Below are 56,193 nucleotides of genomic sequence, written 5' to 3'. Positions count from 1 at the left end.
TCCGGCGAGGACACGACGGCGATGGGCCGGCCCCCCATCTGCCGGGTCAGGGAGATGGCCATGGAGCCGAGGCCGCCGGAGCCGCCCCAGATGAGGACGCCGTCCCCGGGCTGGACCGTGTTGGGCGCCCAGCCGTTGAGCTGCCGGTACGCGGTCGCGCCGGTCAGCAGGAAGCCGGCGGACTCCGCCCAGCTCAGCCTGGCGGGCCTGGGCAGGCACTGGAAGTCGGCGACCAGGGCGAACTGGGCGAACGAGCCCCAGTTCGATTCGTAGCCCCACGCCTGCAGGGAGGACGCGAGCATGGGGTCGACGCCGAGCCGGACGTCCGGATCGTGCTCGTCCCACAGGCCGGCCGAGACGATGACCTCATCGCCGACCTTGACCTGCCCTACGCCGGCGCCCACCTTCCAGACGATTCCCGAGGCGTCCGATCCGCCGACGTGGAAGGGCTCCGGGCTGCCCTGCCGCTGGCGTGCCGCCACCACGTCGACGGGATGGCCCTTGGCGGCCCAGACGTTGTTGTAGTTGATGCCGGCGGCCATGACCGCGACGAGCACGAACCCGGGCGGGACCTCGGGCGTGTCCACGACCTCCGTCCGGAAGGCGGTCGCCGGGTCTCCGTACCGGTCCGGGCGGATGACCGACGCGTACATGGATCTGGGGACGGTCCCGAGCGGGGGCAGGTCTCCCACCTCGTAGAGCGTGCTGGTCGTCGAGGAGTCCACTGTAATCTCCGGTGTCGAGTGGTCGGTTGGTCCCTGGCCCCTGTCCTGTGCCGCACCGTCAGACGGCGGAGGCGTCCGTCACCGGGAGGGCCCCGGCGGCGACCGCGTTCTCCAGCATGTAGCCCCGCCCCCACACGGTCCGGATGGACAGTCCGACGGGCAGGAGCCGGCGGCGGAGCCGCATGATGTGCAGATCGAGCGAGTTCCGGTTCAGCGTCAGCGCCCGCAGGGCGAAGCGCTCCACGAACTCGGTGCGGTGCACCACGTCGCCGAAGCGGTCGACGAGCAGCCGCATCAACTCGGTCTGCGTGGTGGAGAGGGTGATCGAGTGATGGCCGAAGCACAGGGTTCCGGTCGAGTCGATCGTCGGTACCCGATTGCTGTCGAAACGGTTCTGGAGGACCGCGACCCGGGCCTCCAGGTCGTCCCGGGACACCGGGGGGCGCACCCAGTCCTCGACCGGGTCGCTGCTGATCGGCGGCTGCGCGCCCGCCTCCACGACGAGCAGTCGCGGCATCCCCTCCTGCCGGCAGCGGGTTCTCAGATCCGCCTGCGCCGGCCATCGGACGAAGACGACGTCGGAGTTTCGACCGCCCACAGCACGCCCTCCCTGTACATCCCGCGTACATCCCGGTCCGTCCACGAAAGCGCGTGGACCTCTCGGCCCGGACGAGCGCCGGTCGAGCGGGGAAGGCGGTCCGGCGGGCAGGGGCCGCGCCCTCGGGACGCCGGCCGGTGCCGCCGCAGGTCGCCGGCCGGCCCCGCCGCAGGTCGCCGGCCCGCCCCGCCTCAGGGCGCCGGGATCGCCTCGCGCAGGCTCCGGGGGCGCATGTCGGTCCAGTGCTCCTCGACGTACGCGATGCTCTCGGCCCGCCCCGCCGGCCCGGCCGCGATCCGCCAGCCGCCGGGCACCTCGGCGAACGCGGGCCACAGCGAGTGCTGCTCCTCGTCGTTGACCACCACGTAGAACGCGCCGTCCTCGTCGTCGAACGGGTTCACTGCCATGTTTCCTCCGGTTCGGGGAGCGCGGCGCGGTCGACCTCGCCGCGGGCGGTCAGCGGCATGCGCGCGATGACCACGATGTCGTCCGGGACCAAGGGGGCGGGCAGTTCGGCCGCCAGCTGCCGCCGCAGCGCCGCCGGCAGCCTCGACGCCCGGCGGGACAGCGCGGGCGCGTTGGCGAGCGGCCTGTCCCGGGTGTCCGCGGGCGGCCGGTACACCCCGCCGTAGCGGCCCGCGCCGTCCGCGGGGACGATCACCGCCTCGAACCGGCCGGGTGCCTCGGCCGACCAGGTGCACAGGACCGCGCGGCCGTGCTCCTCGCCCCAGGCCTCCAGCGCGTGCGGGTCGAGCGGCGTCCCGTCCGCCGTGGCGGGCACCCCGCACTCGGCGGCCTCGCGCACCAGCCTGGCGTTGGGGATCCCGGTCAGCCGCAGGCGCCCGCCGTGCCGGGCCAGTTCGGCCCCGAGAGTTGACACCTGGTGCACGTCCGTACCCCAGATGACGGCGGGGACGTCCGCGAGCGGCGCCGGCCCGCTCGGCCGCTTGTGCAGCACGACCTCGTAGCGGTGGCGGGTGAGTTCGTTCCCGTCCGGCCCGGACTTCATCCGGATGTCCACGCCCGCGACCTCGTCGCGCTTCGCCGCCCAGGCGGTGAAGTAGGCCGGATCGAGGTGGAGTTCCGTCTCGCGGAGCACCGCGCGCGCTACCGCCGCCCGGACGGCGGACGGCTCGTCACCCGGGCGCTGGGCGTGGTGGACGGCCGTCAGCAGCTCCCGCAGCGTGCCGTGGTTGCGGACGTCGCCGATGAGGATCCGGCCGCCCGGCGCGAGCCGCCCGAGCGCGGTGTCCAGGACGCCCGAGAGGTAGGCGGCGTCGGGGAAGTACTGCACGACCGAATTGAGCAGGACCGTGTCGAAGTACTCCGCCGGCAACCCGTCGGCGCAGTCGGCGGGCTGGCAGCGCAGCGTGACTCTGTCCTTCAGCCGTGGATCCGCGCCGACCTGCCCGCCGAGGCGCTCGATCACCGACTCCGAGAAGTCGGTGGCCCAGTAGACCTCGGAATCCGGAGCCAGCGGCCCGAGCAGGAGGCCCGAGCCGACGCCGATCTCCAGCACCCGGCGCGCCCCCAGGGCGCGGACCCGCTCCACCGTGGCGTCGCGCCACTGGCGCATCTGCGGCAGGGGGATGGGCTCGCGCGTGTAGGAGCTGTTCCACCCCGTGAAGTCCTCGCCGATCCCGGTGCTGTCCGGCGCGGTGTCGCCGTACATCTCGTCGTAGATCGCGCGCCACTTCTCCACGTGCCGGGTCACGTCCGCGTCCGCCACCTCGGGCACCACGTACGCCACCAGGCGGGGCTCCCCGGGCCGGTCCTCGCGGCAGACCACGGCCGCCCGCGCCACGCCCTCCCGTTTCCGGAGCGCGGCCTCGACCTCCTGCAACCGGTCGGTGGTGCGCTGTTGCGCGTGCGTGAGGGGCGCCATGCTCCTGTCCCTTTCGGTCATCCTGCGCAGGGTCACTGGTGGGGCCACCCTAGGAAGGGATCCCCGGGTCATCCGACCGCCTGACAGATGTCTGCCAGACCCGGCCGGGCCCGCGCCGTGGGTTCAGGCCAGGGCCGCCACGGCCTCGCCGATGGCCGCCGCCAGGTCCGCCGGCCGGCTGGTCGGCAGGTCGTTGCCACCCGGCAGCGTCACGACCCGGAACGGTCCGGTGGTGAGCGCCGACCACGCCTCGACCTGGGCGCGTTCGACGGTGTGGTCGTCGAGGCCGTACACGGCCACCGTCGGTACCGCGACGGGCTCGGCGCCGCCGCGCTCGTACAGCTCCAGCTCGTGGGTCTCGACGAGTTCGTAGTCGGCGCGCAGGGCCGGCTCGACGATGTCGAGCAGCTCCTCGTTGGAGAGGAGCTGCGCGGGGAGGTATCCGTCCTCCACCACCTGCCGGAGGAAGTCCGGCCGGGGCAGCGCCCAGGTGGGCTCGCGGCGGACGCTGCCGGGAGCCGGGTTCGAGGACACGACCAGCGCCCGCACCCGGTCGGGGCCCAGGCGCCGGGCCACCTCGTAGGCGATCGTCGAGCCGGCGCAGTGCCCGTACAGCACCACCGGCCGGCCCTGTGCGTGGTCGCGCAGCTCAGCGGCGAGCTTGTCGGCGAGCTCGGGCATGACGGTCTGCGCCGGTTCCTCCAGCCGGGACTCCCGGCCCGGCAGGCGCACCGAGTAGGCGTCGAAGGCGCCGGAGAGCGCGACGCACAGCGGGCGCACGGTGGTCACGCCGGCGCCCGCGTGCGGAAAGGCGTACAGCGCGCACTCTTTGGGGCCATCGTGAGGGACACCGACGAACCAGCGGCTTTTCGTGTTTGTTCCCATGCACGTGAGGATGGCCAGTCATCGCGGCCCGCGGCCGCCAACCCTGACTGACCTCTGAAAGATCCTCGGCGATACGCCCGCCCGGACGGCGAGACTGCCCTCCGGAGAGCCAGTCGAAGACGCAGAGCACCGAGAGCGAACGCGGGAGACAGCGGTGGACAACTTCGGATCGGTCGGCGTGGCGAGCCCGGACCACATCGGCCACGCGGACCACACCGGCGGCGCGGACCACACCGGCGGCGCGGACCACGCCGGCCACGCGGACGACGCCGGCCACGCGGACGACGCCGGCCACGCGGACCACGCAGGCCACGCCGGCCACGACGGCCCGGACCTCGGGCTGCTGCGCGCCCAGGTGCGGCTCCAGTGGGCCGACGCACTGGAGCACGACGACTTCGGCGACGACGAGGACTTCTTCGAGGCCGGCGGGAACTCCCTGCTGGTCGCCGAGATCATGGCCATGCTCGGAGCCCAGCTCGGCGTACGCCTGGCGCTGCGGCTCTTCTTCGCCCACCCCACGGTGAACGAACTGGCCGACGCGCTGGCGGAGCACGAGGCCCTTCGGGCACCGGCCCGGTGAGCGCCGCGCCGGCGTCCGTCGCGGGCGCCCCCTGGAGCGCGTGGAACGAGACCGCGCGGCCCTTCCGCGCGGACGCCACGATCCCCGAGCTGATCGCCGAGTCCGCCGCCCGGTACCCGGACCACCCGGCGATCGTGACCTCCGACCAGCAGGTCCTCACCCACGGCGAGCTGGACCGCCGCTCCAGCCGACTGGCCCGGCTGCTGCGCGAGCGGGGACTGGGCCGCGGCTCCAGCGTGGGCGTCTACGGCCGGCGCGACGCCTGGGCCCTCGTCGGCATGCTCGCGGTGCTCAAGGCCGGCGCCTCCTACGTCCCGCTCGACCCGGCCTGGCCCGCCCCCCGGGTGGTCGGGCTGCTCGACCAGCTCGACGTGGCCGCCGTACTGACCGACCGGGCCTCGCTGCCCGCCGTACAGGAGTTCCGCTGGGAGGTGCCCTCGCTGCGCCACGTGGTGTGCCCCGACATCACCGAGGAGTTCTCCTGGTCGGCCACCTTCCGGCCCGAGCGGATCGCCGACCTCTTCGACCACGTGTCCGGCTCCCCGGACCCGCTCGAAGCCGCCGGCTTCAACACGCGCCGCTCGGAGCACCCCTTCACCACGGATGACCTTCGGGCCTACCAGGACCACGTGGCGGGCTTCGTACGGGCCGCGACCCGCGCCGAACGGCCCGCGGTCCTGGAGATCGGATGCGGATCCGGGCTGATCGTCGAGGCCCTGGCACCGGGGGCGTCCCGCTACGTCGCCGTCGACCCCTCACCGGTGTCCGTGGCCCGGAGCGAGGAGGCCGCGGCCCGCGCCGGGGCCCGGATCGAGGGCGCGGTCTGCTTCGCCCATGAGGCCGCCGAGCGGGTGAGCGGCCCGTTCGACGTCATCGTGCTCGCCAGTACGGTGCAGTTCCTGCCGGACCTCGACCACCTGACCGGCGTCCTCGACTCCCTCCTCGGGCTGCTCGCCGACGACGGGGTCATCGTCCTCGCCGACCTCGTCGATCCCGGCATCAGCGCCTACCCCGGCCTGCGGGTCCCGCCCCGCTTCGTCGAGCGCCTCCCCGAGCTCCTGCCCGGGGCGGCCCGTGCGAGCGTCCACCGCCGCCGGGCCGGGGAGCTCGCGGGCGAACTGGCCGAGCGGTACGACGCCGTCATCCACGCCGATCCGTCCCGCGACCGCACGGGGCCGGGCCGCGAGCCCCTGTGGACCGGCCATCACATCGCGCTCCGGCCGGACGCCCCCCTCGCCACCGGTCCGACGGCCGACGACGTCTGCTACACGATCTTCACGTCCGGCTCGACCGGCGCCCCCAAGGGGGTCGTGGTCACGCACCGGTCGGCGGTGAACCTCATCGACTGGGTGAACCGCGTCTACGGGGTCGGGCCCGCCGACAAGCTCCTGTTCGTCACGTCCTTCTGCTTCGACCTCTCGGTCTACGACATGTTCGGCGTGCTCGCGGCCGGTGCGACCATCCGGCTGGCCTCGGCGGCCGAACTCGCCGAGCCCGACACCCTGGTGGACGTCCTCGAACAGGAGGGCATCACCATCTGGGACTCGGCGCCCGCCTCCCTGGCCATGGCCATGCCCTTCGTCCAGGCCCGCGAGCCCGCCGGGCGCGACACGCTGCGCCTGGCCCTGCTCAGCGGGGACTGGATCCCGGTGCCGCTCCCGGACCAGATCCGCGCCGCGTTCCCGAACGCCGAGGTGGTGTCGTTCGGCGGCGCCACGGAGTGCACCGTCTGGTCCAACGACTACCGGGTGGGCGAGGTCGACCCCGCGTGGCCGAGCATCCCCTACGGCAAGCCGATGCAGAACGTCCGCTACTACGTCCTCGACGCCGCCCTGCGGCCCTGCCCGCTCGGCGCGGAGGGCGACCTGTACATCGCCGGCACCTGCGTGGCCCTGGGCTACGCCGGCGCCGTCCATCTCACCGCCGCCAAGTTCCTGCCCGACCCGGGAGCCGTACGCCCCGGCGAGCGCATGTACCGCACCGGCGACCGCGCCCGCTGGCTGCCGGACGGGAACCTGGAGTTCCTGGGCCGCCTCGACGACCAGGTCAAGGTCCGCGGCTACCGGATCGAACTGGGCGAGGTCCAGAGCGCCCTCCTGCAGTGCCCGGGAGTCCGCGCGGCCTCGGTGGTGGCCCCCACGGGCCCGGGCGGCCGCACCCTGGCCGGCTTCTACGTCCCGGAGGGCGAACCCCTCCGCAAGGCCGACCTGGTCCGCGCGCTGCGCACGATCCTCCCGCCCTACATGATCCCGACCCGCCTCACCGCCCTCGACACCCTCCCGCTGACCCGCACGGGCAAGGTCGACAGAGCGTCCCTCCTACGCCGCCTGTGAGCCCCGGGCCCGCCGGGCTCGTCCCAGCCGCTGCCGAGGGCGTAGACCAGCCCGCGATCCCAGGCGCCCCCCGTCCGGAACGAAGCCCCTGATCCCCCCGGACAACGCCGAAGGCCCAGGTCTGCGGACCTGGGCCTCCTGGCCATGAGCGGTGCGCGCTCCGCTTCTCATGGCTCGATCGCCGCGGTCAATCGTGTGTCGGGAGCCGGATGGCGGGTGGTTACATCGTCAGCGCGTCGGTCTTGTCGTTCCACGTACCGCCGTGCACGTACTTGAGAGTGGTCAGGTCGTAGCAGCTGCCGGCCGGTGCGGACATGGACGGGTCCGGCTGGAAGTCCCGGAAGTCGATCATCGTCCCGCCGAACTGGGCCCGGTTCACGCAGATGGCGCTGGCCTGGTCGCGGAAGCTCCAGTCGCTGAGGTTCTTGGTGCCACTGGCACTCCACTGAAGGCGGCGGCCGGTGTAGTTGGAGTGCTCCCACAGGCAGACCCACCCGTACGTACAGTCAGAACTCGCGAACGTCGAGGCGGGTGCCTGCCCCGTCACCGGCTGGCCGAGCGCCTTGCCGATCTCGTTCGCCTTCTTGGCGACTGCGGCGTTCTCCTTGACCAGGGACGCGTCCGCCTCGGCCTGGCTGTCGAAGCACTTGACCTGGCCGCTCAGCACCTCGGCGCAGACCTGAGCACCCTGCCAGCCCTGGGCGAGGTTGATCTGCTTGCCCTTGTAGGTCGCGATGACAGGCTTGGACGCGGCTATCTCCTTGCGCACCTGCTCCTCTGCGGCCGGGCTGAGCGTCCCGGAAGCAGGTGCGGACGGCGAGGGCGCGGCCGCCCCCGCCGAGGGTGCTGTGATGAGCATGGCGCCGACGGCGGCAGTCATGGCAAAGCCGATACGAACGAAACGCATAGAAGTCTCTCCCCGTTTTGAGCGACCTGACGGCCCCTCACTCTGCAAACACAGACGGATGGTTGGGATCAATCCAGCCAGCCGAGCCGGAAGAGTAACCAGGGGGCGCCGATATGCAGGTGACCGAGATCACCAACTACCGGCTTATGTGGGCGAGTTGGCCACATGATCGAGTTCTTTGGCCTGAACGGGTCCGCTACTGCCTCGGTGTCTGCCCGGCCTTGTCCGCGACGCCCCGGCCGACAATGGCCACGGAGGTCACCGGCGTTCCGGCCTTCCCCCACGCGCTGTCCTTGAGGAGCACCGTGCGCTCACCCAGCAGGCGCAAGCTGCCCTTGTCGAAGATCCATTCGGTGCGCTCGCCGTTGTGGACGCGGGCCACCGCGACGCCCGCTCGGCCGGCCGCGTCCGTTGACTCGGGTACCAGGACGACTCCGGGGATGCGGGCGGCAGCACGGTAGAGCGCGGCGCTGATCCCGGGAGGAGCCTCCACGGTCCGCAGCAGGTCGCCGATCGCGACGAACGCCTGTTGGTCGGGACCGGTGGTCGATCCCGAGTCGGAGCCGTGGTGGGAGCGGGCGTCGGCGTAGATCGTCTCCAGCAGGCGGTCGGGGTCGGTCGGAAGGGTTTCGAGGAAGCGGTAGGTGGGGCCGTTGAGGCTGGCGCTGTCCTTGCCCCGGACGGGATCCGTCGTGCTGCCCTTCGCATTGACGGTGAGCGTGCCGGCCGTCCCGTCCACGGATACCCAGCGCTCGGCCGATTCGTCCGTTCGAGACGGCTCCATCCCTCCGCCCGTGGTCTCGGACAGGGCTGTGGAGTGGCCGGTCGTCTTCGTGTAAAGGAACTGGCCGTCCCGGACGGCCGGAGCGGGCGCCGCCTGAGCGGCAAGAGCCACCCGGTCCAGCAACTGCACGGCCGCAGGTTCAGGCCGTGCGACGGGCGGGCGCCCGTCGGAGCCGTTCATCCCGAAGGTGACGGCCAGGGCCACGGCGCACGTCGCGGCCCCGGCCGCGAGGAAGAGGGCCATGGGGCGACGAGACCGGGTACGGGTGGGTCGAATGTTCCTTGCCGTCTCGCGCATCAGGTGCTCCTTGATCCGGTGGTGTCCACGGAATTGCAGGTCTGCATCGGAAAGGCCCGGCAGGCGCCGGAGGGTCTCCGCGCCCTCGTGCGGGTCGAGCAGTGCGTCGTCGGCGGCGTTCACAGGTTTCCCTCCCGTGCGGTTGGCGACGCGGGGGCGCGTCTGGAGGTCGGCGGCTCCGCGAGCTGCGCGGCCGCGAGTGTGCGGAGGCGGGCGCGGGTGCGGGAGAGGCGGGAGCGCACGGTGCCCACGGGCACCCCACACGCCTGCGCCACCTCGTCGTGGCTGAGGCCGGACCACACGTGCAGGAGGAGGACCTCGCGGTCCGTGCGCCGCAGCCGCTTCAGAACGGCGAGAGTCGCGGCGGCCTGAGCCGCATCGGCGATGCGGGACACGACGGCGTCCGCTACGTCGGGGACCGCGTCGGGGGGCGGGAGCCGGGCTATCGCGTCACGGTGCCGGCGTGCCGCCCTGCGGGTGTTCCGTATGACGTTCGTAGCGACCCCGAACAGCCAGGCCCGATGGCTGGTGACGCTGTCGAGCGTGTCGCGGAGCCGCCATGCCTCAAGGAAGGTGAGGGAGACGATGTCCTCGGCCCCGGTACGGTCCGCGGTCATGCGGACGGCGTGCGCGTACACGGCCTGGGCGTGTGCGTCATAGATTTCCGCGAACAGTTGGTGGTCCACACTGGGTAGTGTCCGCACGGACCACCGCGTTGCATGTGACCTGCGTCACCGACGGAGCCTCGGTGCCGCGAGTGATCCCACGACTCCGCGCGGCCGCAGCGGTCTCAAGGCCGACGCGGAGGGCCGTGCGCTCACCGACGCGTACCGCGCAGCGTCGACGACGAGCGGAACGATGCTCCCGGGGCCGCCGTGATCCGCCGGCTCTCGAAACCCGGTGCGGCAGCGAGAAGTTGCGCGCCGGAACCGATGCCGACCGCAGGCCCCCCGAGGGGCAAGGCCCAGGCAACACAAAAGCCCCAGGTCGTTGACCTGGGGCTTTGTCATGGAGCGGATGACGGGAATCGAACCCGCGCTATAAGCTTGGGAAGCTCATGTTCTACCATTAAACTACATCCGCACAGCGTGCCAGTTGCCTGGATCGCCAGCGTTGTCCACTCTACCCCATGATCGACCCCCGGTGAATCCGCCGCGGGGTCGTCGTCGTGTGTGGCGTACAGGGAGGCGTGTGCGGGCGGGAGTTGGGGCGTACCGTGTGGGTGCGGAGCGGCGGCTGGAGTGGGTCCCGATCATCCCCTAATGTGGCGATTCGTCGCAGTACGGCTCGTTGGGGAAAGGGACTCGATGGAGCACACCGTCGTCCGTTGTGCCGAAGGGCACGTTTTCAGTACCGCCTCCTTCCCGCTGCAGCACCTCGGTGCCGGCCGGATCGGGCCCGGGCGGCTGTTGCGGTGTCCGCGGTGCGCGCGGCTGAGGCAGGCCGTGCCCGTGGGTGGCGCCGTCAGGCGCTGAGGTCCGCGCGGCCGCCGGTACGGCCGGGCGCGCGGGTGCCGCTCTCGATTGGGGGTGGCCCGCGCGCTCTGCGTATCCTCGGGACGTGCTTCTCTCTGACAAAGACATCCGGGCCGAGATCGACAGCGGACGGGTTCGCATCGACCCGTTCGAGGAGTCGATGGTGCAGCCCTCCAGCATCGACGTACGCCTCGACCGGTTCTTCCGGGTGTTCGAGAACCACCGGTACGCCCACATCGATCCGGCGATCGAGCAGGCGGACCTGACCCGGCTGGTCGAGCCGGAGGGGGACGAGGCGTTCATCCTGCACCCCGGGGAGTTCGTGCTCGCCTCCACGTACGAGGTCATCTCGCTGCCCGACGACATCGCCTCCAGGCTGGAGGGGAAGTCCAGCCTGGGCCGCCTCGGCCTGGTGACGCATTCGACCGCCGGGTTCATCGACCCCGGGTTCTCGGGCCACGTGACCCTGGAGCTGTCGAACCTCGCCACGCTGCCGATCAAGCTCTGGCCGGGCATGAAGATCGGGCAGCTGTGCATGTTCCGGCTCAGCTCGCCCGCGGAGTTCCCCTACGGCAGCGAGCGGTACGGATCCCGGTACCAGGGGCAGCGCGGGCCGACCGCCTCGCGCTCCTTCCAGAACTTCCACCGCACCCAGGTGAGGCACGACGCATGAGTGACGCAGTACGCGAGAACCTCGACTACGAGGGGTTCGGGCGGGCCGTGCGCCAGCTCGCGCAGACCATCGCCGACGACGGCTACGAGCCCGACATCATCCTTAGCATCGCCCGCGGCGGGGTGTTCGTCGCCGGCGGTCTGGCGTACGCGCTCGACTGCAAGAACATCCACCTCGTGAACGTGGAGTTCTACACGGGCGTCGGCACCACCTTGGAGATGCCGGTCATGCTGGCGCCGGTGCCCGAGGCGATCGACTTCACGAACAAGAAGGTGCTGATCGCGGACGACGTCGCGGACACCGGCAAGACGCTCAAGCTCGTCCACGACTTCTGCCTGGGCCACGTCGCCGAGGTGCGGTCCGCCGTGATCTACGAGAAGTCCCACTCGCTCGTGAAGTGCGAGTACGTGTGGAAGAAGACCGACGAGTGGATCAACTTCCCCTGGTCGGTCGAGCCGCCCGTCGTGAAGCGTGAGGGCCAGGTCCTCGACGCCTAGACCCGGCATCCCGGACGAGGGAGGGCCCGCCGCGCAGTCGTTGCGCAGCGGGCCCTCCCGTACGTGGTGCGTGCGGCGGCCCGGCGGGCCGCCGCACCGCTCAGATCGTGCCCAGCTTGATGATCGACAGCAGGGCGATCAGCTGGATCGCGGACGCGCCCAGGGCCTTCGGCCACGGCAGGTCGTGGGACTTGCTGATCAGTGAGGTGAACAGCGCGCCCGCCGCCAGCCAGGTGGCCCAGCCCAGGACCTGGACGAGCCCGTTGTCGCCGCCCAGGAACACGGCGAAGACCAGGCGCGGGGCGTCGGTCAGCGACATGACCAGCATGGACATGCCCACGGTCGGCTGCCAGGAGCCGTCGCCGCCCAGCTGGCGGGCCAGCGTGTGGGTGACCGCACCGAGCAGCAGCCCGCAGATCACGAAGGCCGCACCCGTCGAGAGGACGATCGGCACGGCCTTGGGGAGCGTCGCGTTGATCACGTCCTGCCGGGCGTCGTCGAGGCCGAAGACCGCGAGGAGCCCGTAGAGGAAGGTCACGATCAGCGCCGGCCCCCAGACGGCGTAGTCGCGCATCTGCAGGAAGGTCTGGCCCGGCCGCGTCACGATGCCGCGCAGGAGCTCCTTCCACGGCAGCCGCGGGCCGGACGGAGCGGCCGCGGCCGCGCCCGCCTGGTACGTCGCGCCCTGGCTGTACGGGTCCTCGCCGACGGCGAAGACCTGGGTGTGCCCCGGGTTGTCGTTGGTGTAGCCCCCGTGCCCGCCGTGACCGCCGCCCTGGCCTCCGTGGCCGTACGGGTCCTGCGGCTGCTGCTGCCGGCCGTACGGGTCGAAGTACTCGGGCTCGCCGTGTCCCCCGGCGCCCTGCTGCGGCCACTGCTGCTGCGGCGGCGGGCCTGCCGGAGGGTAGGGCTGCTGGCCGTACGGAGGCGGTTGCTGCTGCCCGTACGGCTGCTGCCGCGGAGGTTGTTGCGGGGTGCGGTTGTTGTCCCGGCCGCGTCCGATCCTGAATCCAGCCACGTGATCGAAAGTACCTGGTCCCGCCGCGCCCCGTGGACGGGCGGCCCGAAGTGGGTGCCTTTGCGGCTGACCTGTGACATCCCCTAGGGGACGGTGGGGTGTCCGTTTTACATGGCTGCGTCGGATTCTGTGGGTCTTCGTTACGTTCCCTACGGAATACCCACATATCCGGCCCGTAGCTTCGTGTCTGTCGACGCCCCGCAGAGCAAACGCCAAAGCCAAAGCCAGAGCCCGAGTACGAGTACGAGCACGAGCACGAGAAGAGCAACCCATCATGCGCAGCACCCGCCGCACCACCCTCCGTACCGCCGCCGTCGCCGCCGGCACGGCCGCCGTCCTGGCCCTTCCGGTCGGATCCGCCTTCGCGGACTCCCCGGCGGTTCCGGAGCCGGAGGTGCTGCCCGGCACGGAGCAGCCGCAGGTCGACCCGTCCGTGGACCCGTCCGTCAAGCCCGCCGTCGACCCGTCCGTCCCGCCGGCCCCCGCGAAGCCCACCCCGCCGCCCGCCAAGCCGACCGCCGGGGTCCGGGCCTTCGTCACCACGGTCAAGCTGCCCGACGGCTCCGTGGCCAAGGTCTACAAGCTCGGCGAGAACCACTTCGAGGCGGACATCTTCGCCGGCTCCACGAAGCTGGACACCCTGGTCAGCAAGGGCGGCGCCGCCGCGTACGGCCAGAACAACGGTCTGCACGTCGTGCTCCAGCCGAACGGCACCGTGACCTCCTGGATGGACGGCGGGGCGAAGCCGAAGCCGGTGGAGAAGCCGAAGCCGCAGGTCAGGCCGGAGGTCAGGAAGGAGAGCTCGGTGCGCGTCACCCTGCCCGACGGCCGCATCGCCAAGCTGGTGGACGGCCCGCACGGCAGGCGCGTCGACCTCTCGATGCCGAACGGCAACGCCCTGGGCAGCATCGACCTGAAGCACCCGAGCACGCGGAACGACGGCTGGACGTACAAGCTCGTCCAGGACGGCAAGCGCGTGAAGTTCGTCGTCATCGACGGCAAGGGCGGCGGCAGCAGCTGGGTGTACGACTTCGACGGCAGGCTGATCGAGCAGTACACCGTCCGGAAGGACGCGAAGCAGGACGCGAAGCAGGACGGGAAGCAGGACGAGGCCAAGCCCGCCGTCGTCGGGAAGGTCGTTCCGAAGGGCGGCGTGAAGGCCGGCGCGGAGGGCGTCTCCGAGCCGACGGGCGACACCCCGAAGCTGGTCGCCGCGGGCGGCGGGATGGCCGCGGTGGGCGCGGCCGGCCTCGGCTTCGCGATGCTGCGACGCCGGTCCTCCTGACCCGGCCCGCCCCGCCCCGGCCCGCCCCGGCCCGACACGGCGGAACGGCCGGCCCCCGTGGGGGACCGGCCGTTCCGTCGAGCTGTGCGGGGGCTCCCCGCGGCCTACTTGGCTTCCTCGGGCTTCGCCTCGTCGACCTTGGCGGCCTCAGGTGCCTCGGCAACCTCAGCAGCCTCAACGGCCTCGGGAGCCTCAGCCGCCTCGGGGGCAGCGGCCTCCGCCTCCGCAGCCTTCGCCTCGGCCTCCGCCGCCTTCGCCTTGGCAGCGGCCTCCGCCTCGGCAGCAGCCTTCGCCTTGGCCTCGGCTTCCGCAGCCGCCGCAGCGGCCTCCGCCTCGGCCCGCGCCTCCGCCTCGGCCTCCGCCGCCAGCTCCGCCTCCGTCGGCCCCGGTGCCTTCACCGAGTCCAGCAGCAGCTGTGCGACGTCGACGACCTGGACGTGTTCCTTCGCCTGACCGTCGTTCTTCTTGCCGTTCACCGAGTCGGTGAGCATCACGAGGCAGAAGGGGCAGGCGGTGGAGACGATGTCGGGGTTGAGGGAGAGGGCCTCGTCGACGCGCTCGTTGTTGATGCGCTTGCCGATCCGCTCCTCCATCCACATCCGCGCGCCACCGGCGCCACAGCAGAAGCCCCGCTCCTTGTGGCGGTGCATCTCCTGCTGCCGCAGACCCGGCACGGCCGACATGATCTCGCGCGGCGGCGTGTAGACCTTGTTGTGCCGGCCCAGGTAGCAGGGGTCGTGGTACGTGATCAGGCCGTCCACCGGCGTCACCGGCGTGAGGCGGCCCTCGTCGATCAGGTGCTGGAGGAGCTGCGTGTGGTGGATGACCTCGTACTCGCCGCCCAGCTGCGGGTACTCGTTCGCGATGGTGTTGAAGCAGTGCGGGCAGGTCGAGACAATCCGCTTCGCCGACTTCGGCTTCCTCGTCGACGGGTCCTCGTCGTCCTCGCCGAAGGCCATGTTCAGCATGGCCACGTTCTCCTGGCCCAGCTGCTGGAACAGCGGCTCGTTGCCCAGGCGGCGCGGCGAGTCACCGGTGCACTTCTCGTCGCCGCCCATGATCGCGAACTTGACGCCCGCGATGTTCAGCAGCTCCGCGAAGGCCTTCGTGGTCTTCTTGGCCCGGTCCTCCAGGGCGCCGGCGCAGCCGACCCAGTAGAGGTAGTCGAACTCGGAGAGGTCCTCCGCGTCCTTCCCGATGATCGGGACCTCGAAGTCCACCTCCTTGGTCCACTCGACGCGCTGCTTCTTCGCCAGGCCCCAGGGGTTGCCCTTCTTCTCCAGGTTCTTGAGCATCGTGCCCGCCTCGGACGGGAACGCGCTCTCGATCATCACCTGGTAGCGGCGCATGTCGACGATGTGGTCGATGTGCTCGATGTCGACCGGGCACTGCTCGACGCAGGCACCGCAGGTCGTGCAGGACCACAGCACGTCCGGGTCGATGACGCCGTTCTCCTCGGCCGTGCCGATCAGCGGGCGCTCGGCCTCGGCGATCGCGGCGGCCGGGACGTCCTTCAGCTGCTCCGCCGTCGCCTTCTCGTTGCCCTCCATGTCCTTGCCGCCGCCGGCGAGCAGGTACGGGGCCTTGGCGTGCGCGTGGTCGCGCAGCGACATGATCAGGAGCTTGGGGGACAGCGGCTTGCCGGTGTTCCAGGCCGGGCACTGCGACTGGCAGCGGCCGCACTCGGTGCACGTGGAGAAGTCGAGGATGCCCTTCCAGGAGAACTGCTCGACCTGGGAGACGCCGAAGACGTCGTCCTCGCCCGGGTCCTCGAAGTCGATCTGCTTGCCGCCGCTGGTCATCGGCTGGAGCGCGCCGAGCGCGGTCGCGCCGTCGGCGTTCCGCTTGAACCAGATGTTCGGGAAGCCGAGGAAGCGGTGCCAGGCGACACCCATGTTGGTGTTGAGCGAGACCACGATCATCCAGATCAGCGAGGTGCCGATCTTGATCATCGCGGTGAAGTAGATGGCGTTCTGCAGCGTGCCGAGCGAGAGCCCCTTGAAGGCCAGCACCAGCGGGTACGACACGAAGTACGCAGGGTCGTACGAGTCCACGTGGTGGATGGCGCCCTCGAGGCCGCGCAGCGCGAGGATGGCGAGGCCGATGGTCAGGATGATGTACTCGACGAAGTACGCCTGCCAGGCCTTGGAGCCGGTGAAGCGCGACTTGCGGCCCGCCCGGGAGGGCAGGTTGAGCAGCCGGATCGCGATGAGGACGAGGATGCCCACGACCGTCATCAGGCCGATGAACTCGATGTACATCTCGAACGGCAGGAAGCCGCCGATGACCGGCAGCGTCCAGTCGGCCCGGAAGAGCTGCCCGTAGGCCTGCGCGAGCGTGGGCGGCAGGGTCAGGAAGCCGATCGCGACGAACCAGTGCGCGAAGCCGACGATGCCCCAGCGGTTCATCCGGCTGTGGCCCAGGAACTCCCGGACCAGGGTGAGCGTTCGGGCCTTCGGGTCGTCCGTACGGCTGCCGGCCGGCACGGGCTGGCCGAGCTTCACGAAGCGGTAGATCTGCGCCACGGCTCGGGCGAGCAGCGCGACGCCGACCACGGTCAGGACCAGCGACACGATGATCGCGGCGAGTTGCATGGGAGGGCTCCTCGGGCGGCACTTACTAAGCGGTAACTTATGAAGTCAAGGCTTGAGGTTACCCATTCCCGACGCCGCAATGTAGCTGAGCGTGCGGTGATCTGTGTCGCTCAGGGCTGCCTATGTCGGTAGGCCGCCCGTGGGGTCTGCGCCAGGATCGCGAGGTCCATCCCGAGCCAGTGGTTCTCCACATAATGCAGGTCGAGCAGGGGCATCTCCTCCCACGGTAGGTCCGAGCGCGCGCTCACCTGCCACAGGCCCGTCATTCCGGGCCGTACGAGGAGCCGCTCGGGCCGGTCGGTACGGGGCTGCGGGCGCGGCCCCACCAGTGACATCTCGCCGCGGAACACGTTGAGCAGCTGCGGCAGGCAGTCGAGGGCGCACCGCTCCACGGCCTCGCCGACCCCGCCCGCGCCGTCGGTGCGCAGCCGCCAGACCAGGAACGGCCGGCCGGCCAGGCCCGCGGCGGGCTCCCGTACGAGGACCCGGCCGCCCTGGGTCACGTACAGCAGCGCCGCGGCGAGGGCGAGCGGCGGCGCGAGCAGGGCCAGCAGGGCCGCCGCGCCGATCAGGTCGAGCACCCGCTTGGCCGCGGGCAGGCCGGCCGGCCGCGCCCGTGGCGGCCGGGCCCGGGGGGACGGGAGGGTGAGCGGCAGGGGCATGCCTGCACGGTGCCGGATGCGTCCGGCGGTCCCGGGGCGCCGCGCGGCGCGGGTGACCCGTTCGGGTGCGGCGCCGGGCCCGGAGCCCGGCCCCCGGAAACCGCGGACCGTGCGCCGGAGGGCCGGGAAGCCGGGGAGTTGCGCGTAAGGAGGGCCTAAAGGTTGAGCCGACCAGGCTCAGCTCTGTTGACGCAGGAGCGGCGGTGGGGCATCCTTGAGCCTGTTGCACTCAAGTCAGCTGGAGGAATCGAAATGGCACGTGCGGTCGGCATCGACCTGGGCACCACTAACTCCGTCGTCAGCGTTCTGGAAGGCGGCGAGCCCACCGTCATCACCAACGCCGAGGGCGCCAGGACCACGCCGTCCGTCGTCGCCTTCGCCAAGAACGGCGAGGTCCTCGTCGGCGAGGTGGCCAAGCGCCAGGCGGTCACGAACGTGGACCGGACCATCCGCTCCGTCAAGCGCCACATGGGCACTGACTGGAAGATCAACCTGGATGGCAAGGACTTCAACCCGCAGCAGATGAGCGCCTTCATCCTGCAGAAGCTGAAGCGCGACGCCGAGGCGTACCTGGGTGAGAAGGTCACGGACGCGGTCATCACCGTCCCGGCCTACTTCAACGACTCCGAGCGCCAGGCGACGAAGGAGGCCGGCGAGATCGCGGGCCTGAACGTCCTGCGTATTGTCAACGAGCCGACGGCCGCCGCCCTGGCCTACGGCCTCGACAAGGACGACCAGACCATTCTCGTCTTCGACCTCGGCGGCGGCACCTTCGACGTGTCGCTCCTCGAGATCGGCGACGGAGTCGTCGAGGTCAAGGCCACCAACGGTGACAACCACCTCGGTGGCGACGACTGGGACCAGCGCGTCGTCGACTACCTGGTGAAGCAGTTCCAGAACGGCCACGGCGTCGACCTGTCCAAGGACAAGATGGCGCTCCAGCGCCTGCGCGAGGCCGCCGAGAAGGCGAAGATCGAGCTGTCCTCCTCCACGGAGACCTCGATCAACCTGCCCTACATCACGGCCTCCGCCGAGGGCCCGCTGCACCTGGACGAGAAGCTCACGCGCTCGCAGTTCCAGCAGCTCACCGCGGACCTGCTCGACCGCTGCAAGACCCCGTTCCACAACGTCATCAAGGACGCCGGCATCCAGCTGTCCGAGATCGACCACGTGGTCCTGGTCGGCGGCTCCACCCGTATGCCGGCCGTCGCCGAGCTCGTCAAGGAGCTCACCGGCGGCCAGGACGCCAACAAGGGCGTCAACCCGGACGAGGTCGTCGCCATCGGCGCCACCCTCCAGGCCGGTGTGCTCAAGGGTGAGGTCAAGGACGTCCTGCTCCTCGACGTGACCCCGCTGTCCCTCGGCATCGAGACCAAGGGCGGCATCATGACCAAGCTCATCGAGCGCAACACCACGATCCCGACCAAGCGGTCCGAGATCTTCACGACGGCCGAGGACAACCAGCCGTCCGTGCAGATCCAGGTCTACCAGGGCGAGCGCGAGATCGCGGCGTACAACAAGAAGCTCGGCATGTTCGAGCTGACCGGCCTGCCGCCGGCCCCGCGTGGCGTCCCGCAGATCGAGGTCTCCTTCGACATCGACGCGAACGGCATCATGCACGTCACGGCCAAGGACCTCGGCACGGGCAAGGAGCAGAAGATGACCGTCACCGGCGGCTCCTCGCTCGGCAAGGACGAGGTCGACCGCATGCGCCAGGAGGCGGAGCAGTACGCGGAGGAGGACCTGCGCCGCAAGGAGGCGGCCGAGTCCCGCAACCAGGGCGAGCAGCTCGTCTACCAGACGGAGAAGTTCGTCAAGGACAACGAGGACAAGGTCCCGGCCGAGGTCAAGGCCGAGGTCGAGGCCGCCGTCACCGAGCTGAAGGAAAAGCTCAAGGGCGAGGACACCGCCGAGATCCGCACCGCGACCGAGAAGCTCGCCGCGGTCAGCCAGAAGCTCGGCCAGGCCATCTACGCGGACGCCCAGGCCGCTCAGGGTGCCGCCGGTGCGGCTCCCGGTGACGAGGGCCAGGCCAAGGCCGACGACGACGTCGTCGACGCCGAGATCGTCGACGACGAGAAGCCGAAGGGTGGCGCTGCCTGATGTCGGAGGAGACCCCGGGCTTCGACGAGAAGCCCGAAGTCCCCGTCGACGGCACGCCCGACGAGCCGAAGGCCGCCGACTCCGCCAAGGAGGAGGCGGCCCCGGCCGGGGACGAAGGAACTCAGGACGCGGGCCAGGACGTCGCCCTGCTCGCGCAGCTGGACCAGACCCGCACGGCGCTCGGCGAGCGCACCGCGGACCTCCAGCGGCTCCAGGCGGAGTACCAGAACTACCGCCGCCGGGTGGAGCGGGACCGGATCGCCGTCAAGGAGATCGCGGTCGCGTCCCTCCTGACGGAGCTGCTCCCGACCCTGGACGACATCGGCCGGGCGCGGGAACATGGCGAGCTGGTCGGCGGCTTCAAGTCGGTGGCCGAATCGCTGGAGACCGCCGCGGCCAAGATGGGGCTGCAGCAGTTCGGCAAGGAGGGCGAGCCCTTCGACCCGACGATCCACGAGGCCCTGATGCACTCGTACGCGCCGGACGTCACCGAGACGACCTGCGTGGCGATCCTGCAGCCGGGGTACCGCATCGGCGAGCGTACGATCCGCCCCGCCCGGGTCGCGGTGGCCGAGCCCCAGCCGGGCGCGGCCCCCAAGTCCGAGTCCGGCGAAGCGTCGTCGGACAAGGACGCGGATGCCCCCGACAAGGGCTGAAGCTGAACCAGTAGCAGTACGAGAGGAGGGACACCGGGGATGAGCACGAAGGACTTCGTGGAGAAGGACTACTACAAGGTCCTCGGTGTCCAGAAGGACGCCACCGAGGCCGAGATCAAGAAGGCGTACCGGAAGCTCGCGCGCGAGTTCCACCCGGACGCCAACAAGGGCGACGCCTCGGCCGAGGCGCGCTTCAAGGAGATCTCCGAGGCGAACGACATCCTCGGCGACGCCAAGAAGCGCAAGGAGTACGACGAGGCGCGCGCCCTGTTCGGCAACGGCGGCTTCCGCCCGGGGCCGGGCGGGGCCGGCGGCTCGTTCAACTTCGACCTCGGCGACCTCTTCGGCGGTCAGCAGCCGGGCGGCGCGGCCGGCGGCTTCGGCGGCGGCCTGGGCGACGTCTTCGGCGGCCTGTTCAACCGCGGCGCCGGCGCCGGCGCCGGTGCGGGCACCCGCACCCAGCCGCGCCGCGGCCAGGACATCGAATCGGAGGTCACCCTCTCCTTCACGGAGGCGGTGGACGGGGCCACGGTCCCGCTCCGCATGTCCTCGCAGGCCCCCTGCAAGGCCTGCTCGGGCACCGGCGACAAGAACGGCACCCCCCGGGTGTGCCCGACCTGCGTCGGCACCGGCCAGGTCTCGCGGGGCAGCGGCGGCGGCTTCTCGCTGACCGACCCCTGCGCGGACTGCAAGGGCCGCGGTCTGATCGCGGAGACCCCCTGCGAGGTCTGCAAGGGCAGCGGGCGCGCCCGCAGTTCGCGCACCATGCAGGTGCGGATCCCGGCGGGCGTCTCCAACGGCCAGCGGATCCGGTTGCGCGGCAAGGGCGCGCCGGGTGAGCGCGGCGGCCCCGCCGGCGACCTGTACGTCGTCGTGCACGTCGACTCCCACCCGGTGTTCGGCCGCAAGGACGACAACCTGACGGTGACCGTCCCGGTGACCTTCGCCGAGGCGGCCCTGGGCGCCGACATCAAGGTGCCGACCCTGAACGGCCCCTCGGTGACGCTGAAGCTGCCGCCGGGCACCCCCAACGGCCGCACCATGCGGGCCCGCGGCAAGGGAGCGGTCCGCAAGGACGGCACCCGCGGCGACCTGCTGGTCACGGTGGAGGTCGCGGTCCCGACCGAGCTCTCGGACAAGGCCCGCGAGGCGCTGGAGATGTACCGCGACGCGACGGAGTCCGAGGACCCGCGCACCGCGCTGTTCGAGTCCGCGAAGGGAGCATGACCATGGACGGCCGCCGACGACAGTCCTCCCGCCTGGGCGGGGGCTACCAGCTCACCGATGAGACCCCGGTCTACGTGATCTCGGTGGCCGCCCAGCTCTCGGGCCTGCATCCGCAGACCCTGCGCCAGTACGACCGCCTCGGCCTGGTCTCCCCGGACCGTACGGCCGGCCGCGGCCGGCGCTACTCGGCCCGCGACATCGAACTGCTCCGCACGGTGCAGGCGCTGTCCCAGGACGAGGGCATCAACCTGGCGGGCATCAAGCGGATCATCGAGCTGGAGAACCAGGTCGCCGCGCTCCAGCAGCGCGTGGCCGAGCTCTCCGCGGCGGTGGACGGCGCGGCGGCGACGCTCCGGGCCCGCGAGGCCCAGGTGCACGCCTCGTACCGGCGCGACCTGGTTCCGTACCAGCCTCCGCAGCCGGGCAACGCCCTGGTCGTGTGGCGCCCCAAGCGCCCGATGGACTGACGCGCGGACCGACTGTTTTCAGCCAACGCGGCTGCGCGGAAGGCCCCCACCCGAAACCGGGTGGGGGCCTTCCGTTTGTGTGGGCCGGCAGTGGGTATTCAGAGCTGCCCGTGCTCCGGGCTGTCGAGGATGCCGGACTGCGCGATGAGGAAGCCGAGTTGGGCCCTGCTGCCGCTGCCCAGATAGGCGGCCAGCTTGGCGATGTGTGCCCGGCAGGTGCGTACGTTCATCCCCAGGCGGCGCGCGATGGCCTCGTCCACGTGCCCCTCGACGAGCAGCTGGGCGATCGTGCGCTGCACGCCCGAGACGCCGTCCGGAGCGTGCGTGTAGGTCACTTCCTCGCTCAACGGCACGGCCCGGCGCCACAGTTGCTCGAACACCTTGATGAGGTAGTCGACCAGCCCCGGGTGGCGCAGCTCCAGCGCCACCGTGCGGTCGTCGCTCGCGGGGATGAAGGCCACCGTGCGGTCGAAGATCATGAGACGCTCGATGAGCTCCTCGAGTGTGCGGATCTCCACCTTCCCCGTGGAGATCCGGTCCACGTAGGCGAGCGTGCCCTGGCTGTGCCGTACCGTGTGCTGGTAGAGCGTGCGGATGCTCACCCCCCGGTTGAGCAGCGGTGCAGCGCGTTCCAGTGCCTCCGTGAGGATGAAGCTCGGCCGGGCTCCGCCCGGTTGGACGGTCAGCGCCTCGGTGTGGCACTCGGCGGTGGCCAGGTCGAGAGCCGCGTTGATCTGCTCGAAGCCCTCCAGCACGGTGATGGCGTGGGTGGTCGCAGGGCTCTGGGCGCTGATGGTCAGGAACGGCTCGAATGCGTCGGCAAGATCTACGGCGCTCCGTCTCCGGTCCCGGATCTCGCGCTCCAGCGGGTGGAGCCGCTGGGTGAGGGCGACGGACGGGGGAACCGCGCGCAGCTGGTTCGCGTCATCAGGGTCAGGCCTCAGCAGAGCGAATTCGAGCAGGCAGGGGGCGTTCTCCGCCTCGCCGCGGGAGACGCGGCCGGTGCTCAGCGCGGCTGCGTAGAGTCGCGCTCCCTCGGGGCACATGGCTGTGACCGGGTGGGGATGTGTCGGGTTTGTGTCGCTCTTGGGCAAATCTCCACCCCCCAGGGTCCTGAACATGTAAGAACATGATGCATCGTCCCTGTGGCACTGACGTGCCTGAATAAGCCATCGTCAGTCACGCGGGGGAGAGGATTCCATCAAGTGAGGACGAAGCCGACCATGTATAAGAGAATGCTTCGCTCGGTGCTTGCCGTTGTTTTCTCCGTCGTTGCGGTCCATGGGGCAGTCGTCGCCTTCAACGGTGACGCGGGAAGCGTTCAGGCCGACACCGGTACCAGTACCAGCACGCCCGTCGAATCGGTAGGCAAGACCGATCTGGGCTGGAACACGGCTCCCGCTGATCTCGGCTGGAACACCACACCGGCGAAGGTCTCCTGATGACCCCCGACGACCGCGGCTTCCGCCGCGAAATGGCCTCTGCCTACCGCTCCGGCTGGCAGTTCATCGACCTCGCCACGGCCATCCCCCACCCTGGCGACTCGTTGATGGTCACCCTGTTCGGACAGCCGATCGTCATCGTGCGCGAGGAGGACGAGGACGTACGTGCGTACCGCTGCCTGCGTCGCCCCCGCGGCGCGCCGCAGCCCGTTCGCTGCGAGGTGCGCTACGGAATGGTCTTCGTCAACCTCGATCAGCGCGACCACCAGCTCTTCGAACCTGATATCACCACCGCCACCCCCCGCAGTGCCTGACGCGATTCCCCCGTCGTTGCAGATCGCTCAGGTGCTACCCCCACACAACGGCGCCATCGTGGACCTGACCACGATGGCGCCGTTGTGATGTCCGCGTCCATTCGTCGGCCGGACAAGATTTGGTTGCGGATCGGGCCGGGGCTCGGCCGCGGCCCGGTCCGCCCGAGCCGGCCGCCAGGCCCCGCCGTCGGACCCGGCCGTCAGGCCCGGCCCATCGCCCGGTCCAGGGTGATCTCCAGGACCACCCGGTCGGGGTTGGGCGAGGGCGTCCGCCCATAGCGCTCCGCGTAGCGCGCCACCGCGTCGGCGACCGACGCCTCGTCGTCGCGGATCGCCGCGTGCCCCTCGAGGGTGGCCCAGCGGCGCCCCGCCATCTGGCAGACCGCGACCCGGGCCGTGCCCGGCGCCGCCGCCAGGATGTTGCGGACCTTCTTGCTGTGCTTGTTGCTGATCACCCGGGCCAGCCCGGCCTCCGGGTCGTACGTCACGCCCACCGGCACGACGTGGGGCGTCCCGTCGGGGCGCGGCGTGGTCAGCGTGCAGACGTGCCGCTCCCGCCAGAAGGCGAGGTACTCGGGCGTCGGGTTGAGTACGTCATGGGACATGGCCCGAAGGGTACGGGGCAGGCCCGCCCCGGGAACCGCCGCCTGCCTTGAGCCGTGCGCCTTGAGTGGAATAGACTCAACTTTGCGTAGGTTGTGTATGTCATAGTTCTGTCCCCCCAGAGAGGAGCAGTCACCTGTGGATGCCGAGCTGACCAACAAGAGCCGGGACGCGCTGAACGCGGCGACCAGCCGGGCCGTCAAGGACGGCCACGCCGACCTGACCCCCGCGCACCTGCTGCTGGCGCTCCTCGCCGGCGAGGACAACGAGAACCTCACCGACCTCCTCGCGGCCTCCGGCGCCGACCAGGCCGCCGTACGCGACGGCGCGGAGCGGCTGCTGGCCTCCCTGCCCAGCGTCACCGGGTCCACGGTCGCGCCCCCGCAGCCCACCCGCGAGCTGCTCGCCGTACTCGCCGAGGCCGACGCCCAGGCGGGCAAGCTCGGCGACGACTACCTCTCCACCGAACACCTGCTCATCGCCCTCGCCGCCAAGGGCGGCGCGGCCGGCGAGGTCCTTTCCACCCAGGGTGCCGACGCGAAGAAGCTGTTGGACGCCTTCCAGAACGCGCGAGGAGGGCGGCGGGTGACCACCCCCGACCCCGAAGGCCAGTACAAGGCGCTGGAGAAGTTCGGCACGGACTTCACGGCGGCCGCCCGCGAGGGCAAGCTCGACCCGGTCATCGGCCGGGACCACGAGATCCGCCGCGTCGTGCAGGTGCTCTCGCGCCGCACGAAGAACAACCCGGTGCTGATCGGCGAGCCCGGCGTCGGCAAGACCGCCGTCGTGGAGGGCCTGGCCCAGCGCATCGTGAAGGGCGACGTGCCGGAGTCCCTGAAGAACAAGCGGCTGGTCTCCCTCGACCTCGGCGCCATGGTCGCCGGGGCGAAGTACCGCGGCGAGTTCGAGGAGCGGCTGAAGACCGTCCTGGCGGAGATCAAGTCCAGCGACGGCCAGATCATCACCTTCATCGACGAGCTCCACACGGTCGTCGGCGCGGGCGCCGGCGGTGACTCGGCGATGGACGCGGGCAACATGCTCAAGCCCATGCTGGCCCGCGGCGAGCTGCGCATGGTCGGCGCCACCACGCTCGACGAGTACCGCGAGCGCATCGAGAAGGACCCGGCGCTGGAGCGGCGCTTCCAGCAGGTGCTGGTCGCCGAACCGTCCGTCGAGGACACGATCGCGATCCTGCGCGGCCTCAAGGGCCGCTACGAGGCCCACCACAAGGTCCAGATCAACGACAGCGCCCTGGTCGCCGCGGCCACCCTCTCCGACCGGTACATCACCTCCCGCTTCCTGCCCGACAAGGCCATCGACCTCGTGGACGAGGCCGCCTCGCGGCTGCGCATGGAGATCGACTCCTCCCCGCTGGAGATCGACGAGCTGCAGCGCTCGGTGGACCGGCTGCGGATGGAGGAGCTGGCGCTGAAGAACGAGTCCGACCCGGCCTCGCTGGAGCGCCTCGACAAGATCCGCAAGGACCTCGCCGACCGCGAGGAGGAGCTGCGCGGCCTGACCGCCCGGTGGGAGAAGGAGAAGCAGTCCCTCAACCGGGTCGGCGAGCTGAAGGAGCGCCTGGACGACCTGCGCGGGCAGGCCGAGCGCGCGCAGCGCGACGGGGACTTCGACACCGCCTCCAAGCTGCTCTACGGGGAGATCCCGACGGTGGAGCGCGAGCTGGCGGAGGCCACCGAGGCCGAGGCCGAGGCGTCGAAGGACACCATGGTCAAGGACGAGGTCGGCCCCGACGACATCGCCGACGTGGTGGGCGCCTGGACCGGCATCCCGGCCGGCCGCCTGCTGGAGGGCGAGACCCAGAAGCTGCTCCGCATGGAGGACGAGCTGGGCCGGCGCCTGATCGGCCAGGGCGAGGCCGTACGGGCCGTCTCGGACGCCGTGCGCCGCACCCGGGCCGGCATCGCCGACCCCGACCGGCCGACCGGCTCCTTCCTCTTCCTGGGCCCGACGGGCGTCGGCAAGACCGAGCTGGCCAAGGCCCTGGCCGATTTCCTCTTCGACGACGAGCGGGCCATGATCCGCATCGACATGTCGGAGTACGGCGAGAAGCACTCCGTGGCACGCCTGGTCGGCGCCCCGCCCGGCTACGTCGGCTACGAGGAGGGCGGCCAGCTCACCGAGGCCGTCCGCCGCCGCCCGTACTCCGTGGTCCTGCTCGACGAGGTGGAGAAGGCCCACCCGGAGGTCTTCGACGTCCTGCTCCAGGTCCTCGACGACGGCCGGCTCACCGACGGCCAGGGCCGCACGGTGGACTTCCGCAACACCATCCTGGTGCTGACCTCGAACCTGGGCAGCCAGTTCCTGATGGACCCGGCCACCCCGGCGGAGCAGAAGAAGCAGCAGGTCCTGGACGTGGTCCGGGCGAGCTTCAAGCCGGAGTTCCTCAACCGGCTCGACGACCTGGTGGTCTTCTCCGCCCTGAGCGGGGACGAGCTGGCCCACATCGCCGAGCTCCAGATCGGCCGCCTCGCCAAGCGGCTGGCCGACCGGCGCCTGACCCTGGAGGTCACCCCGGAGGCCCTGGCCTGGCTGGCGGTCAAGGGCAACGACCCCGCGTACGGTGCCCGGCCGCTGCGCCGGCTGATCCAGACGGCGATCGGCGACCGCCTGGCGAAGGAGATCCTGTCCGGCGAGGTCAGGGACGGCGACACCGTGCGCGTCGACGTCGCCGGCGAGGACCTGCTGGTCGGCAAGGCGCTCTGACCTGCCCGGACGCCACCGCGTGTCCGCCCGGAGCGGATCGTGTGCCGTCGGGCTGGACACGGGGTGGGCGGGATGGGGGAGGATGCAGGTATCCGCACGAAGGGAAGTACACGGTGAGCATCGACCCGGCCTCGATTCCGAACTTCGGAGGGCAGCAGCCCGAGCCGCAGGCCACAGGACCGGCGGGGCCCGTCGTCCCCGATCAGGATCTGGTCAAGCAGCTGCTGGAGCAGATGGAGCTCAAGTACGTCGTCGACGACGAGGGTGACCTCGCGGCGCCGTGGGAGGAGTTCCGCACGTACTTCATGTTCCGCGGGGAAGACGAGCAGCAGGTCTTCTCCGTGCGGACCTTCTACGACCGTCCGCACAAGATCGACGAGAAGCCCCAGCTCCTCGAGTCGATCGACGACTGGAACCGCCGCACCCTGTGGCCGAAGGTCTACAGCCACACCCACGACGACGGCTCCGTCCGGCTGATCGGCGAGGCGCAGATGCTGATCGGCACCGGCGTGAACCTGGAGCACTTCGTGTCCTCCACGGTCAGCTGGGTCCGCGCCTCCATCGAGTTCGACAAGTGGCTCGTCGAGCAGCTCGGCCTGGAGAAGGAGATCGACTCCACGGACGGCGGCGACGAGGGCGACGGCAACAACTAGACCGTTCCTAGAGCGGTACGCGGGCCACGAGCAGCAGGTACAGCCCGTAGCCGTAGGAGAGCCCGGCCAGCCCCGCGGTCACCATGACCGCGGTGCGCGGCCGGGCTCTCGCCATGACGGCCGCCACCGGCAGCAGCAGCGGGAAGGCCGGCAGCAGGAACCGCGGCTTCGACTCGAAGAACCCGGCCCCGCCGTAGGCGATCAGCAGCAGTATCGCCGTGTAGGCGAGCAGCGGCAGCGGGATGCGGTCCAGCACCAGCAGCATCGCCAGCAGCCCGGCCGCGGCCAGCAGGACCACCGTCACGGTCGTGGCCAGCGGCACGTGCCCGCCGGTCAGCACCCGCTCGGCGGAGCGCAGCGCCCCGGCCCCGAAGTCGAAGCGGGAGCCCCAGTGCCGCTGCACGGCGAAGTACCCGCCGAGGGGATCGCGCATCCGCAGCCCGACGGCCACGACGTACGCCGCCCAGCCCGCGGGGGCCAGCAGGCCGGCCGCCCACACCTCGGGCGCCCGGGACCGGCGGGTGAGGATCGCGTACAGGGCCGCCACCGAGACCGCCGCCGCCACGGCGAGCCCGGTCGGCCGGGTCAGCCCCGCGAGTACGGCGAGGCCCGCCGCCCACAGCCAGCGCTCGCGCAGCAGGGCGTAGAGCGCCCAGGCGGCGAGCGCGGCCAGCAGGGCCTCGGTGTAGGCCAGGCTCAGCACCACGGCGTGCGGCAGCGCCGCCCACAGCCCCACGAGCAGCAGCCCGGCGCGCGGCCCGATCACCCACGCGCCGATCCGGTACACGCCGACCGCGGCGACGGCGGCGCAGATCCACGCGACGAGGATGCCGGCGGGGAGCAGTCCGCCGGGCAGCACCGAGCCCACCAGCCTGATCAGTACCGGGTAGAGCGGGAAGAAGGCGTAGTCGCTCTGGATGGAGCCGGTGCCGGTGGTGGCGCTCGGCCACATCTGGGTGCGCCCGTAGCCGTTGGCGGCGATCCCGAGGTACCAGACGGAGTCCCAGGACCTGCCCAGGACCCGGAGCGGGTCCTTCCCGGCCCACCAGGAGCCGAGGGTGAGGACCAGTACCCCGGCGCCGCGTACGGCGGCGAAGACCCCGAGCGCGATGACCGTCGCCGGTGCGGCGGCCCGCACCGCCTTGACGGCGCGCATCTCCAGGGGCGACGCGGACACCGAGACTCTGCCCGTTGCCATGTATCCCGACTTTCCTGCTCTTCGTGAGTACGCTCATCCGATGATGAGAGCTTCGGGCACGTTCCAGGCGGTCAGCTTCACACCGGCCTCGCTCACCCCGCAAGCACACCTGGAAAACGACGACGCCCCGGTCCGGGGCTAGAGATTGCGCAGGCGGGACACCGCTTCGCGGAGTACATCGGTCCGCTTGCAGAACGCCCACCGGACCTGCGTGGCTCCGGCTGACTTGTCGTCGTAGAAAACCTGGTTCGGGATGGCGACCACGCCGCAGCGCTCGGGCAGGGCGCGGCAGAAGGCCAGGCCGTCCTTTTCGCCCAGCGGGGTGATGTCCGTGGTGATGAAGTACGTGCCCTGGGGGCGGTAGACCTCGAAGCCGGCCGCGGCGAGGCCGTCGGCGAGCAGGTCGCGCTTGGCGGCCAGGTCCGCGCGGAAGCCCTCGTAGTAGGCGTCGGGCAGGGCGAGGGCCCCGGCGATCGCGTACTGGAAGGGGCCGGAGGAGACGTAGGTGAGGAACTGCTTCGCCGAGCGGACCGCCGTCACCAGCTCCGGGGGCGCCGTCACCCAGCCGACCTTCCAGCCCGTGAAGGAGAACGTCTTCCCGGCGGAGGAGATGGTGACCGTGCGCTCGCGCATGCCGGGGAACCCGGCCAGGGGGGTGTGGGACCCCTCGAAGACCAGGTGCTCGTAGACCTCGTCCGTGACGACCAGGAGGTCGCGCTCCACGGCGAGGGCGGCGACGGCGGCCAACTCCTCGCGGGTGAGGACGGTGCCGGTCGGGTTGTGCGGGGTGTTCAGCAGCAGCAGGCGGGTGCGCGGGGTGACGGCGGCGCGCAGCTCGTCCAGGTCGAGGGCGAAACCCCCGGCGTGCGGGCGCAGGGTGACGGGGACGCGGACGGCGCCGGCCATCGCGATGCAGGCCGCGTACGAGTCGTAGTACGGCTCCAGGGCGATGACCTCGTCGCCCGGTTCGAGGAGGGCCAGCAGCGAGGCGGCGATGGCCTCGGTGGCGCCGGCCGTCACCAGGACCTCGGTGTCGGGGTCGTAGCCGAGGCCGTAGAAGCGCTGCTGGTGTGCGGCGACCGCGGTGCGCAGCTCGGGGACGCCGGGGCCCGGCGGGTACTGGTTGCCGAGGCCCGTGAGGACCGCGCGGGAGGCCGCCTCGGCGATCTCGGCGGGGCCGTCGGTGTCGGGGAACCCCTGGCCGAGGTTGATCGATCCGGTGCGGGCGGCCAGTGCCGACATCTCCGCGAAGATCGTGGTGCCGAAGGCCGCCAGACGGCGGTTGAGGAAGGGGCGGTCGCTGCTCACGGGTGCGCTCATGGCCGCCATCCTGGGGGGAACCTCTGGAGTTGCTCAAGTGTGCTTTGGGCCGCGTGGCCTGCGGGCATCCCCCCTGCACACGGGACGCGGGGATCCCGTCCCCCCGGGAAGACCGGGGCGTGAGAGAGGGGGCGGACATGGTGTTCGTCTTCATCGTGATCGGGCTCATGATCGTCGCTTTCGTCGTGACCATGGCGATCCGCTCGTTCCGGCAGGGCTATTCGGGTTCCGGCTCGGGTTCGAGCAGCAGTAGCAGCAGCTGGTGGACGGCAGGCGGCAGCGGCTCGTCCTGCGGCTCCTCGTCCTCCTGCGGCTCCTCGTCCTCCTGCGGCGGTGGCGGCGGCGGGGGGTGCGGCGGTTCCAGCTGACACGGGGCAGCTGGCACCGCGTGGACGAGGGCGCCCGGCGGGCTAATCCGCGCCGGGCGCCCTCTCCTTCGCGCATGCATCACGACGCGCGGGGAACACGTTGTTGAACACGTGAACTGTGGAGCCCCCGGGGGGATGTAAACCCCGTCAAGTTGGGTAAAAACGCTGTGAGTGCCGTGCCTTTCATGATTCCCTCGGTTGAGTAGACCAGTCCTCGGACCTCCCTGGACTTCCTGTGGACCCGTGCCGGTGTCCCCCCACCCGTTGACTACCGCTGGCGGGCCCCGGCCCATCTCCCTCGCGCGTTTGCGGAGCCGACTCATGCTCACGACCCTCCAGACCAACTACACCGACACGCGTGCCGCCGATCTCGCCTGGGCCCTGGGTCGGGACCGGCTGCCCGCCCTGGCCGTACTGAACCTCGAACTGTCCGGTGCGAAGGTCGAGTTGCGCCTGCTCGGGGCCTCTCATCAGGTGCTCCTGGAGGAGGGCGAGGTGCTCTGTTCGGAGACGGTCGCCTGTATGCCCGGCAGCAGTACGCCGCTGCCGCTCGGCGTGGCCAAGCGGGTGGGCGACTGGGAGTACGAGTTCGCCGCCCGGGTCGAGACCCTGTCCCGCGGGTCCTTCGCGGGCCGGGCGCAGGAGCTGCTCGCCCTGGTCGCCGATCACCCGAACGGACTGGCGGGCACCTTCCCGGGCAGTCCGCACGCCTTCACCGCCATGCTGGCGCAGCACTACGAGGGCCAGGTGCGCTGGCGGACCTGGCACGCCTACCCGCAGGAAGGGCAGCTCGTGGCCACCCGGACCCGGGTCGGCGTACGGGCGGCCGCCGCGGCCTCGGCCCCTCCGCTGGAGACGCACGCGGTGCTCTAGGTTCCGCTCGCGCCACCGGGAAACGCGCCGGGGCGGCCCCGTGCACCCCCGGCGGTCCGAGGGGCGCGGGTATTGCCGCGGGATTACGCCAACTGGCCGGATCGGCGCGCCACTTGCACCCATGTGGGTGACCGGATGCGAGTGGGCGGTGACGTACGGTTCGCTGCATGATCGACCGTTCCGTCCCGCGCCGGGTCCTCCCGGCTCCGGAGCCGCGGGGCGCGGCGGCCGTCACGGCCGCCCTGCCCGTACGGCCCCGGACCGGCCGACTCCTCGTGCTGGCCACCGTGTTCGTCTGCGCCGCCTGCGGGCTCGTATACGAACTGGAGCTGCTCGCCCTCGGCACCTACCTCATCGGCGATTCCGTCACCCAGGCGTCGGTGGTGCTGTCCGTCATGGTCTTCGCCATGGGTGTCGGCTCCCTGCTTGCCAAACGGCTGCGGCACCGCCCCGCCTTCGGCTTCGCCGCCATCGAGGCCGGGCTCGCGCTGCTCGGCGGGCTGTCGGCCATAGCGCTGTACGCGAGCTTCGCCTGGCTGGGTGAATCCCGGCCGGCCCTGGTCGCCTTCTCCTTCGCCATCGGAGTCCTCATCGGTGCGGAGATCCCGCTCCTGATGGCCCTCATCCAGCGCATCCGTAGACAGGACGCGGGCGGGGCCGTCGCCGACCTGTTCGCTGCCGACTACGTGGGCGCCCTGGTCGGGGGCCTGGCCTTCCCCTTCCTGCTGCTGCCGGTGCTCGGCCAGCTCACCGGCGCCATGCTCACCGGCACGGTCAACGCCGTCGTCGGCGGCGGGCTCGTGCTCTGGCTGTTCCGCCGCGACCTGAGCCGGCGGGCCCGCTGGACGCTGGTCGCCGCCAACGTGACGGTGCTGTCCGTGCTCGCCTGCGCGACCGTCCTCGCCGACGACTTCGAGCGGGTCGCCCGCGGCGCCGTCTACGGCGAGGAGGTGCGGGTCGCCGTGCAGACCGGGGTGCAGGAACTGGTGCTCACCGGGCCCGGCACCGGCTCCCCGCGCTCCCTCGACCTGTACCTCGACGGCCGGCTGCGGGTCAGCGGCTACGACGAGTACCGCTACCACGAGGCCCTCGTCCACCCCGCCATGACCGGCCCGCACGCCCGGGTCCTGGTCCTCGGCGGCGGTGACGGGCTCGCCGCCCGCGAGGTGCTGCGCTACCGCGACGTGGCCTCCGTCACCGTCGTCGAACTCGACCCCGGCGTGGTCCGGCTCGCCCGCACCGACCCGATGCTCTCCGCGCTCAACGCCCGTGTGTACGAGGACCCGCGGCTCGGGGTCGTCACGCAGGACGCCTTCCGCTGGCTGCGCGGCCCGGCCGCCCGGGACCGCTTCGACGTGATCGTCTCCGACCTCCCCGACCCCGGCATCACCCCCAGCACGAAGCTGTACTCGCAGGAGTTCTACGGGCTGGCCGCGAGGGCCCTGCGGCCCGGGGGCCGGATCGCCGTGCACGCCGGGCCGATGGCCACGCGCCCGCGCACCTACTGGACCGTAGAGTCCACCCTGCGCGCGGCCGGCCTGCGGACCTCCCCCTACAGCGCGGGCGGCCGCCTGACGGGCTACGCCGCCGGACCCGACCGCACCCCCCTCGGCGGCAGCGGCGCGCCCCCGCAGGACTGGGGCTTCGTCCTGGCCTCCCGCGAACAGGCGCCTGCGCTGAAGGTGGACCGCGACACGCCGGCCCTGGCCTCGCTGTCGACGCGCTCGCTCCAGGACGCGGCGCGCGACACCGAGCGCACCCGGATGCCGGGACTTCCGCCGTCGACGCTGCCGCACCCGCGGTATTCGTGACCCGGTGCGGTCTCGTCGGTAGGCTCGACCGCATGGAGCATCAGGCGTTCGTTCCGGTACCGGCAGACAGTCTCCGCGCCGTGCTGCGCGACCCCGTCCGGACGGCCCGGTGCGTGCCGGGGCTCCAGCAGGACGCCGACACCGAGTCCGGGCCGCTCTCCGGACGGCTGAAGGTCCGGGTGGGCGGGCACACCGTGACCTACCGGGGCGCCTTCTCCGTCACCGAACGGGACCCCGGTCACTTCGCCGTCGACGGCGAGGGCACGGAGGTCCGGGGCAGCGGGACGGTCAAGCTCACCCTCGCGCTGCGGCTCACCCCCGAGGGGGACGGGACCCGGCTCGACTTCACCGCCGGGGCCACCGCCGACGGACGCGCCGCCGGGTTCGCCCCCGAGGCCACCGCCACCGCCGCGCGGCGGCTCCTGGACCAGACCGCCGAGCGCCTCGCGGAGGCGTCGGCCGACGGCGGGGCCGGGGCGCCGGCCGGCGGCGGGGCCGCGGAGGCCGGGGAGCCCGGCGGGTCCGGCGAGGCCGCCGGGGCCGGGCCCGCTGCGGCCGCGGGGTCCGGCGGGGCTGCCGGATCCGGGTCCTCCGAGGCTTCACCGTCCGCCGGGTCCTCCGAGGCTCCGCGGTCCTCCGAGGCCGCCGGGGCCGAGGTGAGCGATCCCGTGGCGGACGCCGAAGAGGACGAGGCCGGCGGCGCCGACGGGTCCGGGGACGACGACATCACCGAGGTCACCGCCTCGGTCTTCGAGACCGACGTGCCGCCGCCCTCCCTGGACCCCTTCCTGGCCGGCGGGTTCGACAGCCTCGACGACCTCGGCGACCTCCCGAGGCCCCCGGCCGAGGCCGCCCACGCCCGCCGCACCATGATCGGCCGCAGCGCCGAGGAGGTCGACCACGCGCCGCCGCGCGGCCGGTACGCCCCCGTCCCCGCACCCGCCGCCACCACCGCCGGCGACAACCTCCGCTGGCTCGCCCCGGCCGCCGCCCTCGCCGTGGCCTCGGCGATCGTGATCGGCCGCGCCCTGCGCCGTCGCCGCTGACCCCGATTACGCTCGACCGCATGAGTACGCAACTGAGCGCCGGCGGCGCCGAGCTGACCATCGACCAGGAGAACGGCTGCCGGATCAGCAGCCTGCGGGTCGACGGGACCGAGCTGCTGCGCCAGGGCCCGCACTTCGGGGCCTTCCCGATGGTCCCCTGGTGCGGCCGCACCGCGAACGGGCGGTTCCGTGACGGCGCCGTCGTCCACCAACTGCCGGTCAACCACCCCCCGCACGCCATCCACGGCTTCGGCCGCGACACCGCCTGGCGCAAGGGCCGGCTCACGGACACCGAGGCGGCGTTCGTCTTCGACCTCGCCGACCCGTGGCCGTGGCCCGGCCGGGTCACCCAGAGCTTCGAGCTGACCCCCGACGGGCTGACGCTCTCCATGGGCGTCGAGACGTACGGCGACTCCTTCCCGGCCCAGGCGGGCTGGCACCCCTGGTTCCGGCGCAACCTCGGCACCGGCGAGGACGTACGCCTCGACTTCGCACCCGAGTGGCAGGAGGAGCGCGGCGACGACCACCTCCCCACCGGCCACCGCACCGAGCCGAAGCCCGGCCCCTGGGACGACTGCTTCGGCATGCCGCACGGCGTCGACGTCACCCTCACCTGGCCCGGCGCCCTGGAGCTCAAGGTCACCAGCCGCGAGGAATGGGTGGTGGTCTACGACGAGGAGGCCGAGGCCGTCTGCGTCGAACCGCAGTCCGGTCCGCCGAACGGGCTGAACACCCTCCCGCGCCTGGTCACCCCCGTCGACCCGCTGGAGGTCTCCACCACGTGGGCGTGGCGGCGGCTCCCGTAGAGCCGAATTAAGCTCAGGGGCATGAGCGACGTACGCGATGAGCTTCTGCAGCAGATCAAGGACAAGGCCGTCGTGCACGGCAAGGTGATCCTCTCCTCCGGCCGGGAGGCCGACTACTACATCGACCTCCGCCGGATCACCCTCGACGGCGAGGCCGCCCCCCTGGTCGGGCAGGTCATGCTCGACCTCACCGCCGACCTGGACTTCGACTGCGTCGGCGGCCTCACCCTGGGCGCCGACCCGGTCGCGACCTCGATGCTGCACGCCTCCGCCGCGCGCGGCGGCCGGCTGGACGCCTTCGTCGTCCGCAAGGCGCAGAAGGCCCACGGCATGCAGCGCCGCATCGAGGGCACCGACGTCAAGGGCAAGCGCTGCCTGGTCGTCGAGGACACCTCCACCACCGGCGGGTCCCCGCTGACCGCCGTCGAGGCGGTCCGCGAGGCCGGCGGCGAGGTCGTGGCCGTCGCCACGATCGTCGACCGCGGCGCGGCCGGAGCCATCGCCGAGGCGGGTCTTCCCTACCTCACCGGCTACCGCCTCGAGGACCTGGGCCTCTCCTAGCCACCGGCGCCCGGACCCCGCCCCCGCACAACTGGGGCCGAAGGTCCCCGTACGTCCCGGATCAAGCTCTGACCTGCTGCTTTTCGGGCTGCCGGGATGTTTCACGTGAAACATCCCGGCAGGTTCCGGCCGTACTGGCCGACAGCGGGGGTGGAGTGTCGGGCGGAGTCTGGAAAGATGGGTGCGACGATGACGTCGCCCCCAGGTCAGGGCCCGCAATAAGCACACTCCCCGCACATCCAAGGAGCGGACAGATGCCCATCGCAACCCCCGAGGTCTACAACGAGATGCTCGACCGGGCGAAGGCAGGCAAGTTCGCCTACCCGGCCATCAACGTGACCTCGTCCCAGACCCTGCACGCTGCGCTGCGCGGCTTCGCGGAGGCCGAGAGCGACGGCATCATCCAGATCTCCACCGGTGGTGCGGAGTTCCTGGGTGGCCAGTACAACAAGGACATGGTCACCGGTGCGGTCGCCCTGGCCGAGTTCGCGCACATCGTGGCCGCGAAGTACGACATCACGGTCGCGCTGCACACGGACCACTGCCCCAAGGACAAGCTGGACGGCTATGTGCGTCCGCTGCTCGACATCTCCGCCGAGCGCGTCGCCAAGGGTCTGAACCCGCTCTTCCAGTCGCACATGTGGGACGGCTCCGCCGAGACCCTGGCCGACAACCTGGCCATCGGCCAGGAGCTGCTCGCCAAGGCCGCCGCCGCGAAGATCATCCTCGAGGTCGAGATCACCCCGACCGGCGGCGAGGAGGACGGCGTCAGCCACGAGATCAACGACGAGCTGTACACCACCGTCGAGGACGCGATCCGCACCGCCGAGGCCCTGGGCCTGGGCGAGAAGGGCCGCTACCTGCTGGCCGCCTCCTTCGGCAACGTGCACGGCGTCTACAAGCCGGGCAACGTGGTCCTGCGCCCCGAGCTCCTCAAGGACCTCCAGGCCGGTGTCGGCGAGAAGTACGGCAAGGCCTCGCCGTTCGACTTCGTCTTCCACGGCGGCTCGGGCTCCACGGCCGAGGAGATCGCCACCGCGCTGGAGAACGGCGTCGTGAAGATGAACCTCGACACCGACACCCAGTACGCCTTCACCCGCCCCGTCGTGGACCACATGTTCAGCAACTACGCGGGTGTGCTGAAGGTCGACGGCGAGGTCGGCATCAAGTCCAAGTACGACCCCCGCACCTGGGGCAAGGCCGCCGAGGCCGGCATGGCCGCGCGCGTCACCGAGGCCTGCGCCAACCTGCGCTCCACGGGCACCAAGCTGAAGTAGGCGCGCACGCGGGCACGTTCGTCCGCGTCCGTGCACGCCGCGCGCAGTGAAGGGCCCGGCCCGCCGTCCACGACGGCGGGCCGGGCCCTTCGGCGTGCGCGCCCCGCGATACCCCAGACTGGGGGCATGTCCATTCACCAGAACCTGCTCGGGGGCCCCGCCCCCACCCACCTCCCCGACGAGCCCGGCCGTGAGGCCCTGGCGTCCGGCACCCCCGCGGTCGAGGTGGCGGCCGCGCACCCCACCTCCTCCCTCGCCTGGGCGACCCTCGCCGACGAGGCCTTCGCCGCCGGCCGCACGGTCGAGTCGTACGCGTACGCCCGCACGGGCTACCACCGCGGCCTCGACGCCCTGCGCCGGGCCGGATGGAAGGGCCACGGGCCCGTGCCGTGGGAGCACGAGCCGAACCGCGGCTTCCTGCGCGCCCTGAACGCCCTGGCCCGCGCGGCCGAGGCGATCGGCGAGAAGGAGGAGCACGAGCGGTGCTCGACCTTCCTGCGCGACTCCTCGCAGACGGCCGCGGACGCGCTGCAGGCGTAGGTTCCGAGGGCGGGATTGTGACGTACGCCACTCCCCGCTGGAGCCCCGCCCCGACCGCGTCCTATGATGCGGGCAGGGGACCGGGGCTCCACTTGCCTCACGGAAGGAGCGGACCGCTACCCGGAAGCACGTGTCGAGGAGACAGCGATGTCGAACACCCTTGATGCCTCCGGAGCCGGTTCGGACACCCCGAACCTCGACTTCGCCGGCACGACCCCGTACGAGGACTACGTCCAGGCGGACGTCCTCACCCACCTCCAGCACCTCCGCTCGGACGACCCCGGCGAGATGGTCTTCCTGGTCACCACCCAGGTCATGGAGCTGTGGTTCACGGTCATAGTCCACGAGTGGGAAACCGCCGCGAAGGCCCTGCGCGAGGACCGCGTCCCGGTCGCGATGGACGCGCTGAAACGATCCCTCCGCGAACTCGAGGCCCTCAACGCCTCCTGGCGCCCGCTCGCCCAGCTCACCCCGGGCCAGTTCAACGCCTACCGCTCGGCGCTCGGCGAGGGCTCCGGCTTCCAGTCGGCGATGTACCGCCGGATGGAGTTCCTGCTCGGCGAGAAGTCCGCCTCCATGCTCGTCCCGCACCGCGGCGCCCCGCGCGTCCACGCGGAGCTGGAGAAGGCCCTGCACGAGCCCAGCCTCTACGACGAGGTCCTGCGCCTGCTGGCCCGCCGCGGCCTGCCGGTCCCGGCCGAGGTCCTGGAGCGCGACCTCTCGCAGCGCTACGAGCCCTCGGCGCAGGTCGAGGCCGTCTGGACGGGCCTGTACGCCACCCCGGACGAGCACCTGGACCTGCACCGGCTGGGCGAGGTCCTCACGGACGTCGCCGAGCTGGTCTGGCGCTGGCGCAACGACCACCTCGTGGCCACCCGCCGCGCGATGGGGGCCAAGACCGGCACGGGCGGCTCCGCGGGCGTCACCTGGCTGGAGAAGCGCGCCTCCAAGAACGTCTTCCCGGAACTGTGGACGGCCCGCAGCCATGTCTGAGCCGATGCGGACACCTGATCTCCAGGCCCGCGCCGAGGCCCTGGACACCGCCGACGAGCTGGCCAAGCTCCGCGAGCGCTTCACCCTGCCCGAAGGCGTCGTCTACCTCGACGGCAACAGCCTCGGCGCGCTGCCGGCCGGCGTCGCCGAGACCACCGCCGACGTCGTCGCCCGGCAGTGGGGCGAGCTCCTCATCCGCTCCTGGGACGAGAGCGACTGGTGGACCGCCCCCGAGCGGATCGGCGACAAGATCGCCCCCCTCATCGGGGCGGCCGCCGGCCAGGTGGTGGTCGGCGACTCCACCAGCGTCAACCTCTTCAAGGCCCTGGTCGGCGCCGCCCGCCTGGCGGAGCCGGGCCGCACCCGGCTGCTCGTCGACGCCGCCACCTTCCCCACCGACGGCTACATCGCCGCCTCGGCGGCCAGGATGACCGGCCTCGAGGTGGTCCCGGTGGACCCGTCCGACGCCGCGCGGGCGATCGGCGAGGACACCGCGGTGGTGCTCCTCAACCACGTCGACTACCGCTCGGGCCGGCTGCACGACCTCCCCGCCCTGACAGCCGCCGCCCGCGCCGCCGGCGCGGTCGCGGTCTGGGACCTGTGCCACTCCGCGGGCGCCCTCCCCGTCGGCCTCGACGAGCACGCCGTCGACCTCGCGGTCGGCTGCACGTACAAGTACCTCAACGGCGGCCCCGGCGCCCCCGCGTACCTGTACATCGCCGAGCGCCACCAGGCCGCCTTCGACTCCCCCCTCCCCGGGTGGAACGGCCACGCCGACCCCTTCGCCATGACGCCGGAGTTCACCCCGGCCGACGGCGCCCGGCGCGGCCGCGTGGGCACGCCGGACATCCTGTCCATGCTGGCCCTGGAGGCGGCGCTCGACGTGTGGGACGGCGTGTCCGTGGAAGCGGTGCGCGCCAAGTCCCTCGCCCTGACCGACTTCTTCCTCGCATGCGTGGCGGCGTACGTCCCGCAGGGCAGGGTCGAAGCGGTCACCCCGGCCGAGCACGCGCAGCGCGGCAGCCAGGTCTCGCTGCGCACCGCGAACGCCCGCGAGGTCATGGCGGAGCTCATCGCGCGCGGCGTGATCGGCGACTTCCGCGCCCCCGACGTCCTGCGCTTCGGGTTCACCCCGCTCTACGTCGGTTTCGCCGACGCGGAGCGTGCGGCGCGCACACTGGGTCACATTTTCGGGTGACCCCGTAGCGAAACGTCACATCACCGGGCGGGCGGGGCTACGGCTCCGCCCGCTCCGGCATATCCCGGGCCCCGCACGGAACGGCTCGTTCCAGACTGATACGGTCCCGCTCTGCCGGACCACCGGAACATCTGTCCCCGCTGTCCCACGCGTTACCGAGAGGTTGAGCCGATGACGGACCCCGCCGCAGTGGAACGGGACGCCGCCGAGGCCGCCTCGGCCTTCTCCCATCCGGCGGTCGCGCCGGACGCGACCGCCGCGTACGGGGAACACCCGGACCAGGTCGTCGACTTCTACGCCCCGCGCGGCGCGGGCGCGGGCCCGGCTCCGCTGGTCGCCGTACTGCACGGCGGCGCATGGCGGGCCCCGTACGACCGGCAGCACGTCACGCCGTTCGCCGACTTCCTGGCCCGGCAGGGTTTCGCGGTCGCCAACGTCGAGTACCGGCGCGGGCGCTCCCTGCCGCACCAGGGTTCCGAGGGCCCGGTCGCCGGCCGCTGGCCCGAGACCTTCGACGACGTCGCCGCCGCGCTGGACGCGCTCCCGGGCCTCGCCGCGGCCGCCCTGCCGCAGGCCGACATCCGCCGGGTGGTCCTGACCGGCCACTCGGCGGGCGGGCACCTCGCGCTGTGGGGCGCGGCCCGGCACGTGCTCCCGTACGACTCGCCGTGGAGGCTGCCCTCCCCGCCGATGCTGCGCGGGGTGGTGGCGCTGGCCCCGATCGCGGACTTCGCGGTGGCCGAGGAGCTCGGGGTGTGCGGGGGCGCGAGTGCGCAGCTGCTGGGCGGGCCGGAGCAGTTCGCCGCCCGTCTCCCCTGCGCCGATCCGGCGGCCCTGCTCCCGACGGGCATCGCGACGGCCGTGGTCCAGGGCCGCGAGGACATCGTGGTCCCGCCCGCGGTGGCGGAGTCGTACGTGGCCGCGGCGGCGAAGGCGGGGGAGACGGTGGGCCTGACCCTGCTGGACGGGGTCGGCCACTTCCCCCTCATCGACCCGGCGGCGGACGCGTGCGCGGTGGTGGCCGAGGAGATCTCGCAGCTGGCCTGGTAGGGGGCGAAGTTGTCGGCGGCTGCCTAGAACGGGACAGGTCAGGGCAGATCCGGGCCCGGTTCCCCCACCCGCCCGAATACCCGGCTGAACCCGCGCCGTAAGCTATGTAGGCTGCACCCGATACATCCTGAGCACGTTCAAAAATGGGGGGATCGGTGCGCAGTCGCCGTCTCGTAGTATCCGCCGCACTCATCGCAGCCGGTGCGGGGCTCATACCCGGAATGGCCCACGCGGCCGACCCGGGCAAGCCGGCCGCCAACCGCGTGGCCGCCTCCGCCGTCGACCTGGACAAGGCCGCGGCGTCGAGCAACCAGAAGTTCAGCAGCCCCGCCGACCGCACGGTCCGGCGGAGCCTGCCGGGGGCCCAGGACAAGGCCGCCACCGCCCAGGCGCAGGGGGCCGCCGTGGGCAACCAGGACCTGGCGATCGTCCTGAACGCGGCGACCGAGACCGCGCACGGTCTCACGCTGAACACGGAGATCGTCAGCGCGCCCGCCACGCTCGCCGTCACCATCGAGTGGGGCGACGGCAAGAAGGACACGACCACCGCCGGCGGGTCCACCACGCTGACGAACCAGCACACCTACGCGGAGCTCGGCGAGTACACCGTCAAGGTCACCGTGAAGGACACCGCGAACCAGGCCGAGGTCGTCAACGACTTCCAGATCCAGACCGCGGGCTCGGACTTCACCCCGTACGGCCCGACCCGTCTCCTGGACACCCGCAGCGGCATCGGCGCCGCCAAGGGCAAGGTCCCGGCGCGCGGCACGGCCCACCTGAAGGTCGGCGGCAACGGCGGCATTCCGGCGGGCGTCACCGCGGTCGTCCTGAACGTCACCGCCACCAACACCACCGAGGCCGGTCACGTCACCGTCTTCGGCTCGGGCCACGAGCAGCCGATCACCTCGAACGTGAACTTCGAGGCCGGCCAGACCGTGCCGAACCTGGTCGTCGTGCCGGTCGGCAAGGACGGCTACGTGGAGCTGTTCAACGGCGGCTGGCAGTCGATCGACCTGCTCGCCGACGTCACCGGCTACTTCACCCGGTCCGCGTCCAGCGGCTACGCGTCGATGACGCCGACCCGCTTCGTCGACTCCCGCGAGGGCCTGGGCACCGCCAAGGGCCAGGTCGCCGGCCAGGCGGTCTTCAGCACGCAGATCAGCGGCCTGCGCGGGGTGCCGCAGGGCGTCAGCGCCGTGGCGCTGAACGTGACCGTCACGAACCCGAAGGAGACCGGTCACCTGACCGTCTTCCCGAGCGGCCAGACGGCTCCGTCCACGTCCAGCGTGAACTTCTCGGCCGGTCAGACCATCGCCAACTCGGTGATCGTGCCGGTCGGCGCTGACGGGAAGATCAGCGTCCGCAACGGCGCCTGGGCCGGGGCCGACGTGATCGTCGACGTCGTCGGCTACTACAGCACGGCGAGCAACGGCGCCTACGTGCCGTCGGCGCCGGGCCGCCTGATCGACAGCCGTGACCCCGAGAGCCCGATCTACGGCGAGCTGCCGGGCCGCATGTACTTCGCCCTGGAGATCTCGGGCGACGAGCCCGGCATCGCCGGCTACGTGCTGAACACCACGGTCACCAACACCCAGGGCGCCGGCTTCCTCTCGGTCGCCCCGGACCCGAACCGGCTCGAGGACTACTGGGACGAGACCGCGGTCAACCCGACGCGTCCCACCGCCTCGACCCTGAACTGGACGGCCGGCAAGACCGTCCCGAACCTGGTCCAGGCGAGCGCCGGCACCACCGGCGTGGTCGACTTCTGGAACCAGGGCTGGGAGCCCACGGACCTGATCGTCGACATGTTCGGCTACTACGAGACCAAGTAGCGGAACCCGTCAACGCCCCGGGCCCGGCCGCGAAGGCCGGACCCGGGGCGTTGTCCTACCTCGCACACCCACACACGTGAACAGAAAAATGGGGGGCCGGTGCGCAATCGCCGACTCGTAGTTTCCGCTGCCCTCGTGGCAGCCGGTATCGGTCTGATCCCGGGCACCGCCCAGGCGGCGGGCCCGGTGGCGCCGGGGGGCCTCGGGGTGGCGGCGTCCGCGGGGACGCCGGGCAAGGCCGGGGAGCAGGGCGGGGCCAAGGCCGTCCGCAGCGGCGCGGACCGTACGGTCGTCACGTCCGGGGCTGCCGTGGCGGGCAACCCGGACCTCGCGATCGAACTGGACGCCTACCACAACTCCGCGCACGAGGTCCTGCTCGTCACCAACGTGAAGAGCGCGGCCGCCGCGCTCGAGGTCACCGTCGCCTGGGGCGACGGGACCACGGAGAAGTACACCGCGTCCGGGGCCGACGTACAGAGCCGGAGCCACCTGTACGCCGAGGTCGGGACGTACCCGGTCAAGGTCACGGTGAAGGACACGACGAACGGCGTCACGGTCGTGAACGAGGTCGCGTACGTCACCGACGGCAGCGAGTTCACCCCGCACGCGCCCACCCGGCTGCTGGACACCCGCGAGGGCGTCGGCGCGGCCAAGGCCAAGGTCGGGGCGAAGGGCATGGTGGCCCTGAAGGTCGGCGGCAGCGCCAAGATCCCCGCCGACGTCGCCGCCGTGGCCCTCAACGTCACCGTCACCAACGCCGCGGAGGCGGGCCACATCGCGGTCCAGCCCGGCAAGGACTTCATCCCGCCCAAGACGTCCAACCTCAACTACGTCGCGGGCCAGACCGTCCCGAACCTGGTGATCGTGCCGGTCGTCGACGGCTACGTGCACCTGGTCAACGGCGGCTGGGCGCCGGTCGACCTGATCGCGGACGTCACCGGCTACTTCACCCACTCGGCGGCGGGCGGCTACGCCCCGCTGACGCCCGTCCGCGCCGTCGACACCCGCTCGGGCCTGGGCACCGCCAAGGGCCAGGTCGCCGGCTACGGCACGTTCGGCGTCGAGGTCGCCGGGCTGGCCGGGATCCCGAAGGGTGCCACCGCCGTGGCGCTGAACCTGACGGCCACCAACCCGCAGGAGGCCGGTCACCTGACCGCCTACCCCAGCGGTCAGGCGGCGCCGTCCACGTCCAGCGTGAACTTCGCGGCCGGTCAGACGGTCGCCAACTCGGTGATCGTGCCGATCGGGCCCGACGGCAAGATCACCATCCGCAACGGCAGCTGGAAGCCGGCCGACGTGGTGATCGACGTCGTCGGCTCCTACAGCCCCACCAGCAACGCCGCCTTCCGGGCGGCGGACGAGCCGTTCCGGATGATCGACACCCGCCAGGACGCCTGGTACCGCACCGCCGGTCCGGTGCCGGCGCGTGAGTACCTGCTGCTGCCGCTCATGGGCGATTCGGCCGAGCCCGTCACGGCCTGGGTGCTGAACGCCACGGTCACCAACACGCGCGGTGCGGGCCACCTCTCGGTCGCTCCTGACCCGAACACCTGGACCGACTACCAGAAGGGCCTCCAGGTCAGGCCGGAGCGTCCGGGCTCCTCGGCCCTCAACTGGACGGCGGGCGCGACCGTTCCGAACCTGGTCCAGACGTCCGGGGGCAAGGGCGACGTCATCGACTTCTGGAACCAGGGCTGGGAGCCGGTCGACGTGATCGTCGACTGCCTCGGCTACTACGAGACCAAGTAGGGGTTCCGGACGTGACGACCGAGCATCGACAGAAGCATGGGGGTTCGGTGCGCAACCGCCGACTCGTAGTCTCCGCCGCCCTCGTGGCGGCGGGTTTCGGCCTGGTCCCGGGCATGGCCCAGGCCGCGGGCCCCGCTCCGACGGGTCCCGCGGCCGCGGGTCGCGGGCCGACCGCTCCGGGCGTGGACCTGGACAAGGCGCGGGCTGCCGCCGCCCTGACCTTCGCCAGCCCCGCCGACCGTACGGTCCGTACGGCGCCGCCGGCCGGCAAGAACAAGGCCGCAGGGGCAGAGGCAGGGGCGCAGGCACACGCTCAGCCTCAGGCTCAGGCCGCCGAAGGCAATCCGGCCCTGGCCGTCGAGCTGGCCGGATCCAGCCACACCGCGCACGGACTCGACCTGGAGTCGACCGTCACGAGCGCCGACGCCTCGCTCGACATCAGCATCGCCTGGGGCGACGGTACCGCGGACCGGGTCACCGCCTCCGGCTCCACCGTGCTGAACAACAGCCACAGCTACGCCGAGGTCGGCACCTACACCGTCACGGTCTCGGTGTGGGACGCGACGAACAAGGTCTCGGCCGTGAACAAGACCGAGATCACCACGGCGGGCTCCGACTTCACGCCCCACGCGCCCACTCGGCTGCTGGACACCCGCCAGGGGACCGGTGCGGCGAAGGCCAAGGTCGGGCCGTACGGAATGACCGCCTTGAAGATCGGCGGCGTCGGCAAGATCCCGGCCGGCGTCACCGCCGTGGCGCTCAACGTCACGGTCACCAACGCCACCTCCGCCGGGTACGTCGCGGTCCAGCCCGGCAAGGACTTCTTCGAGCCCACCACGTCGAACGTGAACTACGTGGCCGGCCAGACCGTCCCCAACCTGGTGATCGTTCCGGTGCACGAGGGTTATGTGCACCTGATCAACAGCGGTGCCGGATCGGTCGACCTGATCGCGGACGTCACCGGCTACTTCGGCCGCACCGAGTCCAGCGGCTACACCTCGCTGGCTCCGGTCCGTTTCGCGGACACGCGCGAGGGCCTCGGCACGATCAAGGGCCAGGTCCCGGGCTACGGCACGTTCGGACTGGACATCGCCGACCGCCGGGGCGTTCCGAAGGGCGCCACCGCGGTGGCCCTGAACATGACCGTCACCAACCCGAAGGACGCCGGTCACCTGACCGCCTTCCCGAGCGGTCAGGCGGCGCCGTCGACGTCCAGCGTGAACTTCTCGGCCGGTCAGACGGTCGCCAACTCGGTGATCGTGCCGATCGGGCCCGACGGCAGGATCAGCATCCGCAACGGCGGCTGGGCCCCGGCCGACGTGGTGGTCGACGTCGTCGGCTACTACAGCCCCGACAGCAAGGCGGCCTTCATGCCGCTCGTCCCCAACCGGCTCCTCGACACCCGCACGTGGGCCTACGGCCCGCTGCCGGCCCGCGGCTACGTCCCCCTGCCGATCTACACGGGCTACCCCGGCATCGAGGGCTACGTCCTGAACGCCACGGTCACCAACCCCCGCGGAGACGGCTTCCTGTCGGTCTCGCCGGACCCGAACACCTGGGACCTGTACGAGAACGGCACGGCGGGCTGGCCCGAGCGGCCCGTCTCGTCCACGCTCAACTGGACGACGGGCTCGACCGTTCCGAACCTCGCCCAGGCGAGCGCCGGCAAGGGCAGCGTCATCGACTTCTGGAACCAGGGCTGGGACGAGACCGACCTCGTCGTGGACATGTTCGGCTTCTACGAGAAGAACTGACCCCCGGCTGACATGTGGAAGGGCCCGTCCGATCTCGCGATCGGACGGGCCCTTCGCCCGTGCACCTGCGGGCGTCAGGACGTGAAGTAGCCGTTCAGGTCGGCGATCACGTCGACGGAGCCGGAGTTGTTGAAGAACGTCACCCGCCCGTCCACGACCGGGACCACCACCAGGTTGGCGACGGTCTGCCCGGCCGTGTAGTTGAGGTTCGACACGTTGGGGCGCGCGAGCCCGTGCGGGTGGACGATCAGGTGGCCGGCCTCGGTGGGGTTGGTGACCGTGACGTTCAGGACCACGGCGGTCACGCCTTCCGCGGGCACTCCGGAGACCCCGGCCACCTGGAGGCTGACGAAACCGCCCGGACCCACGGCGCCCGCCCGGGCACCGGTGCCGTCGCGGGTGTCGAGCAGCCGGACCGGGCCCGCCGCGGAGAAGGTCGAGCCGGTGGCTGCGTAGTAGCCGGTGACGTCGGCGATCAGGTCGACGGAGCCGGAGTTGTTGCGCAGGTCGACCTTCCCGTTGACGACGGGCACGGTCACTAGGTTCGGCACGATCCGCCCGGCCGTGAAGTTGAGGTTCGACACGTCGGGTGCCGCCTGCCCGTTGGGGTAGACGGTGACGTGCCCGGCCTCGGTCGGGTGGACGGCGGTCACGTTCATGACGACCGCGGTCACCCCGGTGGCGGGGATGCCCTTGACGCCCGCGACCTGGAGGGTGACGACCCCGCCCGGTCCGACCCGCTGCTTCTGTGCGCCGGTGCCGTCCCGCGTGTCCAGGAACCGGGACGGTGTGATCGAGTTCAGCGCGGAGCCGACCCCGGCCTTGTCGGTGTAGTAGCCGGTGACGTCGGCGATCAGGTCCACCGAGCCGGCGTTGTTGCGCAGGTCGACCTTCCCGTTGACGACGGGCACGGCCACGAGGTTGGGCACGATCTGCCCGGCCGTGAAGTTGAGGTTCGACGACTGGGGCGCCGGTCGGCCGTTGGGGAAGACGGTGACGTGCCCGGCCTCGGTCGGGTGGACGGCGGTCACGTTCATGACGACCGCGGTCACCCCGGCGGCCGGGATCCCCTTGACTCCGGCGACCTGGAGGGTGACGACGCCACCGGGCCCGACCCGCTGCTTCTTGGCGCCGGTGCCATCCCGCGTGTCCAGGAACCGCGAGGGCCCGGCCGGCACGAACCGGCTGCCCTTCTGGGCGGGCGCGGGGGCGGTGACCGTGTACGCCTTGGGGAGGTAGCCCGGCGAGGGCACTCCGCTGGTGTAGGCAGCACCGTTGATCAGCAGGTCGTACTGGCCGGGCTCCAGCCCGTTCGTGTCGACTGTGACGTGCAGCTGAGTTCCGTCGGCGTTCAGTGTGACGGGCTCCAGGGCCCGTTCCGGTGAGCCGCTGCGGATCAGCGTGAGCTCGGTGTCGCGGGTGAGCCCGGTACCGCTGACGACAGCTCCGGTACGTGTACCGGCCGTGCTGGTCGACGGGCTGATGCCGGTCAGGTCCGGCGGAACGCAGCCCGCGTCGCAGATCCCCTTCAGGTGGAAGTCGACGGGGGTGCGGGCCCCGCCGGGGCTCAACAGCAGGACCGCTTGGCCGGGTACCGCGTCGGCGCTCGCACGGCAGGAGAAGAACAAACGGCTGGGGTCCCCGTTCGAGCACCCGTAGCCGCTCGCCTCAGAAGTCCATCCCGGTCCGCTCATCAGGTCGAGGTCCGGCATTGCGGTTCCTACGTTCGAGGTGTTGCCGGAAGCCGTGAACGACTGGCCGGGCCGCATGTCGATCACGGCGCAATACGCGCTTGAGGTTTCGGAAAGAGTCCCGCTCCGGGTGGGGAAGTCATTGATCGCGACTTTGTTGGCGGTGCATTCGGGGGCCCAGCCCGAAGCCGTTCCCACTCGCCAGGTGTCCAGCTTCAGCGATAGGGGCACATCGCGAGCCGCGTCGGATGCGATGACCGCTGTGTACGAGGTCGAGCCGCCGGCGCGGCAGGAGGTGCGAGAGGCCGGGCACACGAGGCGGCCGTCGCTGTCCACGACGGTCAGACGGGAGATTTCGCCGCCGTGGTGGCCGGGCGTCCGTGCAGCGATCCAGAGTTTGTCCGTGGTGGCTGCGTCCACGCGCACGCAGCGTGCGTCAAGGTCGGACGTCAGGTCGAAGACCGAGGAAGGGCCCCCCGTCATCATGGACGCCGGGGTCGCACAGTGCGTACTCGTCGTCACGTCACGACGGACGAGCTTGAACGTCGATTCGCCGCCCCAGCTCATGACGAACAGCACCGTGTAGGGCACACCCGGGGCGAGGGAGCATGGGGTGGCCCTGTTGTCGCCGTTGGTCTCGCACCTCACGTCGCCTGCGTCGTCGACCAGCCTGACTGTCGCGCGCCCCATGCCTGAGCTGCTGGCGTAGTCGATCATTTCGGCAGTGGAGTGCGAGTCCCCGGGCACGCTGAGACAACCCCAGTTGTGGATCGCGGAGACCGCGACCTCGGCGCCCCAGGCACCATCGCCGAATGTGGACCGAGGCCAGGGCGAGCAACCGCCGGCCTCGCCTGTCCGGTGGAAGACGAGTCCGTAGGTGGAGCCCGGCTGTCCGCTCAGGTGGGCACGGAAGGGGGCCGTGCCGGTCAGCTTGCAGATGGGCCCGGTGTCACACTGCAGGGTCCCGGACGCGTCGTACACCTTCACCTGGACATGGCTGCCGCCGGTCGGCGGCCGGTTCAGTGTGTAGATGCCCTTCCCGGTAGCGGTCGGAAGGTTCAGGCAGAACTGTTGCCCGGGCGCGCCGAACGCTCCGGTGACCGGACCGGCCACGAGGCCGTTGTCGTGGGTCGCCGTGCATCCCCTCGTCTCCTTGACGGAGACGAACGCGATGCCGAAGGCCGTGACATTCCGCGACCGGGGGTCCGCCGACCAGGTGTAGTCACCAGGGGACAGGTCGCAGGTGCGTTCGCCACAGCCGGGAACGATTTCGCCGGCTGCGGAGAGGAGCTTCGAAGGGAGCGGGAGTATGCCGGAGGAGACCGCGGCGAAGGAGTGCTCGGCCGCCCGCGTGACCCGAATAATGCGGCATTGCTCCGTCCGGCTCAGGTCCGGTGCAGCCCCGAAGGCCTGCGGGACGACCTGCACGCAGCCTTCCGGCCTGGAGAGCCGGGCCATGGAGTAGTCGTAGACGGCGGCCCTGCCCCAGGTCTCCAGTGCCGAGATCCGGAAGGGCGCGGTGCCCGTGAGCTTGCAGTCCATGGCGTAGTCCGCGCGGGGGTAGGTCGTGCAGATCTCCTTGCCCGAGGCGTCGTACACGCTCTGCAGGACTTCCTCGTTGGAGCTGTAGGAGCGCAGGACGTCACCTGCCACCAGGTCCAGGGTGTAGCAATCACCGGTCGAGCCGGTCGACAGCGACTTGGCGAACACGGTCGGTCCGCCGAGCTTGCTGTCACCTGCACCGATCGCCTGGCACGCGGTGGACGAGAGCAGGGGGGAGTACGACACGGAGATGCCGTTCGCCACGCCGCCCCTGTCCGTGACCTGCACCGTGTACGTCCCGGCCTGACTGGTGGGGCACCGTCGTGCTCCGGGTTGGGTGAACTCGCACGTGACCTGGGCGCCGCCAGGTGCGATCAGCTTGGTGGTGGCCGCATTGCTCGTGCTGACGCGCAGCAGGACGAGGTCCTTCTGCTGTGGCAGGGTGAGCGCGAAGGACGCCGTCTTGAACGGGTCGACCGTGCAGGCGACGACCGTGTGCGGAGCCGCGGTTACCGGGCAGGGCTGGGAGACCTCGCCCTTCTCCAGCGCGAGTACGGCTGCCTGCGGGTCGGCTTCGGGATCCTGCTGACGCGTGACCTGTGGACCGGCGGCCGTCGGCTGCGCCGCGACCGGGGCGCTGACGGGCGGCGCCGCTGCCGCAGTCGCCGTACCCGTCTGGCCCGCGAGCGAGGCCAGCAGGGCGAGCAGCAGGGTGCCCGAGGCGGCGATCGCGCCGCCCCGCCCCCGTCTGCTCCGCCCTCTTCTGCCGATCGGCAGCAAACTCATGAACCCCCCAGTTCGGATGGGCCCCAGCTCTGTGACCTGCGCAGGAGCTCCGGGCAGGCGGAGTGTAGCGCCCGCTGCGGACAGCCCGAGGGGCGGGACGCCTCAAGCGCGTCCCGCCCCTCGGGTCTTGCGTTGTTCCGTGCCTAGAGGAACGAGTTGATCTCGATCGTCTCGGTGCGGCCGGGGCCGACGCCGATCGCGGAGATCGGGGCGCCCGACATCTCCTCGAGGGCCTTCACGTACGCCCGGGCGTTCGCCGGCAGCTCCTCGAAGGTCTTCGCCTTGGTGATGTCCTCCGACCAGCCGGGGAGGTATTCGTAGATCGGCTTCGCGTGGTGGAAGTCCGTCTGCGAGTACGGGAGCTCCTCGACGCGCTTGCCGTCGATCTCGTACGCGACGCACACCGGGATCTGCTCCCAGCCGGTCAGCACGTCCAGCTTGGTGAGGAAGAAGTCGGTCAGACCGTTCACGCGGGTGGCGTAGCGCGCGATCGGCGCGTCGAACCAGCCGCAGCGGCGGTCACGGCCGGTGGTCACGCCGCGCTCGCCGCCGATGCGGCGCAGGTCCTCGCCGTCCTGGTCGAACAGCTCGGTCGGGAACGGGCCGGCGCCGACGCGGGTCGTGTACGCCTTCAGGATGCCGATGACGCGGCTGATCTTCGTCGGGCCGACACCGGTACCGGTGCAGGCGCCGCCCGCGGTCGGGTTCGAGGAGGTGACGAAGGGGTACGTGCCGTGGTCGACGTCGAGCAGGGTGCCCTGGCCGCCCTCGAAGAGCACGACCTTGTCCTCGTCCAGCGCGTTGTTGAGGATCAGGGTGGTGTCGGCGACGTACGGCTTGATCTGCTCCGCGTACTGGAGCATCTCCTCCACGATCGCGTTGGCGTCGATCGCGCGGCGGTTGTAGAGCTTCGCGAGGAGCTGGTTCTTGCCCTCGAGCGCCGCTTCGACCTTCTGGATCAGGATCGACTCGTCGTAGAGGTCCTGGACGCGGATGCCGATGCGGTTGATCTTGTCCGCGTACGTCGGGCCGATGCCGCGGCCGGTCGTACCGATCTTGCGCTTGCCGAGGAAGCGCTCGCCGACCTTGTCGAGGGTGACGTTGTACGGCGTGATCAGATGCGCATTGCCGCTGATGAGCAGCTTGGAGGTGTCGATGCCGCGCTCGTTGAGGCCGCGCAGCTCGGAGAGCAGGACGGCCGGGTCGACCACGACGCCGTTACCGATGACCGGGGTGCATCCGGGGGAGAGGATGCCGGAAGGGAGAAGGTGCAGTGCATACTTCTGGTCGCCTACGACGACGGTGTGGCCGGCGTTGTTGCCACCCTGGTAGCGCACTACATAGTCGACGGATCCACCGAGCAGGTCGGTGGCCTTTCCCTTGCCCTCGTCACCCCACTGAGCTCCGAGCAGCACAAGAGCGGGCACAGGCGTACACCTCTTCCGGATGGGGCATGTCCAAGGTCAGGGGGCGTACGACGATGTACACCGCAGGCTGAGCCGTCGGACCGGTGCCCCGGAATAGACGAAGGCCCTGGCGCAATAGCGCAAGGGCCTCTTGCACAAAGATGCTACCCGAGGAAGGACCGAGGTGTCGGCTCCAGAGCCCACCATGAGCCACGCGGGCGCGCCGGTAGGCGGCCTGCTCGTGCTCGTCGACCCGGTCGCCCGCCGTCTTGACGGCGAGTCCGTGCGGATCGCGAAGGATGTGTTGTCAGCGGGCGCGGCGGCGAAAATCTGCCTCCCGGACTCACAGGAGGAGTTTGCGCGGGCTCTGGCCCGCCGGGGTCATCGGCGGCCGGTGATCGTGGGCGACGACCGGGCCCTGGTGCGCGCCGTGGGGCTGCTGCACCGGGAGCGGGGGCTGGCGGAGGGGGCCCTTTCGCTGGTGCCGGTGGGGCCCACGGGGTCGCTGGGGCTGGCCGGGGCGCTGGGCGTGCCGCTGTCGGCCGTGGCGGCGGCGCGCGCGGTGCTGGAGGGGGCGGTACGGATGTGCGACCTGCTGGTGGACGACAGCGACGGGGTGGTCCTGCGCTCGCTGCGGATCCCGCCGCTGCGGTCGGCGGCCGCCGGGTCCCCGGCCGTGCCCTCGGTGTGGAGCGCGTACCGCTCGCTGGTGCGGACGCTGGTCCGCCCGGCGGCCGGCGCGGGCGACGCGGCCCGGCTGCGGCTGCGGGTGGAGGCGGACGGGGTGGTGCTGGCGGACGTGGACCGGCCGGTCGAGGACGTCTCGGTGGCCACCGGGGAGGACGGGGGCCTCGCGGAGGTCGTCGTGCGGACGGGTGGCGGCGGCGCGGGCTCGGCGGTGTCGGCGCGCGCCAAGACGGTCTCGGTGTCGGGCACGGACTTCCGCTACCGGGCCGACGCGGCGATGACGGGGCCGGTCCGGCGGCGCACGTGGACCCTGCATCCCTCGGCGTGGGCGCTGACCGTGCCGAGGTGACGTCCGTCGGGGGCGGTCGGGGCCGGGCGGCTGCCCCGGCCACGGGCTCAGGGGCGGTGGCGCGGTGACGGCGGCGGTCTCGGAGGCGATGCGCGGCGCGCTCGCCGACTGGCGGCGGGACGGGCTGCTGCTGTGCCTGCTGCCGGTGTTCTGCTGGCCGGCGGTGGTCGCGGCGGTGCTCACCCGGCCGACGGTGCTGGTGGTGTTGCTGAGTCCGGTGGTGCTCGGGATACGGGAGCTCCTGGCGGCCCGGTGGGCCGGGCGGGCCCTGCGCGACCCGGCCGCGCGCTGGACCTCGTACGAGGCCGTCGTGGTGCGCAGGGGCTGGCTCCCGCCGGTACTGGTCCTGGAGGGGCGGGTGGAGGGGCTCGGGGGTGCGGGAGGGCCTGGGCTTGCGGGCGGGGCGGGGGCTCCGGGCGGGCCGGGGGCCGCGGGCGGGGCTGCGTTTTCGAGTGGGCATCGGGGTCGGCTGACCCTGGGGCTGCTGGGCCGGCGGGTCCTTCCGCCCGGCCCGCTGGCTCCGGCCAGCCCTCCGCTTCCCGCGGGCCCGAGCGCGGCGGGCCCGAGCGCGGCGGGTCCGAGCGCGGCGGGTCCGAGCGCGGGGGGCCCGAGCGCGGGGGGCCCGAGCGCGGGGGGCCCGAGCGCGGCGGGTCCGAGCGCGGCGGGCCCCAGCCCGGGGGCTCCGAGCCCGGGCGGTCCGCATTCCGGCGGCCCGGACCCCGGTGATCCCGCCTCCCGGACCGGCGTGGTGCGGGTCCTGCTGGCCGGGGATCCCGCGGTCGGGGCCGTCCTGTGGGTCCCGGCGGCCCGCCGGCTGGGGCGGGTCCGCCCGGCGCGGGATCAGCCCAGGTCCAGGGTCTCCCGGTAGGCCCGCCAGCGGTCCAGCAGCCCGAGCAGCTCGCCCTGCATGAACGCGAAGAAGGCCGCCGTCTCGGCGACGCGCGCCCCGGCCGGGGTGTCGGCGCCCAGGCCTGCCGCGCCCTCGCGCAGGGTCTTCTCCCACAGGGTCAGCACCTGGTCCCGCCGGGTGAAGGTCTCGTACCAGAGCTCGTTGTGCAGGACGTACCGGTCCCGCCGGGAGCCCGGCTCGCGCTCGCGGCTGACCATGTTGACCTGCGCCAGGTAGGACACCGCCCCGGACACCGCCGCCGGGCTGATCCGCAGCGCCTCGCCCAGCTCCGCCGAGGTCATCGCGGCGGTGTCGCTCGCCAGCAGCTGCGCGAAGACCCGCGCGGCCATCCGGGGCATGCCCGCCTCGGTCAGCTGCGCGCCGAACCGCTCCACGAAGCGGGAGACCGCTTCCCCGTCACGTACTGCCATCTCGTCCGCCATATCGTCCGCCACCCGCCCAACTTTACGTGATTTCCTAACTTCACAATTTTGTGAAAGAAGCGTACGTTCGGAGACATGACGAAGGCAATCAGCGTCGCCGGACTCCACAAGGCGTTCGGCCGCACCCACGCGCTGGACGGGCTCGACCTCTCCGTGGCCACCGGCGAGGTGCACGGCTTCCTCGGCCCCAACGGCGCCGGCAAGTCCACGACGATCCGGGTCCTGCTGGGCCTGCTGCGCGCCGACTCCGGCGCCGCCGAACTCCTCGGCGGCGACCCGTGGGCCGACGCCGTGGCCCTGCACCGCCGCCTCGCCTACGTGCCCGGCGACGTCACCCTGTGGCGCAACCTCTCCGGCGGCGAGGTCATCGACCTCTACGGGCGGCTGCGCGGAGGCCTCGACCGCAGCCGCCGCGCCGAGCTGACCGAGCGGTTCGAGCTGGACCCGACCAAGAAGGGGCGCGCGTACTCCAAGGGCAACCGGCAGAAGGTCGCGCTCGTCGCCGCCTTCTCCTCGGACGCCGAGCTGCTCATCCTCGACGAACCCACCTCCGGCCTCGACCCGCTGATGGAAGGCGTCTTCAGGTCCTGTGTCGCCGAGGCCCGCGCCGCCGGGCGCACCGTCCTGCTCAGCTCGCACATCCTCGGCGAGGTCGAGGCCCTCTGCGACCGGGTGAGCATCATCCGCAAGGGCCGCACCGTCGAGACGGGCACGCTCGGCGACCTCCGCCACCTCACCCGCACGTCGATCAGTGCCGAGCTCGCCGGGGCGCCGAACGGCATCGCCCAGCTGCCGGGCGTGTACGACGTGCGGGTGCAGGGCCTGAGGGTCAGCCTCCAGGCCGACACCGACAAGCTGGACGCCGTACTGCGCGCCCTGACCGCGTCGGGCGTGCGGTCGCTGACCTCGACCCCGCCCACCCTCGAAGAACTGTTCCTGCGGCACTACGCGGACGCGGAAGGCGCGGCGCGATGAAGAACCAACTGGCCGGGACGGGCGCCCTGCTGCGGCTGGCCCTGCGCCGCGACCGCGTGATGCTGCCCGTCTGGGTCGCGGTCGTGTCGCTGCTGGTGCTCAGCATGCCCGCCGCCCTCGAATCCGTGTACGCGACCCCCGCCGAACGGTCCCGGCTGGTCGTCACGATGGGCGGCAACGGTTCCCTGCGCGCCCTGTACGGCCCGCTGTTCGGCGACTCGGTCGGCGCCCTGACCGCGTGGCGCAGCGGGGTCTTCGCGGGGCTGCTCGCCGGGGTGATGAGCCTGGTGATCGTGGTCCGGCACACCCGCGAGGAGGAGGAGACGGGCCGTCAGGAGCTGCTCTGCGCCGCCATGGTGGGACGACGGGCGCCGCTGACCGCCGCGCTGCTCGCCGCCCTCGTGGCGAACGGCCTCGTCGCACTGGTCGTGACCGCCGGCCTCGCCGGGCGGGGCGCGGGCGGGGCGGCGGCCCTCGGGCTCGCCCTCGGCGCCACCGGGATGGTCTTCGCGGGGCTGGCGGGCGTCGCCGCCCAGCTCACCGAGAGCGCACGGCTCGCGAAGGGGCTCGCCGGGGCGGTGCTCGGCGCCGCCTTCGTCCTGCGCGCCGCGGGCGACGCCGGTTCGCGGACCGGCTCCTCGGCGCTGACCTGGCTCTCTCCCGTGGGATGGCTGGAGCACGTACGGGCCTTCGCCGGCGAACGCTGGTGGGTGCTCGCCCTGTTCGCCGGGGCCGTCACCGCCCAGGTGGCGGCGGCGTACGCGCTGGCCGGGCGCCGTGACGTGGGCATGAGCTTCCTGCCCGCCCGGCCCGGCCCCGCGCAGGGCCGGCTCGGTTCGGCCGGAGCGCTGGCCTGGCGGCTGCAGCGCGGCAGCCTGGCCGGCTGGAGCCTGGGCTTCCTCGTCGCCGGTGCGGTCTTCGGCGGGATGACCGACGGGGCCACGGAGTTGGTCGGCGACAACGAGAGGACGCGGGAGATCATCGAGCGGATGGGCGGTCAGAGCGGGATCGCCGACGCGTTCCTCGCCACGATGGCGGGGATGCTCGGCCTGGTCGCCGCCCTGTACATCGTCTCGGCGGTACTGCGGCTCGGCGGTGAGGAGTCGGGGCAGCGCGCCGAACCCCTGCTCGCGCACCCGGTCGGCCGGCTGCGCTGGGCCGGCGGCCACCTGGCCGTGGCCTTCGCGGGCTCGGCGCTGATCCTGCTGCTCGGCGGGCTCGGCCTGGGCATCGGGCGCGGGCAGGGCGTCGCCGCGGCGGTCGGCGCCACGCTCGCACAGCTCCCGGCGGTCTGGGTGATCGGGGCCGTCGCCGCGCTGCTGTACGGGGCGGCACCCAGGTACGCGGTGGCCGCCTGGGCGGTGGCCGGGACCGCGCTGGCCCTCGGCTGGATCGGGCCGGCGCTGCGGCTCCCGGAGGCCGTCATGAACCTCTCGCCCTTCGCCCACCTGCCGAAGCTGCCGGGGGCCGAGGCGCTGGCCTGGTCCCCGCTGCTGACCCTGACGGCCCTCGCGGCGGCCCTGATGTGCGCCGGACTCCTGGCCCTCCGCCGCCGCGACATGGCGGCCTAGGTTCTGTCCGGCGGATCATTCGCGGAGCCAGAGTCTGATGGCTGCTGTGGTGATGGTGCCGTGGAAAACGTAGGCGCGTTTGTCGTAGCGG

Annotated in this window: 50 protein-coding genes and 1 tRNA gene (1 of these 51 only partly in view); 32 read left to right on the top strand and 19 right to left on the bottom strand. The window is 71.8% G+C overall.

What is annotated here, in order from left to right; translation table 11 throughout:
• The 5 genes from ccrA to AB0D66_RS01790 form a co-directional block, all read right to left on the bottom strand.
• Window positions 1–725, bottom strand: partial view of a crotonyl-CoA carboxylase/reductase gene (gene ccrA / locus AB0D66_RS01810; protein ID WP_362295092.1) — the 5' portion only. It extends 526 nt beyond the left edge of the window; the window shows 725 of its 1,251 coding nt (coding positions 1–725); the start codon lies at window positions 723–725; the stop codon falls past the left edge of the window.
• Window positions 726–783: 58 nt separating this feature from the next.
• Complete coding sequence (locus AB0D66_RS01805) at window positions 784–1,242, bottom strand: helix-turn-helix domain-containing protein (RefSeq protein WP_362295089.1); 459 nt, start codon at window positions 1,240–1,242, stop codon at window positions 784–786.
• Between the two features lie 272 nt (window positions 1,243–1,514).
• Entirely contained in the window at window positions 1,515–1,730 is a 216-nt protein-coding gene (locus AB0D66_RS01800; protein WP_362295086.1) for an MbtH family protein, read from the bottom strand.
• Window positions 1,721–3,229, bottom strand: coding sequence for a methyltransferase (locus tag AB0D66_RS01795; RefSeq protein ID WP_362295084.1), 1,509 nt, complete (start codon window positions 3,227–3,229; stop codon window positions 1,721–1,723). Before AB0D66_RS01795 ends, AB0D66_RS01800 begins: the two co-directional genes overlap by 10 nt.
• 102 nt (window positions 3,230–3,331) lie before the next feature.
• Window positions 3,332–4,093, bottom strand: coding sequence for an alpha/beta fold hydrolase (locus tag AB0D66_RS01790; RefSeq protein WP_362295080.1), 762 nt, complete (start codon window positions 4,091–4,093; stop codon window positions 3,332–3,334).
• 154 nt (window positions 4,094–4,247) lie between these two features.
• Here AB0D66_RS01790 and AB0D66_RS01785 point away from each other — a divergent pair, with 154 nt between their 5' ends.
• Both AB0D66_RS01785 and AB0D66_RS01780 read left to right on the top strand, forming a co-directional pair.
• A complete protein-coding gene (locus AB0D66_RS01785; protein WP_362295077.1) occupies window positions 4,248–4,673 on the top strand; it encodes a phosphopantetheine-binding protein in 426 nt (141 codons plus the stop codon).
• Window positions 4,670–7,006 carry an amino acid adenylation domain-containing protein gene (locus tag AB0D66_RS01780; RefSeq protein ID WP_362295074.1) on the top strand — a complete coding sequence of 779 codons (2,337 nt, stop codon included), beginning with the start codon at window positions 4,670–4,672 and terminating at the stop codon, window positions 7,004–7,006. The genes AB0D66_RS01785 and AB0D66_RS01780 overlap by 4 nt, the downstream gene beginning before the upstream one ends.
• A gap of 220 nt (window positions 7,007–7,226) precedes the next feature.
• On the opposite strand, the gene AB0D66_RS01775 is transcribed toward AB0D66_RS01780, so the two are convergent.
• From AB0D66_RS01775 to AB0D66_RS01760, 4 genes are all read right to left on the bottom strand, one after another.
• Entirely contained in the window at window positions 7,227–7,886 is a 660-nt protein-coding gene (locus AB0D66_RS01775; protein WP_362295072.1) for a peptidase inhibitor family I36 protein, read from the bottom strand.
• A 223-nt stretch (window positions 7,887–8,109) separates the two neighbouring features.
• Window positions 8,110–9,117, bottom strand: coding sequence for a CU044_5270 family protein (locus AB0D66_RS01770; RefSeq protein WP_362295069.1), 1,008 nt, complete (start codon window positions 9,115–9,117; stop codon window positions 8,110–8,112).
• On the bottom strand, window positions 9,114–9,680 hold the full coding sequence (locus AB0D66_RS01765; RefSeq protein WP_362295066.1) for an RNA polymerase sigma factor: 567 nt from the start codon (window positions 9,678–9,680) through the stop codon (window positions 9,114–9,116). Before AB0D66_RS01765 ends, AB0D66_RS01770 begins: the two co-directional genes overlap by 4 nt.
• Before the next feature lie 323 nt (window positions 9,681–10,003).
• Window positions 10,004–10,077, bottom strand: a tRNA-Gly gene (locus AB0D66_RS01760).
• Window positions 10,078–10,256: 179 nt separating this feature from the next.
• On the opposite strand from AB0D66_RS01760, the gene AB0D66_RS01755 reads away from it, so the two are divergent.
• From AB0D66_RS01755 to AB0D66_RS01745, 3 genes are all read left to right on the top strand, one after another.
• Window positions 10,257–10,469 carry a hypothetical protein gene (locus AB0D66_RS01755; protein ID WP_079154239.1) on the top strand — a complete coding sequence of 71 codons (213 nt, stop codon included), beginning with the start codon at window positions 10,257–10,259 and terminating at the stop codon, window positions 10,467–10,469.
• Between the two features lie 85 nt (window positions 10,470–10,554).
• A complete protein-coding gene (gene dcd, locus AB0D66_RS01750; RefSeq protein WP_069920930.1) occupies window positions 10,555–11,142 on the top strand; it encodes a dCTP deaminase in 588 nt (195 codons plus the stop codon).
• Entirely contained in the window at window positions 11,139–11,639 is a 501-nt protein-coding gene (locus AB0D66_RS01745; protein WP_069920929.1) for a phosphoribosyltransferase, read from the top strand. The genes dcd and AB0D66_RS01745 overlap by 4 nt, the downstream gene beginning before the upstream one ends.
• 100 nt (window positions 11,640–11,739) lie before the next feature.
• Here the strand turns inward: AB0D66_RS01745 and AB0D66_RS01740 are convergent, their stop codons facing one another.
• Window positions 11,740–12,657 carry a Yip1 family protein gene (locus AB0D66_RS01740; protein ID WP_362295060.1) on the bottom strand — a complete coding sequence of 306 codons (918 nt, stop codon included), beginning with the start codon at window positions 12,655–12,657 and terminating at the stop codon, window positions 11,740–11,742.
• 274 nt (window positions 12,658–12,931) lie between these two features.
• On the opposite strand from AB0D66_RS01740, the gene AB0D66_RS01735 reads away from it, so the two are divergent.
• Window positions 12,932–13,942 (top strand): hypothetical protein, encoded by a 1,011-nt coding sequence (locus AB0D66_RS01735; RefSeq protein WP_362295057.1) that lies wholly within the window; start codon window positions 12,932–12,934, stop codon window positions 13,940–13,942.
• Between the two features lie 104 nt (window positions 13,943–14,046).
• Here the strand turns inward: AB0D66_RS01735 and AB0D66_RS01730 are convergent, their stop codons facing one another.
• Window positions 14,047–16,536, bottom strand: coding sequence for a (Fe-S)-binding protein (locus tag AB0D66_RS01730; protein WP_362295054.1), 2,490 nt, complete (start codon window positions 16,534–16,536; stop codon window positions 14,047–14,049).
• 110 nt (window positions 16,537–16,646) lie between these two features.
• Window positions 16,647–17,198: a sugar transferase gene (locus AB0D66_RS01725; RefSeq protein ID WP_362295051.1), complete on the bottom strand. Its 552-nt coding sequence runs from the start codon at window positions 17,196–17,198 to the stop codon at window positions 16,647–16,649.
• A gap of 252 nt (window positions 17,199–17,450) precedes the next feature.
• Here AB0D66_RS01725 and dnaK point away from each other — a divergent pair, with 252 nt between their 5' ends.
• The 4 genes from dnaK to AB0D66_RS01705 are packed head-to-tail and all read left to right on the top strand — an operon-like array spanning window position 17,451 to window position 21,651.
• Window positions 17,451–19,301, top strand: a complete 1,851-nt coding sequence (gene dnaK / locus AB0D66_RS01720; RefSeq protein ID WP_362295048.1) for a molecular chaperone DnaK — start codon at window positions 17,451–17,453, stop codon at window positions 19,299–19,301.
• Window positions 19,301–19,957 (top strand): nucleotide exchange factor GrpE, encoded by a 657-nt coding sequence (grpE, locus tag AB0D66_RS01715; protein WP_362295045.1) that lies wholly within the window; start codon window positions 19,301–19,303, stop codon window positions 19,955–19,957. Before dnaK ends, grpE begins: the two co-directional genes overlap by 1 nt.
• A gap of 39 nt (window positions 19,958–19,996) precedes the next feature.
• Complete coding sequence (gene dnaJ / locus AB0D66_RS01710; protein ID WP_362295043.1) at window positions 19,997–21,184, top strand: molecular chaperone DnaJ; 1,188 nt, start codon at window positions 19,997–19,999, stop codon at window positions 21,182–21,184.
• Between the two features lie 2 nt (window positions 21,185–21,186).
• Window positions 21,187–21,651, top strand: a complete 465-nt coding sequence (locus tag AB0D66_RS01705; RefSeq protein WP_362295040.1) for a helix-turn-helix domain-containing protein — start codon at window positions 21,187–21,189, stop codon at window positions 21,649–21,651.
• 98 nt (window positions 21,652–21,749) lie between these two features.
• On the opposite strand, the gene AB0D66_RS01700 is transcribed toward AB0D66_RS01705, so the two are convergent.
• Window positions 21,750–22,772, bottom strand: a complete 1,023-nt coding sequence (locus tag AB0D66_RS01700; RefSeq protein ID WP_362295037.1) for a helix-turn-helix transcriptional regulator — start codon at window positions 22,770–22,772, stop codon at window positions 21,750–21,752.
• Window positions 22,773–22,856: 84 nt separating this feature from the next.
• On the opposite strand from AB0D66_RS01700, the gene AB0D66_RS01695 reads away from it, so the two are divergent.
• The gene (locus AB0D66_RS01695) at window positions 22,857–23,093 is read left to right on the top strand and encodes a hypothetical protein (RefSeq protein ID WP_361750491.1); all 237 of its coding nucleotides are present in this window, start codon (window positions 22,857–22,859) and stop codon (window positions 23,091–23,093) included.
• The gene (locus tag AB0D66_RS01690; RefSeq protein WP_030026718.1) at window positions 23,093–23,407 is read left to right on the top strand and encodes a hypothetical protein; all 315 of its coding nucleotides are present in this window, start codon (window positions 23,093–23,095) and stop codon (window positions 23,405–23,407) included. The genes AB0D66_RS01695 and AB0D66_RS01690 overlap by 1 nt, the downstream gene beginning before the upstream one ends.
• 200 nt (window positions 23,408–23,607) lie before the next feature.
• Here the strand turns inward: AB0D66_RS01690 and AB0D66_RS01685 are convergent, their stop codons facing one another.
• Window positions 23,608–24,012: a TIGR03618 family F420-dependent PPOX class oxidoreductase gene (locus tag AB0D66_RS01685; protein ID WP_362295032.1), complete on the bottom strand. Its 405-nt coding sequence runs from the start codon at window positions 24,010–24,012 to the stop codon at window positions 23,608–23,610.
• A gap of 136 nt (window positions 24,013–24,148) precedes the next feature.
• Here AB0D66_RS01685 and clpB point away from each other — a divergent pair, with 136 nt between their 5' ends.
• On the top strand, window positions 24,149–26,734 hold the full coding sequence (clpB, locus tag AB0D66_RS01680) for an ATP-dependent chaperone ClpB (protein WP_362295029.1): 2,586 nt from the start codon (window positions 24,149–24,151) through the stop codon (window positions 26,732–26,734).
• Between the two features lie 113 nt (window positions 26,735–26,847).
• Window positions 26,848–27,387, top strand: coding sequence for a YbjN domain-containing protein (locus AB0D66_RS01675; RefSeq protein ID WP_362295026.1), 540 nt, complete (start codon window positions 26,848–26,850; stop codon window positions 27,385–27,387).
• A 7-nt stretch (window positions 27,388–27,394) separates the two neighbouring features.
• Here the strand turns inward: AB0D66_RS01675 and AB0D66_RS01670 are convergent, their stop codons facing one another.
• Both AB0D66_RS01670 and AB0D66_RS01665 read right to left on the bottom strand, forming a co-directional pair.
• Entirely contained in the window at window positions 27,395–28,585 is a 1,191-nt protein-coding gene (locus AB0D66_RS01670; RefSeq protein ID WP_362295023.1) for a hypothetical protein, read from the bottom strand.
• A gap of 138 nt (window positions 28,586–28,723) precedes the next feature.
• Window positions 28,724–29,905 carry a pyridoxal phosphate-dependent aminotransferase gene (locus AB0D66_RS01665; RefSeq protein WP_362295021.1) on the bottom strand — a complete coding sequence of 394 codons (1,182 nt, stop codon included), beginning with the start codon at window positions 29,903–29,905 and terminating at the stop codon, window positions 28,724–28,726.
• Between the two features lie 137 nt (window positions 29,906–30,042).
• Here AB0D66_RS01665 and AB0D66_RS01660 point away from each other — a divergent pair, with 137 nt between their 5' ends.
• The 14 genes from AB0D66_RS01660 (at window position 30,043) to AB0D66_RS01595 (ending at window position 45,763) form a co-directional block, all read left to right on the top strand.
• Window positions 30,043–30,273: a hypothetical protein gene (locus AB0D66_RS01660; protein WP_362295018.1), complete on the top strand. Its 231-nt coding sequence runs from the start codon at window positions 30,043–30,045 to the stop codon at window positions 30,271–30,273.
• 321 nt (window positions 30,274–30,594) lie between these two features.
• A complete protein-coding gene (locus tag AB0D66_RS01655; protein WP_362295015.1) occupies window positions 30,595–31,146 on the top strand; it encodes a DUF2617 family protein in 552 nt (183 codons plus the stop codon).
• A 167-nt stretch (window positions 31,147–31,313) separates the two neighbouring features.
• The gene (locus AB0D66_RS01650; RefSeq protein ID WP_362295012.1) at window positions 31,314–32,957 is read left to right on the top strand and encodes a polyamine aminopropyltransferase; all 1,644 of its coding nucleotides are present in this window, start codon (window positions 31,314–31,316) and stop codon (window positions 32,955–32,957) included.
• 32 nt (window positions 32,958–32,989) lie between these two features.
• Window positions 32,990–34,003 (top strand): SRPBCC domain-containing protein, encoded by a 1,014-nt coding sequence (locus AB0D66_RS01645; protein WP_362295009.1) that lies wholly within the window; start codon window positions 32,990–32,992, stop codon window positions 34,001–34,003.
• A gap of 20 nt (window positions 34,004–34,023) precedes the next feature.
• Window positions 34,024–34,809, top strand: a complete 786-nt coding sequence (locus AB0D66_RS01640; protein WP_362295005.1) for an aldose 1-epimerase — start codon at window positions 34,024–34,026, stop codon at window positions 34,807–34,809.
• A 21-nt stretch (window positions 34,810–34,830) separates the two neighbouring features.
• Window positions 34,831–35,370 carry an orotate phosphoribosyltransferase gene (gene pyrE, locus AB0D66_RS01635; RefSeq protein ID WP_362295002.1) on the top strand — a complete coding sequence of 180 codons (540 nt, stop codon included), beginning with the start codon at window positions 34,831–34,833 and terminating at the stop codon, window positions 35,368–35,370.
• A 254-nt stretch (window positions 35,371–35,624) separates the two neighbouring features.
• Complete coding sequence (gene fbaA, locus AB0D66_RS01630) at window positions 35,625–36,647, top strand: class II fructose-bisphosphate aldolase (RefSeq protein WP_362294999.1); 1,023 nt, start codon at window positions 35,625–35,627, stop codon at window positions 36,645–36,647.
• A gap of 126 nt (window positions 36,648–36,773) precedes the next feature.
• On the top strand, window positions 36,774–37,187 hold the full coding sequence (locus tag AB0D66_RS01625; protein ID WP_362294997.1) for a DUF3151 domain-containing protein: 414 nt from the start codon (window positions 36,774–36,776) through the stop codon (window positions 37,185–37,187).
• 147 nt (window positions 37,188–37,334) lie between these two features.
• On the top strand, window positions 37,335–38,180 hold the full coding sequence (locus AB0D66_RS01620) for a tryptophan 2,3-dioxygenase family protein (RefSeq protein WP_361750610.1): 846 nt from the start codon (window positions 37,335–37,337) through the stop codon (window positions 38,178–38,180).
• On the top strand, window positions 38,173–39,378 hold the full coding sequence (kynU, locus tag AB0D66_RS01615) for a kynureninase (protein ID WP_362294993.1): 1,206 nt from the start codon (window positions 38,173–38,175) through the stop codon (window positions 39,376–39,378). Before AB0D66_RS01620 ends, kynU begins: the two co-directional genes overlap by 8 nt.
• A gap of 171 nt (window positions 39,379–39,549) precedes the next feature.
• Window positions 39,550–40,428 (top strand): alpha/beta hydrolase, encoded by an 879-nt coding sequence (locus AB0D66_RS01610; RefSeq protein WP_362294991.1) that lies wholly within the window; start codon window positions 39,550–39,552, stop codon window positions 40,426–40,428.
• Window positions 40,429–40,649: 221 nt separating this feature from the next.
• Window positions 40,650–42,260, top strand: coding sequence for a hypothetical protein (locus AB0D66_RS01605; protein WP_362294988.1), 1,611 nt, complete (start codon window positions 40,650–40,652; stop codon window positions 42,258–42,260).
• Window positions 42,261–42,395: 135 nt separating this feature from the next.
• Window positions 42,396–44,009, top strand: coding sequence for a hypothetical protein (locus AB0D66_RS01600; RefSeq protein ID WP_362294985.1), 1,614 nt, complete (start codon window positions 42,396–42,398; stop codon window positions 44,007–44,009).
• A 47-nt stretch (window positions 44,010–44,056) separates the two neighbouring features.
• The gene (locus AB0D66_RS01595) at window positions 44,057–45,763 is read left to right on the top strand and encodes a hypothetical protein (protein WP_362294982.1); all 1,707 of its coding nucleotides are present in this window, start codon (window positions 44,057–44,059) and stop codon (window positions 45,761–45,763) included.
• A 74-nt stretch (window positions 45,764–45,837) separates the two neighbouring features.
• Here the strand turns inward: AB0D66_RS01595 and AB0D66_RS01590 are convergent, their stop codons facing one another.
• Window positions 45,838–49,782 (bottom strand): hypothetical protein, encoded by a 3,945-nt coding sequence (locus AB0D66_RS01590; RefSeq protein ID WP_362294979.1) that lies wholly within the window; start codon window positions 49,780–49,782, stop codon window positions 45,838–45,840.
• A 143-nt stretch (window positions 49,783–49,925) separates the two neighbouring features.
• On the bottom strand, window positions 49,926–51,209 hold the full coding sequence (locus AB0D66_RS01585; protein WP_362294977.1) for an adenylosuccinate synthase: 1,284 nt from the start codon (window positions 51,207–51,209) through the stop codon (window positions 49,926–49,928).
• 184 nt (window positions 51,210–51,393) lie between these two features.
• Between AB0D66_RS01585 and AB0D66_RS01580 the strand changes: the two genes are divergently transcribed.
• Both AB0D66_RS01580 and AB0D66_RS01575 read left to right on the top strand, forming a co-directional pair.
• Window positions 51,394–52,224, top strand: a complete 831-nt coding sequence (locus tag AB0D66_RS01580) for a diacylglycerol kinase (protein WP_362295834.1) — start codon at window positions 51,394–51,396, stop codon at window positions 52,222–52,224.
• Window positions 52,225–52,288: 64 nt separating this feature from the next.
• The gene (locus AB0D66_RS01575) at window positions 52,289–53,092 is read left to right on the top strand and encodes a hypothetical protein (RefSeq protein WP_362294974.1); all 804 of its coding nucleotides are present in this window, start codon (window positions 52,289–52,291) and stop codon (window positions 53,090–53,092) included.
• Here the strand turns inward: AB0D66_RS01575 and AB0D66_RS01570 are convergent.
• Window positions 53,065–53,556 (bottom strand): MarR family transcriptional regulator, encoded by a 492-nt coding sequence (locus tag AB0D66_RS01570; RefSeq protein WP_362295831.1) that lies wholly within the window; start codon window positions 53,554–53,556, stop codon window positions 53,065–53,067. The two genes, AB0D66_RS01575 and AB0D66_RS01570, sit on opposite strands and share 28 nt — an antisense overlap.
• A gap of 75 nt (window positions 53,557–53,631) precedes the next feature.
• On the opposite strand from AB0D66_RS01570, the gene AB0D66_RS01565 reads away from it, so the two are divergent.
• Window positions 53,632–54,531, top strand: a complete 900-nt coding sequence (locus tag AB0D66_RS01565; protein ID WP_362294972.1) for an ABC transporter ATP-binding protein — start codon at window positions 53,632–53,634, stop codon at window positions 54,529–54,531.
• Window positions 54,528–56,102, top strand: a complete 1,575-nt coding sequence (locus AB0D66_RS01560; RefSeq protein WP_362294969.1) for an ABC transporter permease — start codon at window positions 54,528–54,530, stop codon at window positions 56,100–56,102. Before AB0D66_RS01565 ends, AB0D66_RS01560 begins: the two co-directional genes overlap by 4 nt.
• The last annotated feature ends 91 nt before the right edge of the window (window positions 56,103–56,193 follow it).

Source organism: Streptomyces sp. NPDC048270 (genome assembly GCF_040652335.1).
Taxonomy (GTDB): Bacteria; Actinomycetota; Actinomycetes; order Streptomycetales; family Streptomycetaceae; genus Streptomyces.
The sequence above is the reverse complement of the archived record's forward strand: the minus strand, read 5'-3'. Positions and strand labels throughout refer to the sequence as shown.

Excerpts from the sequence above, each read along its gene's own strand:
- AB0D66_RS01805 (WP_362295089.1), bottom strand. The coding sequence starts at position 1,242 with ATGCCGCGACTGCTCGTCGTGGAGGCGGGCGCGCAGCCGCCGATCAGC.
- AB0D66_RS01800 (WP_362295086.1), bottom strand. The coding sequence starts at position 1,730 with ATGGCAGTGAACCCGTTCGACGACGAGGACGGCGCGTTCTACGTGGTG.
- AB0D66_RS01795 (WP_362295084.1), bottom strand. The coding sequence starts at position 3,229 with ATGACCGAAAGGGACAGGAGCATGGCGCCCCTCACGCACGCGCAACAG.
- AB0D66_RS01790 (WP_362295080.1), bottom strand. The coding sequence starts at position 4,093 with ATGGGAACAAACACGAAAAGCCGCTGGTTCGTCGGTGTCCCTCACGAT.
- AB0D66_RS01775 (WP_362295072.1), bottom strand. The coding sequence starts at position 7,886 with ATGACTGCCGCCGTCGGCGCCATGCTCATCACAGCACCCTCGGCGGGG.
- AB0D66_RS01755 (WP_079154239.1), top strand. The coding sequence starts at position 10,257 with ATGTGGCGATTCGTCGCAGTACGGCTCGTTGGGGAAAGGGACTCGATG.
- AB0D66_RS01745 (WP_069920929.1), top strand. The coding sequence starts at position 11,139 with ATGAGTGACGCAGTACGCGAGAACCTCGACTACGAGGGGTTCGGGCGG.
- AB0D66_RS01735 (WP_362295057.1), top strand. The coding sequence starts at position 12,932 with ATGCGCAGCACCCGCCGCACCACCCTCCGTACCGCCGCCGTCGCCGCC.
- AB0D66_RS01730 (WP_362295054.1), bottom strand. The coding sequence starts at position 16,536 with ATGCAACTCGCCGCGATCATCGTGTCGCTGGTCCTGACCGTGGTCGGC.
- AB0D66_RS01725 (WP_362295051.1), bottom strand. The coding sequence starts at position 17,198 with ATGCCCCTGCCGCTCACCCTCCCGTCCCCCCGGGCCCGGCCGCCACGG.
- dnaK (WP_362295048.1), top strand. The coding sequence starts at position 17,451 with ATGGCACGTGCGGTCGGCATCGACCTGGGCACCACTAACTCCGTCGTC.
- grpE (WP_362295045.1), top strand. The coding sequence starts at position 19,301 with ATGTCGGAGGAGACCCCGGGCTTCGACGAGAAGCCCGAAGTCCCCGTC.
- dnaJ (WP_362295043.1), top strand. The coding sequence starts at position 19,997 with ATGAGCACGAAGGACTTCGTGGAGAAGGACTACTACAAGGTCCTCGGT.
- AB0D66_RS01705 (WP_362295040.1), top strand. The coding sequence starts at position 21,187 with ATGGACGGCCGCCGACGACAGTCCTCCCGCCTGGGCGGGGGCTACCAG.
- AB0D66_RS01700 (WP_362295037.1), bottom strand. The coding sequence starts at position 22,772 with ATGTTCAGGACCCTGGGGGGTGGAGATTTGCCCAAGAGCGACACAAAC.
- AB0D66_RS01690 (WP_030026718.1), top strand. The coding sequence starts at position 23,093 with ATGACCCCCGACGACCGCGGCTTCCGCCGCGAAATGGCCTCTGCCTAC.
- AB0D66_RS01685 (WP_362295032.1), bottom strand. The coding sequence starts at position 24,012 with ATGTCCCATGACGTACTCAACCCGACGCCCGAGTACCTCGCCTTCTGG.
- AB0D66_RS01670 (WP_362295023.1), bottom strand. The coding sequence starts at position 28,585 with ATGGCAACGGGCAGAGTCTCGGTGTCCGCGTCGCCCCTGGAGATGCGC.
- AB0D66_RS01665 (WP_362295021.1), bottom strand. The coding sequence starts at position 29,905 with ATGAGCGCACCCGTGAGCAGCGACCGCCCCTTCCTCAACCGCCGTCTG.
- AB0D66_RS01660 (WP_362295018.1), top strand. The coding sequence starts at position 30,043 with ATGGTGTTCGTCTTCATCGTGATCGGGCTCATGATCGTCGCTTTCGTC.
- AB0D66_RS01655 (WP_362295015.1), top strand. The coding sequence starts at position 30,595 with ATGCTCACGACCCTCCAGACCAACTACACCGACACGCGTGCCGCCGAT.
- AB0D66_RS01650 (WP_362295012.1), top strand. The coding sequence starts at position 31,314 with ATGATCGACCGTTCCGTCCCGCGCCGGGTCCTCCCGGCTCCGGAGCCG.
- AB0D66_RS01645 (WP_362295009.1), top strand. The coding sequence starts at position 32,990 with ATGGAGCATCAGGCGTTCGTTCCGGTACCGGCAGACAGTCTCCGCGCC.
- AB0D66_RS01640 (WP_362295005.1), top strand. The coding sequence starts at position 34,024 with ATGAGTACGCAACTGAGCGCCGGCGGCGCCGAGCTGACCATCGACCAG.
- pyrE (WP_362295002.1), top strand. The coding sequence starts at position 34,831 with ATGAGCGACGTACGCGATGAGCTTCTGCAGCAGATCAAGGACAAGGCC.
- fbaA (WP_362294999.1), top strand. The coding sequence starts at position 35,625 with ATGCCCATCGCAACCCCCGAGGTCTACAACGAGATGCTCGACCGGGCG.
- AB0D66_RS01625 (WP_362294997.1), top strand. The coding sequence starts at position 36,774 with ATGTCCATTCACCAGAACCTGCTCGGGGGCCCCGCCCCCACCCACCTC.
- AB0D66_RS01620 (WP_361750610.1), top strand. The coding sequence starts at position 37,335 with ATGTCGAACACCCTTGATGCCTCCGGAGCCGGTTCGGACACCCCGAAC.
- kynU (WP_362294993.1), top strand. The coding sequence starts at position 38,173 with ATGTCTGAGCCGATGCGGACACCTGATCTCCAGGCCCGCGCCGAGGCC.
- AB0D66_RS01610 (WP_362294991.1), top strand. The coding sequence starts at position 39,550 with ATGACGGACCCCGCCGCAGTGGAACGGGACGCCGCCGAGGCCGCCTCG.
- AB0D66_RS01605 (WP_362294988.1), top strand. The coding sequence starts at position 40,650 with ATGGCCCACGCGGCCGACCCGGGCAAGCCGGCCGCCAACCGCGTGGCC.
- AB0D66_RS01590 (WP_362294979.1), bottom strand. The coding sequence starts at position 49,782 with ATGAGTTTGCTGCCGATCGGCAGAAGAGGGCGGAGCAGACGGGGGCGG.
- AB0D66_RS01580 (WP_362295834.1), top strand. The coding sequence starts at position 51,394 with ATGAGCCACGCGGGCGCGCCGGTAGGCGGCCTGCTCGTGCTCGTCGAC.
- AB0D66_RS01570 (WP_362295831.1), bottom strand. The coding sequence starts at position 53,556 with ATGGCGGACGAGATGGCAGTACGTGACGGGGAAGCGGTCTCCCGCTTC.
- AB0D66_RS01565 (WP_362294972.1), top strand. The coding sequence starts at position 53,632 with ATGACGAAGGCAATCAGCGTCGCCGGACTCCACAAGGCGTTCGGCCGC.
- AB0D66_RS01560 (WP_362294969.1), top strand. The coding sequence starts at position 54,528 with ATGAAGAACCAACTGGCCGGGACGGGCGCCCTGCTGCGGCTGGCCCTG.